Raw genomic sequence first — 56,098 nt, forward strand, 5'->3', positions numbered from 1 at the left:
ACGCGCTGGCTACAGCTCGAGCTGCGATGACGGCACGCGCACGCGGATGCCGTCCAGTTCGGGCGTCATGATGACCTGACAGGACAGGCGGCTGGTCGGGCAGCGCTCGGGCACCACTTCAAGCAACGCTTCCTCGGCCATGCCGGGCGGCTCCAGCCGCGCGTGCCAATCGGCATCCACCTGCACGTGGCAGGTGCCGCAGATGGCGCCGCCGCCGCATTCGGCGACGATGCCTTCCAGGCCGTCGCGCCGCGCGGCTTCCATCAGCGACCAGTCATCGGGCACATCCAGCACCTGTTCGGCGCCATCGGGCAATTCAAATATCGCAACGGGCATGTTGTCTCCAGAAGGTTTGATCACGCCGTGGCCGCAGCCACTTCGGGCGCGCCGATGCGCGGCACACCCTTGATGAACTCCACCGGGCTATCGACCGCCTCGATCGCGGCCAGGCGGCCGTGCTGATAGCGTTCGACCAGCCATCCCTTGGCCGTGGGCAGCAATACATCGCGGCACGGCACGGCCGGATCGACCAGTCCGGCCATCTGCAGACGGCGGCCTTGTTGTTCGGACCAGAACGTGGGCGGGCGCGACGCGGGCGGCGCCTTGCCCGCGATGGCGGCGGCCGCCGTGCGCGCCTGTGCCAGCGCGTTCTGCACGCTCTCGATGCGGGCATAGCGCTGCAGCTCGCCCCGAAAGGCGCTGGCGCAGTCTCCGATGGCGTAGACGTCGGGCGCCGACGTCCGGCAGCATTCGTCCACGACCACGCCGTCCAGGCAGATGAGGCCCGCCGCCTCGGCCAGCGACGTCTCGGCCACCGCGCCTATCGACACGAGCACCAGGTCGGCTTCGACGGCCTCGCCCGTTGCCAGATGCGCGCGCCATCCGGATGCCGTGCGTTCCCAGCGCTGAACCGCAGCGCCGTGGCGGATCTCGATGCCGGCCTCGCGGTGCAGGTCGCCCAGCCGCGTGGCCGTGGGCTCGGACACCTTGCCCGCCATCACGTTGCCGCCCTGCTCCAGCACCAGCACTTGCGCGCCCAGTTTGCGCGCCGAGCAGGCCGCTTCCAGTCCCAGATATCCGGCGCCGACCACCAGCAGCCGGATGCCCGGCCGTAGCGCCTCGCGCAGCCGGTGCGCGTCGTCCAGGCCGCGCACCGAGAACACCTGTTCGCCCGCCACGTCGGGAATCGCGCGCGCGCTGGCGCCGGTGGCAAGCACGCAATGCTCATACGCCACGACGCGGCCCGACGCCGTGCGCAGCGTGTGCGCCGCAGTATCGATGGCGGCCACCGGGTCACTCGCCACTACAATTACGCGCGACTTTTCGTAAGCGCTGCCCGCACGCAACGCGATGCGCTCGGCGCTGGTCGAACCGGTCAGCAGGGCCTTGGACAGCGGCGGCCGTTCGTAGGGTGCATGCGTTTCGGCGCCAAAGAGCGCCACGTCGCCGTCCACCCCCGCCGCGCGCAGGGCCCACGCACACTCCACGCCCGCATGTCCTGCACCGATGATGGCGGTGTGAACCCGCTGCAGGGCCGATGTCGTTTCCATGATGCTCAGGCTCCGAATTTCAGGGAGATGCTGGCCTTGGTGGCGACCTGCTTCCAGCGCGCAAGTTCGGCGCGGTTCAGTTCCGCAAACGCATCCGCTCCCGTGGGCCTGGGCTCAAAGCCCGCGGCGCTCAAGGTTTCCACCGACTGCGGCAGCGCCATGCCTTCCTGCAACGCCGCGCTCAGCTTCTGCACCACCTCGGGCGGCATGCCAGCCGGGCCATACAGCCCCAGCCAGCTCGTCACATCGAAATCCGCCACGCCTTGCTCGGCCATCGTCGGCACATCCGGCAGCTGCTTGCTGCGATAGCTGCTGGTGACGGCGATCGGGCGAATCGACCCTTTGCGGATCAATCCCATCACCGGCGGCAGATTGCTGAAACTGAAGTCCAGGTTGCCGTTGACCACGTCCACCAGCATCTCGCCGCTGCCCTTGTAGGGCACGTGCAGCAGATTGGTGCCGGTGTGCTGCGCGAAGAACGCGGTGGTCAGGTGCACCGACGAACCGATGCCGTTGGAGCCGTAGTTCAGGCCATCCTTGCTACGTTTTCGCGCCGTGGCGATCAGGTCGTCGACGCTGCGTATCGGCGAGTCGGCCCGCACGATCAGCACGTTGATGAATTCGGCCATCTGCGCAATCGGCGTGAAGGCGCGCGACGTATCGAGCGGCAGGCCGGTCACCGTGGCCATCGGCAGCACCATGCCGCCCAGCCCATTGAGCAGCAGCGTGTAGCCGTCCGCCGGCGCGGAAGCCACCTGCTGGCTGCCGATCATGCCGTTCGCGCCCGGCCGGTTCTCCACCACCACGGGCTGGCCAAACTTGCGCGTGAGGATTTCTCCCGCCAAGCGCCCCGCCACGTCCGTGACGCCGCCCGGCGGATACGGCACGATCAGGCGGATGGGCTTGCTCGGATAAGCCGCGTCGGCGCCCCACGACATTCCCGTTGCCGACATCGCGGCCGCGCCGGCAATGGCCTTCAGTACAGTACGTCTTTGCATGCTGCAACTCCAGGTATGGGCGAGCGCGTCCTGTCGGCGGTCAGGCCCCGAGTGGAAGGAAAACCATCGAATGCCGGCAGACGGGCCGGCTCCGGCAACGGCGCTAGAAGAAGATCGTCAGCGCCTTCGATAAGAGGACGTTCTGGTCCAGGTGGATTTCGCGCGACAGAATGGTGAAGCGCCCGTCGCGCCTGCGCAGCACGTCCTCGCGCTTGCCCACGAACAGGTTCACTTCGGACTGCAGGCGGTTCTGGTAGATCAGAAAGCGCGAACGCACCCGCACCAAGTCGCCGCCGCCGTCGTCCGGCGTCACGTCCAGCACGCGGATATTGGTCACCAGATGCGATACGCGCGAGGCCGGTTCCTCGGCCCAATGAATTCCCGTCTTGATCTGCGCCACGCGCTGGCGCAGCGTGTCGATGCCTTCGTCAAACCACGCCGCATCCTGCTTGCCGGAGTATTCCTGCGCCATCGCGTCGCGGCGCACGTTGCGCGTGAGCGGCATGCGATACGTGATGTCCTCGTCCAGCAGGCCCAGCCACTTGTCGAACTCGCGATGGTCCAGCAGGTCGGCCTCGAAGTGCAGGAAGCGATGCGCCTCCCACCAGAGCAGCATGTCGTCCACGCTGTCGTCCTGCGCCGCCGGCGGCGCGTTTTCCACGGTTGCGTTCATGCCGCCTCCTCCAGGCGCACCGCGCCTGCCATCAGTTGGTCCCATGACAGGCCGTTCATGAACTGCGCCCAGCGCCGGTAGTAGATGCGGGCGTTTTCCTCGGTGTATTCACCGTTAACCGCACAGCCCGGAATCTCGGGCACGTCCTGCCGGTGACCCACGCCCATCTGGTAATTGAAGTACAGCTCGCGCGACATCGCGCCCATGCTGGCCTCGGTGGCGCCCGTCCAGTTCTCCATGTCGTCCGATTCCGTCATGCCGCCCGGGCCGGAGTAGCGCAGGAAATAATGGCGCGCCGCTTCCTTGACCGCTTCGGGCGCGTCCTTGTCCACCAGGTACATGCGCCACATCTCCATCTCGGTCGAACTGATCGGATGAAACACTGCCAGCGTGCGCGGCTGACGGCCGTGGAACGACATGTTCGGGAAGATCGTGCCCACGCTGGTCTGCACGCGCATCGCCGCGCCCAACGTGCGCTCGCGGTGTTCGTGGATCTCGCGGTAGTACGCCTCGACTTCCGGATAACGCGCGTATTGCGGCGCGTACGGTCCTTCCTCGTAGAACGGCAGCCGGCCCAGCAACCCGTGGCCCAGCTCGGGAAAGCAGATTGCCGAACGCGTGGCGGATGCATCGCGCCGCCCTTTGCCGCCGCCCGGGCCGATGCCCACGATGTCCACGGATCGGTGGCTGATGTCGTGATACAGGTCACCAATGAAATTCTCGGGCGCGAATTTCCAGTTGCACTTCACGCGCCACTTCTGCACGCCGCCGATCACCTCGGAGCCGCCCGGACTGCCGTTTCGATGGTCCAGCGCCGCGTCCAGATACAGGCGCATGTTGCCGATGTAGTCCAGGAACGGCGGCGCATTGGGATCCCACGTTGCCCAGATGGCGCCCTTGTAGTTCACCACCTGCGCCACCGTCTTCAGGCCCCACTGCTTCTTGTCCAGTTCGCCCTTGTAGTGCGTCGCGTGGCCGGGCACGCCGACCAGCTCGCCGGGCCGTTCCACCAGCTTGCCGTCGGTGGAAAAGCTCCAGCCGTGGTACGGACAGGTAAACGTCCGGTTATTGCCGTGGTCGTAGCGGCACAGCTTCATGCCGCGATGCGCACAGCTGTTCAGCATGACCTGAATCTGCCCCTGCCGGTCGCGCGTCAGGATCACGGATTCCGTGCCCATGCGCGAAACAAAGTAGTCGTCCGGTTTGGGCACCAGGCTTTCGTGCCCCACGAACAGCCACGCGCGCGAGAAGATCTGCTTCAGTTCCTGCTGGAAGATCTCTTCGTCCACGAAGATGGACCGGCTGACCAGTCCCTCGTCGGCGCGCACCAACTCATCGATCGTCTTCTGACCCATCACCACTTCCCCTTGGAGGATGCCCTTAGTGGGCGCCTACGGCTTGTCGGCCGTGGCCGCCGCTGTACGCAGACGTGCTTCCGTGTTGTCGACGTGCGTGCGCGCGTGCTGCCGTGCAAGTTCCACGTCGCCCTTCTCGATGGCGGCAAACAGCGCCTCGTGCTCCTTTTGAGCCTGCGCCCCGCGCCCCGCGATCTTGGCCGACCGCGAACGCGACACGCGCAGGTTCTTTTTAAGCAACACCGCCAGGAAATCGAAGAAATTCAGATAGTGTTCATTGCGCGTCGCACGCGCCACGCAGCGGTGGAACTCCATGTCGGCATCGACGCCCACCGCTACATCTCCGGACGCAATCGCGTCGGCCATCTTGCGCAGCGCCAGCCGCATGGCGGCCAGATCGTCCTCGTCACGCCGGGCCGCCGCCAACGGCGCGGCCTCGATCTCGAAGCCCCGGCGCAATTCCACGATGCGCAGCACCTGATCCGCATCGCCAATGTCCGCGGCCTGCATGCGCAATACCGACGGCCGCGCCGTCTGCATGACGGTCAGCCCGCGGCCCTGCTTGCTTTGCACGATGCCATCGCCCTTCAGGCGGGAAACCGCTTCGCGCAGCACGGTGCGCGAAACGCCAAGCCGGGTGGCGATGGTCTGCTCCGGGGGCAGCACCTCACCGACCTGGTAATCGCCGCTGGTGATCTCGTCCAGCAGCATCTCGGTCACACGATCCGTCAGATTGGGCTCCGACGTAAACGGCACGACCGCGTCTTTTTTCAACAGTACTCGGGAAGCTGAATCAGGCATAGGAAGTCTCGTCCGAAAACGTGCATCTCATTGCCAGCCCGCGTTGCCTCGGCTGTGGACACGCCCGGGGTGGGGTGTGTTGAAAATACGATAATCGTATAAGGATATGAGGGGGTATTAGGGGAAGTGCGGGGGTGTGCCCCCTTCGCGCTTACCGTCTGTGACCCGGGGCCGGATCACTCCCCGTTTATGATGCCAGGGTAGCGAGTTCACGCGAATGCGTTACTCTCCCCTCCCCAAATCAGTCTGCAAGGAGTTCCCCTCATGGCACAAGCCTCCGCCCGTCACATCCTCGTTTCCACCGAAGCGAAGGCCAACGAACTCAAGACCGCCATCGAGAATGGCGCTGACTTCGCCCAGCTCGCCAAGGAAAACTCGAGCTGCCCGTCGAGCCGCGACGGTGGCAACCTGGGTACCTTCGGCCCGGGCCAGATGGTCAAGGAATTCGACACCGTCGTGTTCAGCGCCCCGGTCGGCCAAGTGCAAGGTCCGGTCAAGACGCAGTTCGGCTACCACCTGGTTGAAGTGACCAGCCGCAAGGACTAAGTCCTCGAAGCCGTTCGGCAAAAGCCGCCGCCAGGAGCGATCCTGGCGGCGGCTTTTTTTCGTGCTCCGGCCGCGTGAATGGCACGCTGCAGCGCAGCACCGAATTCCCTATCAATTGATAATTTCTGTTCAGGTGACAGGACCCGAAGCCCTGCGACAGAATGGCCCTCACCCGGAGGAGACAGCCGGGGCCATAAAAATCCGTAGCGACGTATTCACAGCGGCAACCTGCCGCGCGCCAGAGGCCCATGAAACAGTCCAGGAAGGTCATCATCACCTGCGCCATCACCGGTTCGGTCCATACGCCGTCGATGTCGCCTCACCTGCCCGTCACGCCTGAAGAGATCGCCCGGTCGGCGCTTGACGCCGCCCAGGCGGGTGCGGCGATCGTGCACCTGCATGCGCGTCAGCCGGACACGGGGCGCCCCACGCAGGATCCGGCGCTGTACGCGCAGTTCCTGCCGCGTATCAAGGAAGCATCGGACGTGGTGGTCAACATCACGACGGGCGGATCGCCGGTGCTGCCGATTGCCGAGCGCATGGCGCCGGCGTTGCAGTTCAAGCCGGAAGTGGCGTCGCTGAACATGGGGTCGATGAACTTCGGGATGTACGAGCTGCTGGAGCGGTTCAAGACGTTCACGCAGGATTGGGAGCGGCCGTATCTGGAGGGCAGCAACGACCTGATCTTTCGCAACACCTTCAAGGATATCGAGCACATCCTGTCGTCGTGCAGCGATAACGGCACGCGCTTTGAGATCGAGTGCTACGACATCGGCCATCTTTATACCGCCGCGCATTTCGTGGACCGCAAGCTGCTCAAGCCGCCGTTTCTGATCCAGTCGGTGTTCGGCATCCGCGGCGGCATCGGCACGCACCCCGAGGACGTGATGATGATGAAGCGCACGGCGGACCGGCTGTTCGGCGACGACTACATCTGGTCGGTGCTGGCCGCGGGCCGCAAGCAGACGCCGCTTGCGACGATGGCGGCGACGATGGGCGGGAACGTTCGCGTGGGCCTGGAGGATTCATTGTGGGATGGGCCCGGAGAACTAGCGAAGTCCAACGCGGACCAGGTACGCCGCATCCGCCGCATTCTGGAAGACCTGTCCTTGCAGATCGCCACGCCGGACGACGCGCGCGAGACGCTGCAACTGAAGGGCCGCGACCACGTCGCGTTCTGAACACACACATCCACGTAGTGGGGAGACAAGACATGAAAAAGACGTTGCGCGCGACGGCATTGGCCGCGCTGTTGGGAATGGCAGGTGCGGCACAGGCCGATGACGGCGTGATCCGGATTGGGTTCATCACGGACATGTCCGGGCTGTCCGCGGACGCCGACGGACCTGGCGGTGTCGAGGCCATCAAGATGGCGATCGCGGACCTGGGCGGCACGGTGGCCGGAAAGAAGGTGGAGGTATTGGTTGCGGATCACCAGAACCGGGCCGATATCGCGTCGTCCCGCGCGCGGGAATGGCTGGACCAGCGCGGGGTGAACATGCTGATCGCGGGCGCGAATTCGGCGGCGGCGTTGGCGATGGCGAAGGTGGCCGAGGAAAAGAAGACGCCGTTCTTCGTGGTGAGCGCGGGCGCGTCCGAACTGACGAACGCGCAATGCACGCCCTATACCGTGCACTACGTGTACGACACGGTGTCGCTGGCGCGCGGCACGGCGCGCGCCATGATGAAGGAAGGCAACAAGGACTGGTATTTCCTGACGGTGGACCATGCGTTCGGCCATGCGCTGGAACGCGATGCATCCAAGGTGGTGCAGGCCGACGGCGGCAACGTCAAGGGCCGGGTGCGGCATCCGCTGAACACGGCGGACTTCTCTTCGTTCATCCTTCAGGCGCAGGCCTCCGGCGCGCAGGTGCTGGGCCTGGCCAATTCCGCCAGCGACACCAGCAATGCGGTCAAGGCGGCCAACGAATTTGGCCTGACGCCCAAGATGAAGATCGCCGGCCTGCTGGTGCTGATCACCGACGTGCACGCGCTGGGCCTGCCGGCGGCGCAGAACATGTATTTGACGACCGCGTGGTACTGGGACCAGGACGACCCGTCGCGCAAGTGGGCGTCGCGCTTTGAGGCCGTGATGAAGAAGAAGCCCTCCATGCTGCAAGCCGGCGACTATTCCGCCGCGACGACATACCTGAAGGCGGTGGAAGCCACCAAGAGCACCGACGGCGACACCATCATGACGTGGCTGAAGGCCAATCCCGTGAACGACTTCTTCGTCAAAGACGGCAAGATCCGCGCGGACGGGCTGATGGTGCACGATATGTTCCTGATGCAGGTGAAGACGCCAGCGGAATCGAAGGCGCCGTGGGACTACTACAAGCTGGTGGCGCGTGTGCCAGGCACCCAGGTGTATACGTCGCCCGAGGAATCGACCTGCCGCCTGATGAAGCCCTGAAGCCCTGACGCCATGAATCAATCCGGAAATCCCATGACGACACCCGAGGCGATCGCCGCCCTTCCTGTTGACCTGTCTGGAAAGCGCGTCATCGTGACCGCGGGCGCGTCCGGCATAGGCGCCGCGCTGGCCGACGCCTTTGCAGAACGCGGCGCCCGCGTTCACTTGTGCGATGTCGATGAACAGGCGCTGGCCAGTTGCCGTCACCCCTGGGCGCGCGCGGACGTGGGCAGCCGCGACGAGATCGACCGCTACATGCAGACCGCGCTATCGCATCTGGGCGGGCTGGACGTGCTGGTGAACAACGCCGGCATTGCCGGGCCCACGGCAGGCATCGCCGACATCACCGCGCAAGAGCTGGACGCGACGCTGGACATCAATCTGGCTTCGCAGTTCCACACCGTGCGACACGCGTTGCCCGCGCTGCGGGCGTCGGGCGGCGGCAGCATCATCAACATCAGCTCGGTGGCGGGCCGGATGGGTTTGCCCATGCGCACGCCGTATGCCGCCACCAAATGGGGCGTGGTGGGGCTGACGCGTTCGCTCGCGATGGAACTTGGGCCGCTCAACATCCGCGTCAATGCGCTACTGCCGGGGCTGGTAGCCGGCCCGCGCATCGACCGGGTGATTGCCGCTCGCGCCAAGAACATGGGGTTGTCCGTCCAAGAGCAGACACGGCTGGAGCTGTCGGGCGTCAGCCTGCGGCAGTTCGTGCGCGCCGCTGACATCGCAAACATGGCACTGTTCCTGGCAAGCCCTTACGGGGCCATGGTCAGCGGCCAGGCAATCAGCATCGACGGCGATCTGCAATCGCTGCCGTGGCAGCCGCCGGCGCAATAAGCCCGGCGCACTTGCCGCTATTGCAGCAACGCGATTGTCTCTGCATACACGCCCTGCCGCCGCGCCTGCGCCGTGGATCGCAGGGCGTCCAGCAGGCGCGCGGTCAGCTCGTTGTTGCGGGACTCGGTGCGGGTGATCAACAGGAAATCGAACCATTGCCGCGAGGCGAGCGGCACGGCCACCAGATCCGGGAACGACGTCACGATGTCGGACGCGGACAGCGCGTTGACCAGGCTGATGCCCTTGACGGCGCGCACCGTGCCCGGCAGCAGCGACATATGCGCCTGCATGCCGGAGCGCAACAGCAACGAATCGGCGATGTCGCCCTGCGCCACGACATAGTCGGACCACAGCGGCTTGACGTACGTGTCCGGCGGGATGTCGAGCACCGTGATGGCGTCGCGCCCGGCCAGCGGATGTTCGCGATGCGCGATCGCCATGACGTCCGCACGCAGGAATGGCGTGAACGTCAGCCGCGTGCTGTCCCGGCCGACAGCGCCCAGGCCGAAGTCGGCGCGCATGGTTTCCACGGCGCTGATGACCTGCATGGACGACTCGACATCGATGGAGAACGGGCGCGTGCCATTGATGTCCAGATAACGGCGCACTGCGTCGGGCGCGTAGCCCAGCGCCAGCGCGGGTGACGAGGCGATGCGCAGCCCGCGGCCGCCGAACTGTTCGATGCTGTGCAGGGCTTCGTCGATGCGCACCAGTTCGTCCAGCACGAACTTCGCTTCGCTATAGAGATATTGCCCCGCTTCCGTCGGACGCAGCGTCTTGTGCGACCGGTCGAACAATTGAACGCCCGTGGCGCTTTCCAGACGCGATATCGCGTGGCTGATGGCGGGCTGCGTCAGGTGCATGGCCAGCGCGGCCTGACGCGTCGAGCCCGTCATGACGACGGCGTAGAAAATGCGCAGGTCGTGGATGTTGAAGTTTCGCTTCATGCGGCGCGCCTATTGTGGCGTGGGTGGCGATTTGGGCTGAGACTTCATCGGCGGCTTCGGTGGCAACTTCGGCGCCGCCTTGGGCGCGTTCATGCCGCCAAACGCAAACAGCCCCATCTGCGCCCCGGTCGCGCGCGTCAGATAGTCGTTCTTCAGCTTGTCCCGATCGCCGAACAGCGCCCCGGCATCGGCGCCCTGCGCCGCGCGGTTCTTGTCGATGTCGTTCTGGCCATCGTGCATGCCCTCTTGCAGCGCGCGGCGCAACGCGGGGTTGAGCGTGCCGGTGTCGTAGTCCTCGCCGGCGCGCAGGCCCAGCGTGGCCATGCGCTCGCGCAGCGCGGTCTCGGATTTGTGTGCGGGTGCGAACCGCAGCAGGAAGGCCAGTTCGTCATAGAACTCGAGCGACGAATACATCTGCGCGCGCGGAACCGGCGCTTTCCATTCCACCTTGGCTGCGGCGGCCGGCGCGGCCCGGTTGCGAAACGCCGATAGCGGCTGCACCTTGAAGCGCGCCTGGATGCGCTTGGCGTTTTCCTGGTCGGCGGGATTGAACCGCTGCGTGCGCGCCACCAGCGTGGCAAGCTGCGTCTCTGACCGAATCACCTTGGTGATGCCCGGGGGCACCTTGCCTTTCCAGGAGGGCCCCGCCACGAGAAATACGCCACCCCCCATGCCGCGCGAGCCCAGGTCGCCGATGTGGTGCATGTACAGGTCCATGACCTGCAACGAGGCGTCGCGCCGCTTTTCGACGCGGGGCACGATGACGACGACGGGTTCGGCGCGCAGGTCCAGGGCGGCGTAGGAATACAGATAGGCGGGGTCCAGGCCAGCCGCAGCAGCGGACGCGGTGCCGACCGGATTGATGCTATTCACCGGTCCCTTGTATTGCGCCCCCTGTTTGTCCAGGCTGTAGGCATACATGGCCTGGTAGCTGGCGACCACGGGCGCGCCGTAAAGGTAGGATTCGCGCGCGATGCCGCGCGCCTGTTGCGCGGTGAGGCCCTCGATGCCGACGGTCTGCCCGGCGGCGGCGTCGTGCGACGGGACCGCACAGCCGGACAAGACGCCCGCCACGACGATGGAGGCAACCAGCCCCATGAACGGACGGCAGGCGGCGCGGCAAAATCCGGTGCTAATCTGGCGGTGGCGCATTCAGGGCTCCGACATGACGGGATGGCGCAGTCGCCCGAGGGCGGCGGCGGATTGCGCCAGGGCTCGAATTCCGGGGGATTCTGTCATATTTCCCCGGCATGTAGAAGTAACAGTGCACCACCACGGTGCGACAGGAAAGACACAGCAGCATGCCAACGCAAGACCCCAGCATGACCGGTCCGGACGGAGAGGCGTTCAACATTCGCGCGTCGTCGTACTTCGTGTTGCAGGCCGTGCACCGCTGCGCGGCTTGCAACACGCTGTCGCGCGTGACGGCGCTGGCCGTGCCGCCCGGCCACGAAAGCACCGAGGGCGACCTGGAACTGGATGAGGACGACGCGGATAGCACGGGACTGGACCCGCTGGCGTTTCAGGACTGGCTGTTCGGACCCGCGCAATGGCAGTCGATGCCAGGTCCGGCCATGATTTCGTCGACACGGGCTCTTGCGCCCGACGTGGCGCAGACGCTGCGCTCGCTTGCGCCAACCTACCGCCAGAACCCCGCCCGGTCAGGGGAATGGTGCAATTTCTGCGAGCATTGCGACCAACCCATCTGGGATGGCGCGTTGTTCCCGACGCCGGGGCAGGCATTCTGTCCGCCCGATTCCGATGCCGCCGCACACATATCGGCCCAGCGGGTCGACGCGCCGTTCGCGGCGTTTTTCGGCATGTGCTGGACGGACAGCTACCGCAACAAGTGGCCCTTGTTCACGCGCCTGGGCTTCGCGTGCAGCGAGGCGGATTGATTCCCCCGCCCTCGTGGCGCAATGTCAGGCGCTTTGCAGCAGATCCTGAGGCACTTCCAGTTGCCGCGGGGGGATGGCCGCGAAGGCGCTTTCCGTGGTGCTGGCGTCCGTGGTCAGGTGCTGGATCAGGTCGACCGTGGTGGATCGGCGGGTCAGCATCAGGCACGTGACCTCGTCGCCCGCCACGCGGGTGGCGTGCCAGCAGCCCGGCCGCATGCACACGCCCTGCCCCTGCGCCACATGAAAGGCCGCAAGCGTGGCCAGGTCGGGCGAGCCGTCCGCGGCGCTGCGCGCCACGATCTGGATGATGCTGCCCGTCAGCGGGACAATCGCCTGCTGCGTCAGCAGATGCTTTTCCAGGCTGGCGACTTCGACGGACTGGCTTCGGTAATTGACCCAAAGCACCTCGGCGTCGCCGCCCGCGCCCGTGTTGAACAGGTGCTCGTGCCAGAAATCGGTGGCCGGGTTCGTAAACAGCGGAACGCCGTTGCCGTCCGGCATGGGCTTGCCCAGCATCCACCCGTAGGAACTAAAGGCATCAGGCGAAAGATCGTGGACTTCAAGCTGCGAATTGCTAGTCATGCGGGACCCTGTGATGGCTTAGCGCCGCGTTTGGGGAATTCGGCGTCGTAGTCGAAATCGCCCCGCGCGATGGCCTCCAGGATGGCAACGCGCCGGTCGGCGGCGCGCTTGAGGTTGGCGGCGGTGGGCTTGACCCGGATACGCTCGACACAATGCCGGCCGTCATAGAAGAAGCCGATCTCGATGGACGATTCGGATGCGGGGCGCACCCCTTCGAATCCCGTGCTCATCGCGTGCTCTCCCAGTTGCCGATGGCAGACATGATAAACGCAACGATGTGACAGCCGGCGCTGGCATACACTGCCCTGATCCCCCCCACCCGAGGACGCGCAACATGGCCATCGACCTGACGTCGCACTATGTGTATCTGGACGCCGCCGGCGCCGCCGCCACCGTGACGGGCGGCGACGCATTCTGGTCTCAATCTCCGGAAGACCTTGAGCAATACGGGCGCGGCTGGCTTGTGTCCGAGTACGAATTCGCGGCCGACTGGCCGCAATGGGAGATGCATCCCGGCGCCGACGAGGTCGTGCGGCTGATGTCTGGGGCCGCCGAACTGCACCTGGAATGGCCCACCGGCATCCAGATCGTGAAAATGCTGGCCGGCGATGCCTACGTGATTCCGAAGGGCGCGTGGCACACCGTCAAGGTCATTGAGCCCTGCCGCATGCTGCACATCACCATGGGCGCGGGCACGCAGCACCGGTTGGCGTAACGCCGCTTCCTGTGCGCGGGACCGGCCGGCCGCGCCTAACCAGCCGCGCCCACCGGCCGCGCGCGCTGGATCTCCCGGTCGTCGATCGGCCAGTGCAAGGCGGCCGACAGTACGCCCAGCGCCATCGCCCCCAGCCAGATCAGGTCATAAGCGCGGGTGGCTTCGAATACCACGCCGCCCAGCCACACGCCCAGAAACGAGCCGACCTGATGGCCAAAGAACACGAAGCCGAAGAGCGTGGTGATGTAGCGCACGCCAAATACCTGCGAGATCAGGCCGTTGGTGAGCGGCACCGTGCCCAGCCACACAAAGCCCATGACCGCCGCGAACGCGTAGACCGACCACGTGGATAGCGGCACCAGGATGAATAGCGCGATGGCCGCGGTTCGGATCAGGTAGATGCCCGCCAGCAGGTACTTGCGCCGGTGATGCGCGCCCAGGATGCCGCAGACATAGGTGCCCATGACATTGGTGAGCGCAATGATGGCCAGCGCGGCGACCGCGTCCGACGCGCGCAGGCCCTTGTCCATCAGGTAGGCGGGCAGGTGCGTGCCTATGAACGCCAGCTGGAAACCGCAGGCCAGGAATCCCAGGTTCAACAGCCAGAAGCCGGGGCGCGTGAAGGCCTCGCGAAGGGCGTCGCGCAGCGACAGGTTTGCGTCGGGCGCGCCGGCATCGCGCAGGCGGTTCGCCGGCTCGCGCAGCGGAAACGCCAACGGCAACAGGATAGTCAGCGCCACGGCAAACGCCAGCAAGGCCGCGACCCAGCCCCAGCCCCCGATCAGCCATTGCGCCGCGGGCACCATCGTGAACTGTCCAAGGCCGCCGACGGCTCCCGCCACGCCCAGCGCCCAGCTTCTGCGTTCGGGCGGCACCAGGCGGCTGAGCGCGCCATAAATGGCCGCGAACGCCGTGCCGGACAGCGCGATGCCGATGCACACACCGGCCGTCCACATGAAGCCCGCAGGCGTCGTGGCGTGCGCCATGCCGCCCAGGCCCACCGCATAGAAGACCAACCCGCCAGCGATCACCTTGGCCGAACCATAGCGGTCGGCAATCATGCCGGTGAAGGGCTGCACGACGCCCCAGGTCAGGTTCTGCACGGCCAGCGCGATGGCGAAGGTCTCGCGGCTCCAGCCGCGGTCCATGGTGACGGGCAGAAGAAACAAGCCCTGCACGTGGCGCACGCCCAGGGCAAGGCCCATGACGACGCCACCGGCCAGCACCAGCAGCCACAGCTGCGATGCATCCAGGGAAGATTTTTGGGGGGTGGACATGGCGAACCTCTTGCAAGGAAACGTCGCCCCCGTTCAGGCGGGCATCGGCTCTATTACAGGGTCGCCAGACGCGAGGCTCAACCGATAATTTTTTGCCCGCTGCATGCGTGGAGGGAATGTCACGGCAACGCGCCAGACTGCGTTGATGACCGAGACAGGCGCCTGAATCGAGCGGCTATGCCAACCTTCAACGTGTGCGCAAAAAAAGAAATTACGCGATGTTTTTGAAATATGGCGGGAGTTACCGCAAAAATCAGCCGGAGGCTGCGACATGTTAACGCTTCGTTTTTGATGGTTACATCTCCCGATCCGTCCCCGGGCACCGCTGAGTACAGTGGCTGCCTTCCCAATCCTTCGGCAGGCATCGACTCATGTGGCACGCCCGGTCCGGCACGTTCGTTTCCGCGGTTGTTAACCGCGCCCGCAACCCATGACGGCGGCGCCCATCTTCAAGCCGCTGGCGCTTGCAGCGGCGCTGGCGGGGATCGCGCTCCTGGCGCCGGTCACTTCGCACGCGCAGACCAACTGGGCGCAGCAGTGCGCGTACAACAATTTCGGCGAAGGCGCGGGCACATCGTGCCACCAGCCATTCCAGGAAGGCCTGGCGGCCGTGCTGGTGGGCACCGCCGACGGCGATTCCGCTGCCTGGGGTTTTATCGACAAGCAAGGCGTCATGGCCATCGCGCCGGCGTATTCGGAAGCCCGCTCCTTCCAGAACGGGCTGGCCGCCGTCAGCCAGCAGGATCTCTGGGGTTACATCGACACGCGGGGACGCTGGGTCATCCCGCCGCGCTTTAGCGACGCGACCGGATTCAACGCGCAAGGCACGGCGCTGGCCGAAGAGGACGGACGGGATGTGCTGATCGATCGTCAGGGCAAGGTTGTGAAGACCTTTCCGCTGGGCACGCGCACCTCGGGCTTTGCGCCCGGACAGAAGCTGGCGGCGATGGAAATCCCCACGCCGCCGCGCTTGGTGAACACCGTGACCGGCAAGCCTGCCGCGCTGCCTGATGGGGTGATGGCGCTGGCCGCGCCGACCAGCGGCCAACTGCCCGCGCAGACGCGCGATTCGCGCTACGGCGGCTGGTGGGGTCTGCTGGATCAGAACGGCACCTGGGCGATCAGCCCGCAAGTGTTGCGCTCGCTGGCCCCGCCGTTGCGCGATGGCGATGTGGTGGCGGTGAACCGCGAACGGGCATGGGAATTCGTGGATGTGCGCGGCGAGGCGCTGTCGGCCGAGCGTTACGAACGCGTGGAACGGGTCGCGCCGGGCATATGGCTGGTGCGGGTCGCGGATGGCGGCACGTTGCTGCTGGATGGCAAGCTCCAACCTATGCACACCTTCGCAAGCGACTATGTGGGTGTGCGGGAGCAAGACGGCTGGCGCTTTGCCGCCGAGCCCGGCATGACGCTGCTGATCGATCCCGAGGGCAGGCTGCAGCTGATCCCCTTGCGCAGCGGCGAGGTCAAGATTCATGAAGGGCGCGCGTGGGTCTACGGCGCGGCGCGGCGCCCGGCCGGCGCGGCCGACGCGGCCGGCGACGCGATGAGCGCGGAAGATCAAGCCCATGCCGCCGACGCGGCGGCTGCCGTGCAGGCGGCGTCCGAAGCGGAGACTGCGGCGGCTTTCCAGGACCCGCCGGTTGCCGCCGATGCCGCAACCGATATTGCCGAAGCGGCAACGGTGGCAGACGCGGCGCCCACCGAGGCGAATCAAGCTGGGGCTGCGGCAGCATCGGCTGCCGCAGACGACGCCATGGCGGCCGACGCAATGCAAGCCGATACCGCGGCAGATGCCGCCATGGATGCGGCCACCGCCGCGGCAGACGCCGCACAAACGACCTCCAGCGTCAACGCAGACGAATCGCTTTACCAGGTCTACGGCCGGGACGGCCTTGGCATCCTCGACGAGGCCACCCTCGCGCAGCTGCGCGCCTACGACGTCAGCGAATTCCACTACGCGCGCACGACCGCCCGCGAGGCCGATGCCCCGCTGGCGCTTCTGCGTCCGCACGACTATGGCCAGCCGTCCGGTATCCTCACGGCGGCGGGCAAGATCGTCACGAATCCGGATTGGGCAAACATCGATACGTACGACGTCACGCTGCCCCTCGTGGCGCGCACCAGGAACTACCAAGCCGGTGCGATCGGCGCGGACGGCGCGTGGGCCATCGAACCGCGCTACACCGAGATCCGCCCCTTCAAGGGCCCCTACACCTGGGCCCGCACGAAGGACATGCTGCGCGGCGACGCGCTTCTGATCGATGCCCGCGGGCAGGAAGTGTCCGTTCCCGCGTACGTGCTGGAAGAGGCCTCGCGCCTTGACGGTGAACTGCTGCACTACTACGCACGCAACGAAAACCGCCAGCGCCGCTCGGGCCTGTGGAACGTGCGCAAAGGCGCGCCAGCGCTCAAGCCGGTCTACGAGCAGATACAGGAGTTCGAGGACGACTGGGCCAAGGTCCAGGACAAGAACCGCTGGGGCGTGGTCAACCGCGAGGGCCAGTGGGTGGTGCCCGCCCGCTACGACGGCGCCTACGATCTGGAATACCTGGGCAACGGCCTGATGCTGGTCGAAGCGCCGGAGGGCAAGCGCAATCGCGGCGGCTTCACCGAACGCGCCTACCGCGTCATCAACCTGCGCACCGGCAAAACGAGTGAACCCGTGGTCGGCAAGCCGCAGAAGCTTGCCGATGGGCGGTTTCTCGGCGAATTGGCCGACGCAAGCGCTGTCCTGATCGATGCAGAGGGCACCTCCATCCGCTTGTCGAAGGGCCGGCCCAACAACAAGCAGCAATTCGGCGACTGGCTTTACATCGACTTTGACGAACGCGAAGGCGCCATCGACGCGCGCGGCAACATGAAGGTGCCCGCGCAATACGGCGAATTCAATCCGTTCTTCACGCAGCCCGAAGGCCTGGCGCGCGCCAACATCGGCGTGGGCTATCGCGTGATCGACCAGACCGGCAAGACCCTGCTCGAGAAGTGGGGCGACGCCACGCCGCTGGCATCGATGCAACGCGTCGTCGTCAATGACGACGAGAGCGGATCGAGCATTCTGGTGGACCTGCAAGGCCGCGAGGTCACCCGACTGCCTGGCCGCTACGCCATCGACAGCGACAAGGCCAGCGAGGGCGTTGCGCCCTACAGCGACGGCGACAACAAGTACGGCTTCATCGACGCGAACGGCAAGCGCGTCGTGGGCGCGCACTTCAACCAGCTGGGCCGCATGAAGGACGGACTGGCGCGGGCGCGCCGCCTGGAGCGCACGGGCAAGCTGTACGGCTACATCGATCTGACCGGACGCTATGCGATTGCGCCGGCGTTCACGTGGGCCGGCGACTTTTCGGAAGGCCGCGCGCTGGTGCGGCGCAATCGGCTCATCGAGTACATCGATACCCAGGGCAAGACCACCGCGCTGTTCGGCGTGCTGTGCGACACGGTGGTGATCGTGGATGCAGAGGACCGGCAAAGCTGGCCGCCCCGGAAACTCACCTGCCCCGAGGCCGCCGGCATCTCGCCGCCGGCAGTCGACAACGCCAACGCAGAATGATCATGACGTCACGCGTGCTACGAACCACCCGCCTCGCCTGCGCATTGGCCGCGCTGGGCGCATCCCTGTCCGTTCAGGCGCAGACCGGCTACGTGCAGCCGGGCCACATCTATTGCCTGGGCGAATCCGATTACCCGGTCTATCCGGCTGCCGACGACATCTCCGCGCGCAACCCCTTCAGCAACGGCTGCATCCGGGATCTGCAGGACGGCCGCGCCGCGGTGCTGCTGCCGTCAGCCATCGAGAACATCGACCGAGTGCCGCGCGACAACTCGCTGCGCCGCCACGCATGGGGCTTTCTGGACCGGAACGGCCGCGTCGCGATCGAGCCGATCTTTGAGGAAGTGGGCGATTTCCGCCACGGGCTTGCCGCCGTGCGGTGGCAAGGCAAGTGGGGCTACATCGACCGCAATGGCCGCATGGCCGTGCGCCCGCGCTACGACACGGCGCAGGACTTTGTCGAGGTCGGGCTGGCGGCGGTGACGCTGGACGGCAAGCCGATGCTGATCGACCGCCAGGGCAATCCGGCGGGCCAGCCGTTCGACGAGGTGGTGCGCGCCGTGCGCCTGTTCGATGGCGTGCCCGCTCGGGCCACGGTTCAGTACAAAGAGGAATACCGTTCAACCAGCGGCGAACGCCGTTTCGGCGGGAACGGTGTCGTCATCACGCGGCCGCTGGGCGACAAGGGTCTGTACATCGCCACCAACGGCCAGGCCAAGTACGGCGTGGTGGACAAGGACTGGAACTGGGTCGTGGACCCGGTGTTCGACGACATCTCTTTGCAGGACGACGGCAATCTGGCCTCGGGCTACGGTCCGGACGGCTCCGTGCTGGTGACGGCGGACGGCAAGCTGATCGGCGCGGACCAGCAGTACGAAAGCATCCTGCCCGTGGGCAAGGCTTTCTACAGCGCGCAGTTGCCGCAGCGGGGCGGTTTTGCGGTGATGGACCGCACCGGCACGATCGTAGCCACACTGACAACGGAAGAAGGCCAGACGTCGCAGCGCCATGCCGACACCATTGTGTATCGGTCGGGCGACAAGCTGATGGCGCTGGTGCCCGGCCACGCCGCGCCGGTCACGTTGGGCGCGGGGCTGTCGGCCGGCGACGAACTTGAGGGCTATGTCCTTTTCGTTGACGAATCCCGCCGCGCCGCCGGTTTGCTGACGCCGACCGGCGCGTGGCTGCACGGCGCCACGGCGCCCGCATGGCTCGCGGACGCCCGCCGCCTGCAGACGCGCGAAGGCAATCTGTGGCTGTCCGACGAGCAAGGCGCCCTGCTCAATGTGGTGGACAAGGACGGCAAGCCGCTGCTCAAGCCCGAGACGGTAGCGGCGCTTCAGAACCAGCAACTCCAGCCGCTGCCCGCCGGCGTCCCGGGCGGTCCGCTGGGCGTGCTGGGTCAAAGCCACTGCAATTGCGACGACACACAGGTGGGTCTGCTGCTTGCCGATGGCAGCATGGTCACCGATCCGTCCTGGTCTGCCGTGACACCGCTGGACGACACCGATTATGAAGACGCCGCGGCCCTGACAGCAAACCAGTTGCGCTACGCGGCCGAAACCGACGACGGCATGGTGCTGCTGGACGCGCGCGGCAAGCGCATCGACCTGCCCGCGCAGCAGCACATCGGCATGTTCCGTCATGGCTACGCGCAGGTGTATGGCGACGGCGTGGTGCGCATGATCGACCGCGCGGGCAAGACGTTCGAGCTGCCCGAGAACTTCGATACGCAGGTCGTGGCGCCCGGCGTGGCGCGCTTTGTGCAAACGGCGGCCGACGGCGCGCCGTGGGGTTTGTACGATTTTGCCGCCGGCAAGCTGCTGGCCGCCCCCACGTTCCGCAGTATCGGCGAATTCCAGAATGGCCAGGCAATCGCATCGCTGGGCGCGGGCCGGGTCGGCGTCATCGACCTGCAAGGCAAGTGGGTCGTGCCGGCCAGCCACCACGGCGTGGAGCGCGTGAACGACACGCTATGGCGGGTGACGCAGCCCGGCAAGCAAGAGGACGAGTATGACCGTCCCGCCGCAGTGTTCAATACGCGCGGCCAGGCGCTGACCGCCTTCATGCGCGGATTGCAGGTGGGCGATTTTGGGGATGGCTCGGTCAGCGCGGGCAACAGCGAGCGCCGCTGGATCATCTCGCCGGACGGCTCGGACGCGCTGGACATGAAGGATGCCGACTACCTGCGGCTGGGCGACTGGATGGAGATCCGCCGCGCCGACCGCGAAGGCTACCTGAACGGCAAGGGCGCGTGGCAGATCGCGCCGGCAGCCCGCACCGGCACGCTCTTCCAAGGCACGCCGGCGCGCGCGCTGACGTCCAACGCCAAGGGCACGCAGGTCATGGACGCCAACGGCAAGATCCTGGCCACCCTGCCCCGCGGCGAATGGACGTGGCCGCCACGCTCCGACCTGCTGATCCGCTATTACTCGGCCGACCGGGGCACCATGACGGACTACACGGACTTGTCCGGCAAGACCCGGTTGACGGTCGAAGGGTTTGGATCGGGGTTCTCGGAAGGCCGCGCCGTCACGCATCTGTCTGGCGGCGGCATGCGCTGGGTGGATGCCAAGGGTGTGCTGACGGGGCCGGCGTTCGACGCGCTGGGTACGCTGCGCGAAGGCCTGGCGCCAGCCGCCAGCGACCGGCGCTACGGCTATGTCGATAGCACGGGCGCGTTCGCCATTCCTGCGGAATACCGGGCGTTGTCCGGATTTGAGAACCAGCGTGCGGTGGTGTCCACGGAAGACGACTCGCGGATCATCGACAACGCCGGCAGCCTGGTCGCACAGGTCAGGATGCAATGCGGCATCCGCACCCTGTACGGCGCGGCCGGCCAGCGGCTGTGGCCGCTGCGCATGCCGCACGGCTGCAAGCGTACCGAGGCGTCGCGCGCCTACTGAGCATCCAGCGCCAGATAGCGGCCGGTCTGCACGATTGCTTCGCGTTCCTTGAAGCTGGTCAGCCGGTCCGCCATTGCGCTGCTGTCGCCCGTCAGCCGAATCGCGCGAAGCGTCTCCTGCATCGCGTGGATCGCCGCGCGCTGCAGGTCCGACGGAATGATCGCCAGGCGGTAGCCCATCGCCGCCAGGTCTGGCAGCGGCACCAGCGGCGTCTTGCCGCCGTAGAACATGTTGATGAGCTTCAAGCCCGGCAACCGCTCGGTAATGGCGCGGATCTGCGCCAGCGTCTCCGGCGCCTCGACAAAGATCATGTCGGCGCCGGCCTTCAGGTACAGCTCGGCGCGGGCGATGGCCGCGTCAAACCCTTCGACCGCGATGGCGTCGGTGCGCGCGATGACCAGCGTGTCGGCGTCGGCGAGCGTCTGGCGCGCAATGTGGACCTTGCGGGCCATCTCGCCGGCATCGACCAGGCTCTTGTCGTCCAGGTGGCCGCAGCGCTTGGGAAAGGTCTGGTCTTCGATATGAAACGCCGCCACGCCCGCGCGCTCCATCAGGCGCACCGTGCGCTCCACGTTGGCCGATCCGCCAAATCCGGTGTCCGCGTCCGCCACGACGGGCAGGCCGCTGGCGTCGACGATCTTTTCCACGCGGTCCATCACTTCGGTGAAGCTGAGCAGACCGATGTCCGGATAGCCGGCGGCACGCGCGATGGCGCCGCCGCTGGCGTAGACCGCCGAGAATCCGGCCGCGGCAACCAGGCGGGCCGACAGGCCGTCAGACGCGCCGGGCGCCACGACGATGTTTTCAGAGAGCTGCTGGCGCAACCGCGCGCCGGGGGATAAGTGGGCAGTCATGGGGATCCTTCAAAGCAAAGAGTCATACCCGCATGATCTGCGCCGGCCATTAGAATGTCCAATATATGGAATATTTCTAATCAGTACTCTTTAGATATCAATATGGAACTGCGCCATCTTCGCTATTTCGTCGTCACTGCCGAGGCCCAGCATTTCACGCGCGCGGCCGAGCTGCTGGGCATGGCACAGCCGCCGCTCAGCCAGCAAATCCGCCAGCTTGAACAGGAAGTGGGCACGCCCCTTTTTGACCGCACGGGCCGCGGGGTGACGCTGAACGACGCCGGACGCGCGTTCCTGGCGTGCGCGCAGGACATCCTGCAACGCGCCGATGCGGCGGTGCGCACGGCCCAGCGCGCCGCGCGCGGCGAGGTGGGCGAACTGACGTTGGGGTTCACCGAGTCGGCATCTTTCAACGGCGTGGTGACCGAGCTGATCCGCCAGTACCGCGAGCGCTACCCGGAAGTTGAAATGACGCTGTCGCAGGGCGACAGCGAAACGCTGGTGGCGCAACTGCGCGACGGCGCGATCGACGCCGCGTTCGTGCGCCCGCCCTTTGCGCTGGACGGCGGATTGACGTTCACGCAACTGGTGGAGGAACCACTGGTGGTCGCGATGCCGTTGGGCCATGCGCTGGCGCGCCGCAAGCGGCTCACGCCCGCCGACCTGCAGCAGGAGACCTTCATCCTGTACTCGCGCAAATCGGGCTATGGCCTGAGCGCAGACATCATGGCGGCGTGCCGGCAGCACGGGCTGAGCCCGCGCATCGGGCAGCAGGCGCCGCAGTTGTCATCGGCCGTGAACCTGGTGGCGGCGGGGATGGGCGTGGCGATCGTGCCGGCTTCGCTGCGCCCCCTGCGCCCGGATGGCGTGCTCTACCGGCCGTTAGCGCTGGATTGGCCGCGCGCGGTGCTGGGCCTGGCCGTGCGCGATGCGACCGGTGCACGGGCCGCCAATCTGCTGGCGCTGGCGCGGGATCGCCGCAAGCCCTGACGCGTTTTGCTGGCCCGCGCGCTCAATCGTCGTGCGATTCGTGCACGGCAATTGCGCCGCGCTTCCAGTAGCTGGCGGCGCGGATGCGGCTCTTGTCGATGCCGTGCTGGGCCACCATGATCTCGCGCACCGCTTTCGCCGTGGCCGATTCCGCCGCCACCCACACATAGCCTTCGCCCTGCGGCAACGCCAATTCGCGCGTGGCTTGCAGCAAGAGCGTGCTGTAGCCCGGCGCGGTCCCGTTGCGATGCAGCCAGCGCACCGACGCCTTCGCGGCCGTTTGCAGCGGGATTTCATTCTCTGCCACCGGCACTTCGATCAGCACCAGCGCCTGCGCCGAGGCGGGCAGTTCTTCCAGCCGGCGCGCGATGGCGGGCAGCGCGGTCTCGTCGCCGATCAGCACATGCCAGTCGAACGCGGTGGGCACCACAAACGAACCGCGCGGTCCGCCGATGCCCAGTTGCTGGCCCGGCGCGGCCTGTTCGGCCCAGGTCGAGGCGGGGCCGTCGCCGTGCAGCACGAACTCGATCTCCAGTTCCTGGCGCGCCGTGTCGAACCGGCGCGGAGTGTAGTCGCGCGCGGCGGGCCGGGGCACGCCGTCGGGGAACTTGATGCCGTCCGGCCCGGCAGTGGGCAGCACGGGCGGTTGCGAGGGATCAGCGGGGAAAAAGATCTTCACGTGATCGTCGAAGGACGCGGACACGAAGTCCTGCAAGTCTTCGCCGGTGAACGTGACACGGGCCAGCAGCCCGGCGACGCGCTCGACGCGCGCCACGGTCAGCGTGCGCATCTTGAGGGGGTGGCGTACGCGCGCCACGGTGAGGTCGCTTTGATTCATGGGTACTCCAGTCAGTTGGGACGGGATCAGGCGCCGGACTTGCCGTTGATCTCGTCGGTCGCACGCGCCAGGATGCCGGCGATGCGTCGTTGTTCGGCGGGCGAGGCGTCGGTGCGATCCAGCAGCGCGCGCTTGAGCGCCTGGCGCGCCTCGACGAATTCGGGCAGCCAGCCGGTGCGGGTGTCCTCGCCTTCGGGGCCGGTCTCGCGCGGCTGACCGCTCCACGCCTGGCGCATGTAGTCCATCTTGCGCGCCACGTGCTTGAGCTTGTTGAACATCAGCGTCAGGCGCTCGCGGTTGGCGTCCAGGTGCGCCTTGCCGGGGTCCGCCAGGTGATAGCGCTTCTTGGCGCCTTCCTGTTCGATGGTGGCGTAGCCCAGTTCTTCCAGATACGTCAGCGCGGGATACACCATGCCGGGGCTGGGGGTGTAGAAGCCGTTGCTGAGCGCGCCCAGCGCCTTGATGAGTTCGTAGCCGTGGCTGGGATTCTGCTCCAGCAGCCCGAGCAGCATCAGTTGCAAGTCGTCGCTGGACACCTTGCGGCTGCGGGTGAAGCCGCGGCCGTCGCCGCCGAAGCCGTCTGCGTCGCCGCGGCCGTGGGCGCCACCCGAGAACCAGTCGCCGCCCGCGCTGGCGTGGCGCGGATGGTGATCATGATGACGGCCGCCGTGATGGCCGGGATGCGGGGCGTGGGCGTGGCCGTGGCCGTGGCCGTGGCCGTGGCGACCATGATGCTGACAATGGCCGCGATGGCCATGGGCGCGGCGTCCGACGGCAGCGCGCTGGACGGCGGCGATGAACGAAAAGGGGGACATGAATGCCTCTTACGATATGTCTTACGATAGCTCGTACGATATACCTGCCGCTTTGGCGGCGTCAACTCCCCCGTTTTTTTTACGCCGCCGGCAGGTCGTCAGCGCGTCTTATCGCAGCGGCTCGCTCGGCGCGGTGGCCCCCCCCAGCACCCATCGGGCGAAGTCCGCCGCCTTGGGCTCGTCCGGCGCGGGCGCATAGACCACCAGACGCAGGTGACGGCTTTCGTCGACGCTCAAGGTGGCGTGCTCGAATGCGATATCACCCAGTGATTGCACATGCAGCGTGCGCAGGCCCATGCACGAACCATGCACGTCGTGTTCGCGCCACCAGTTTCGGAAATCGGGCGACACCCGTTCCAACTCATCGACCAGTTCGGCGATGTCGGGCACCCCGGCGGCGCTGGCGAAGTCGCGCCGGAACGACGACAGCATGCGAGGCGCCTGCGCCGTCCAGTCCACGAAGCGCTCACGCATCGCGGCGTCCACGAACAGCATCCACAGCAGATTGCGCCGGCCCGGCGCCTGCCCGGAAAAATTGAACACCTTGTCCGCGGCGGCGTTCCACACCACGACGTCCCAGCGCAGATTCAGGATGTAGGCGGGCCGCGCGGGCAGATCGTCCATCAGGCGGCGGACCTGCGCGGGCACGGTGCACCAGGTGCGGCCCGTCTCGGCCGGCGGGCGCTGATGCGCCAGCAGGTAAAGGTGGCGGCGCTCGGCATCGTCCAGCCGCAACACGCGCGCCAGGTTTTCCAGAAACGCCGACGACACGCTGATGTTGCGGCCCTGTTCGAACCACGTGTACCAGGCCAGCCCGACACCCGCGAGCGCCGCGACCTCCTCGCGCCGCAGCCCCGGCGTGCGGCGACGGCGGCCGGGCGGCAGCCCAAGGTCGGCGGGGGTCAGCCGCTCGCGGCGCAGCCGCAGGAATTCGGAAAGATCGGCGCGGGTGCGGTCCAGACGGTGCACCGCAGCCGGTGCGGGCGGGGTTGAAGGCAGGGATGCGGTCATGACGCTGTTGCAGGCAGTAATAGCATAAACAGCTAAATTGTATAAGGCTGAAGGTCCGACCAGAATAGCGCCGATCCTGACTTCCTGGCCTTTTCCATGTCGACCTCCTGCCTTCCCGCCACGCCCTCTCCCGCGCTCCCCCACGCCGATTCGCCGCGCCTGGGCAAGCTTGGCCTGGCCGTGCTGCTCTCCGGCGGATTCATCACGATCTTCGACCTCTTCGTCGTGAACGTGGCCATTCCCAGCATGCAAGCGACACTGTCGGCCAGCTTCGCGCAGATCAACTTCATCATCGCCGCCTACGAACTGGCGTACGGGGTGCTGCTGATCGCGGGCAGCCGGCTGGGCGACCGGCACGGCAGGCGGCGGCTGTTCATGCTGGGCATGGCGGGTTTCGCATCGGCATCCGCGTTGTGCGGCCTGGCGCCCACGCCGGACACGCTGATCGCCGCGCGCATTGTGCAAGGCGCCGCGGCGGCCCTGCTGTTTCCGCAGGTGTATGCGCTGATTCGCGTCAGCTTCGAGGGCCACGCGCGGCGGCGGGCGTTTGCGTGGCTGGGCATGACGCTGGGCCTTGCGGCCATCGCCGGGCAGGTGCTGGGCGGATGGATCGTCCATGCGGATCTGTTCGGCCTGGCCTGGCGCACCATCTTCCTCGTCAACCTGCCGCTGGGCCTCTTGGCTTGCTGGCTGGCGCGTCACATCCCTGAATCCGCCGAACCTTCCGGCGCGGCGATGGATTGGGCTGGGGCCGCCCTCGTGGGACTGGGATTGGCGTTGCTGCTGCTGGCGCTGATCGAGGGTCCGGCACGTCAATGGCCGGCCTGGACGCTCGCCTGCGGCGCGGCATCGGTGGCCGCGTTGACGGCATTCGTGCGGTTGCAACGCAGGATCGCCGCGCTTGGCGGCGCGCCGCTGGTGGACATGGCCTTGCTGACGCAGCCTCGCTTTGCGGCCGGTTGCCTTGTCGTGATGCTGGTGTTCTCCACCGCCAGCGCCATGTTTCTTTGCTATGCGCTGCTGGTGCAGACCGGTTTCGGCCGCGATGCGCTGACGGCCGGCCTGATCTTCGCGCCGACCAGCGTCGGGTTCGTCGCCGGATCGATGGCCGCGCCACGGCTGGTTGCCCGGTATGGGACGCGGGCGATCGCGCTGGCCGCGCTGCTGTACGGCGGCGCGACGGCCGCCCTGATGCTGCACACGGAATTTGCGGGCGCCGATCTGGACCCTTGGACGCTCTTGCCCGCGCTGGTGTGGCTGGGCGCGGCCCAAGGCGCGGTCAACACGCCGCTGGTGAACCTGGCAATGGGACTGGTTCAGGACCGCCAGGCCGGCATGGCCGCCGGCGTGGTGTCGACCCTGCAGCAGGTGGGCGCGGCGCTTGGCGTATCGGCCGCGGGCATGCTGTATGGCGGTGCGCTGCAAACCCATGCGGATGCGGGCCTGGCCGAACGCCATGCGCAGGCATTCGCGTCAGCCATGCAGTTCAACGTCGCGGCCATTCTTCTGGCGGCCGCGCTGTTGTGGCGGCTGGGCCGTCACCGCTGACCGCGTTCGGACTTGCGGCGCGGCCGTGCCGGCGCGCTTACCCCGCGGACAATTCACGGGCGCGCTGCTGCGCCTTGTGCACCGCCTGCGTGATGGCCTCGGCCACGCCGGCCTGCTGCATGTGCGACAGCGCGGCGTAGGTGGTGCCGCCCTTGGAAGTGACGCGTTCCTGCAATTCGGTGAGCGGCACGTCTTCGCTGGCGGCAAGCTCTGCCGCGCCGCGGAAGGTGGCGACCGCCAGCCGGCGGGCGTCGGCAGGCGTGAAGCCCAGCTCGACAGCGCCCTTCTCCAGCGCCGCCATGAAGTGAAACACGTAGCCGGGACCGCTGCCGGTCACCGCGGTGACGGCGTCGATCATGGCTTCGCTGTCGGTCCAGATGCGCTCACCGACGGCCGCGAAAAGCGCGTCGACCTGATCGCGCTCGGCCTGCCCGCAGGCCGGGGTGGCGTACAGGCCAGTCATGCCCAGCCCCACCTTCGCGGGCGTATTGGGCATGGCGCGCACGATGCGCGCGTGGCCGCCCAGCCAGTCCGACAGCGCGGCCAGTTCCACGCCCGCCGCAATGCTGACCACCGTGGCGTCGGCCGGCAGATGCTGACGAACCTGGCCACACGCCTCGCGCAGCACCTGCGGCTTGGTGGCCAGCACGCACAGACCTGCGTCGCCGATGTCGCTGCTGACCTGCTCCAGGCACGGCAAGCCGCGCGCCACCAGCGCCTCGCGCGTGGGCGCGTAGGGCTCGATCACCAGAAAATCGGTCAGCGCCCGGCCCTGGCCGAGCAGCCCGTCGATGATGGCGGAGGCCATATTGCCGCCGCCGATGAAGACGATCTTTTCACGCATTTTGCTTCAGTTCCAAAGAGGGATTGCGGACCGGGCCGGCTTGGCTGCAATGCCGGCGCGCGGGATGGGGATTCGACAGTCTACGGGCATCGCGAGGCATCACGCCTTCGTCAGCGCCACGCCTGCCTGCGACGACGAACGCGTGCCCGGCACCGGATGGCAGGACTCGGGGTGATAGGTGTGGACCACCGACAACTTCACGCGGTCGCTGCTGTTGCCCTGCGCGGCGTGCAAGGTGCGGCAGTGAAAGAACACGACGTCGCCCGCCTGCAGTTCCGGGCAGACGGCGCGCGCAATCCAATCGGCGTTCTGCGGCACGTCCTCGCGGAAGAACTTCTTTTCGTCGAATTGTTCCGGCGTATAGGCCGCCGTGTGCGAACCGGGAATGAACGACAGGCCGCCATTGGCGCGCGTCTCTGGCCCCAGGGCCAGCCAGCAGGACACCAGATCCGTGTCCGAGAACGACCAGTAGCGGATGTCCTGGTGCCAGCCGGTCAGGCTGCCATACGCGGGGTGCTTGGTCATCACGCAGTTGTGGTGCACCGTGGACAGCACGGGCGTCTCGTTGAAGTAGCGCTGCAGCCACTGCGCGATGCGCGGATTGGTGGCCCATTGCGCGAACAACGGGTCGCGCGCGTAGGCATTGAGCAGCCGGCGCACCGTCAGGCCGCCTTCGGCGGTGCGGGATACCGGCGCGCCGGGGTAGCGCAGGTCGGCTTCGTATTCGATGGGTGCGACGTGATCGCGCAAATGGCGTTCGGCCAGCGCGCGCAGCGCGGCGACCTCTTCCGGGCTGGCGAACTGGCGCGCCACCACGAAGCCCTGCTCACGCAGCACGGCTATCTGATCATCAGGCAATAACCCGGACATCTCGATCCTCACAGCCCGCGTCGGAAAGCGGCGCGTCTGCGGGCGGGCAGGCGCGCACCGGCAAGGCGCCGGTCACGCGGGATGGCTAGATTACCAAAACGGCCTCAGCCCGCGGGGGTCTTCTCGGGGTGGACGGCAGGCGCACCGAGCCGGGCGGCGTCGCGCTCCTGGACTTCGTGGTGGACCCATTCACGCCAGACGGCCACCAGCAGCGCCATCAGCACCGGGCCGACGAACAATCCCACGATGCCCATGGTCTTCACGCCGCCCACCAGGCCGAAGAAGGTCGGCAGGAACGGCAGCTTGACCGGGCCGCCCACCAGACGCGGGCGCAGCGTCTTGTCGACGATGAAGAGTTCGACGCTGCCCCAGACCATCAGCGCGATGCCCGCGACCACATGGCCCGAGCCCACGAGATACAGGGACACCAGCGTGAATGACAGCGGCGCGCCGCCGGGGATCAGGGCCATGAAACCGGTGACCACGCCCAGCAATACGGGAGACGGCACGCCCGCGACCCAATAGGCGATGCCCAGCACGACGCCTTCGCCCAGTGCGATCAGGCCCATGCCGGTGACGGTGGAATTGATGGTGGCCGGCACCACGCGCGAAAAGCGCTGCCAGCGCGCCGGCAGGATGCGTTCGCCCAGCACATCCAGCTGCGCGACCATGCGGATGCCGTCCTTGTAGACGAAGAACAGCGTGATCAGCATGAAAAGGACCGTCAGCAGCAACTGGAAGACGTTGCCCGTGGCGGCCAGCGCCATGCGGTAGATGTTGCCCAGGTGCTCGCCGCTGACCGCTTCGACCAGCGCGCCCAGCGCGTGGGGCTGGCCAATATAGGATTCCCAGTATTGCGCCAGGCGGTCGCCCACGACCGGCATCGAGGAAATCCATGCGGGCACGTCCACGCCATGCCGGTTGGCGGCGATGGCCCAGGCGACGAACGCGCTGGCTTCCTTGATGGCATAGGACAAGGCCAGCGACAACGGAACGATCAACACCACGACGACGACCAGCAGCGCCAGCGACGCGGCCACTGCCGTGCGGCCGCCGCACCGGACGACGAGGCGTTGATACAAGGGCCAGCTGGCCAGGCCGATGATCAGCGCCGCCAGGGCCGGCACCAGGAATCCGCTAAGAAAGTAAACCCCCGCCAACAGCACAAGCAGCAACAGCCATCGGGCAATGAGGTAAGCGGGTAGAACAGGCTGCATAGCGCGAATCGACTGTAAGGGCGTTGTAGGCTTTGACTGTCGGACTATACAGACGTTTCATGCGATTCGAGGGACGTAAGGGCTGTATTTACTACGGGGTTTCCCGCGCTTAACGCACATGGCGGACCCGAGGGTCCGCCATGTCGTTGCGCCGGATGCGATGGCTTACAGCAGGTATTCGGCGGCTTCTTCGCGCGCGGTGCGGCGGCGCGGGGCCATGTCGGCCAGCGCCGGGATGGCCGGCACGGGGGGTTGCGCCGGCGCGGTCTGACCCTGGTTGCGCTGGTACACGGCGCAAGAAGCGGCGGCCGGATCGGTCTCGTCGCGGCCGCTGAGCAGCGGACAGCCGGCAAACAGGTCGGCGACCCAATCGGTGAAGGCCCGCACCTTGGGCGACAACTGCCGGCTCTGCGGATACAGCACCGAAATGGCCGTGGAGCTGGGTTTCCACTGCGGCAGGATCTCGATCAGCTCGCCCGATTGCAGGTACGGCAGCGCCATATAGCGCGCGGTCTGGATAAGGCCGAAGCCTTTCAGGCCGCAATCCAGGTAGGCGCCGGCTTCGTTCACGGCCACCGTGCCCTTCATGTCCACTTCCTGGTGCTTGCCGTCCACCTTGAAGTCCCAGGCGCAATTGCGGCCGGTGCGGCTGGAAAAATAATGCACCGCGTGGTGATCGCGCAGCGATTCGATGGTTTGCGGCATGCCGTGGCGCGCCACGTACGTGGGGGACGCGCAGGTCACGGTCTGCAGGGTGCCGATGCGGCGGGCGACCAGGCTGGAGTCTTCGAGGTCGCCGGCGCGGATCACGCAGTCCACGGCTTCCTGGACCATGTCGACCGGACGGTCGCCCAGGCCCAGCACCAGCTCGACGTCGGGGTATTTGTCGTGGAAATCACACAATGAGGGAATCAGGATCAGCCGGCCGATGCAGGTGGGCACGTCGATGCGCAGGCGGCCCTTCAGACGCAGGGCGGCTTCCTGGAAGCACGCCTCGGTTTCTTCGACGTCGGCCAGGATGCGCACGCAATGCTGGTAATAGCCCGCGCCGTCGGGCGTCAGGCCAATGCGGCGGGTGGTGCGGTTCAGCAGGCGCACGCCCAGGAGGCGTTCCAGATTCTGAATGATGGTGGTGACGGTGGTGCGCGGAAGCGATAGGCTGTCGGCCGCCCGGGTGAAGCTATTGGCGTCCACGACGCGCACAAACACCTGCATAGCCTGAAAGCGGTCCATGGCAAGGGTGTCCTTAGGCAAATAAGTCGGGGTGAACGGAGCATAACCCGATTTCGCCGCCGATTAGTCATTCTCCACGAACAGTGTTGCCGAGAAAGACAGGTTTATCCGCCCGGACAAAACACTCAGAATGCAAACCATCTTGAAGTGCCCTTGCCGCCCGGCGCAAGAAAAGGGCATGTCAATCCTCAGATTCCGCACCGCAGCGGCCCGCCCTAACCCGGCGGCCACCGCCTCCAGATCAGCGACCTCGGTCGATGCTGCATTGCAGCATATCCATATGACCCTGGATTCTTAGGACTGGCATCCCCGCACCGCCGCCTCCTGTTTTCCCGCATTCCGGGCAAGCGCGCTTCCGCCTCTAAAGAACCACTCAAGGAAACACCATGGTTTCGCGTAAACGTATTGCTGTGCTCGTCGTATTTGCAGCCGTGCTGGCGGCCGGTGGCGGCTACGCCCTCACCCGCGGTCCCGCGGGCGGCAATGTCGCCATGGCGCAGGGCGCCCCGGCCGCGCCCCCGGTCGAGGTGGCCGAGGTGGTCAACAAGACCATCGTCGACTGGCAGCGCTATTCCGGCCGCCTGGAGGCCATCGACCGCGTGGACATCCGGCCGCTGGTGTCCGGCACGCTGACCGCCGTCCACTTCAAGGACGGCAGCATCGTCAAGAAGGGCGACGTGCTCTTCACCATCGACCCGCGCCCCTACGCCGCCGAGGTGGACCGCGCGGCCGCCGCGCTGACGGCCGCCAAGGCCCGGGCCGCCTACACGGCGTCCGAACTGGCCCGCGGCCAGCGCCTCTTGGCCGACAACGCCATCGCCCGCCGCGACTTCGAGGAAAAGCAGAACGCTGCCCGCGAAGCCGCCGCCAACCTGCAAGGCGCGCAGGCCGCGCTGGACTACGCCAAGCTGAACCTGGGCTACACCCGTATCGAGGCGCCCGTGGACGGCCGCGTGTCGCGCGCCGAGGTCACGGTGGGCAACGTGGTGGCCGCCGGCGCCGCGTCGGTGCCGCTGACCACGCTGGTGTCGGTGTCCAAGATGTACGCATCGTTCGACGTGGACGAACAAACGTTCCTGCGTTACGTGAACCCGGTGCGCAACGGCCGCGCCGGCGCGGTGCCGGTCGAACTGGGCCTGGCCAACGAAGACGGCTACTCGCGCACGGGCACAGTGCAATCGGTGGACAACCGCCTGGATGCCACCTCCGGCACCATCCGCGTGCGCGCCGAATTCGACAACGCCGACGGCACGCTGCTGCCGGGTCTGTACGCCCGCATCCGGCTGGGCGGCAGCGAACCGCGCGCGGCCGTGCTGATCGATGAACGCGCCATCGGCACCGACCAGGACAAGCGCTTTGTGCTCGTGCTGGACGACAAGAACCACGCCGTCTACCGGCAGGTGAAGCTCGGCGCCAACCAGGAAGGCCTGCGCGTGGTGGATTCGGGCCTTGCCGCCGGCGAGCGCATCGTCGTCAACGGCCTGCAGCGCATCCGCCCCGGCGACGCCGTGACCCCCACTGTCGTCCCTATGGTTGCGGCCAAGCGTACCCCCGGCAACCCGGTCAAGACCGCCTCGGCACAGAACTAAGCCGACGCGTCGAACGAGAACGTTTATGAATATCTCGAAATTCTTCATCGACCGGCCGATCTTCGCCGGCGTTCTATCGATCCTGGTGCTGCTGGCGGGCCTGTTGGCCATGTTCCAGCTGCCCATCTCCGAATACCCGGAAGTCGTGCCGCCGTCGGTGGTGGTGCGCGCGCAGTACCCGGGCGCCAACCCCAAGGTCATCGCCGAAACCGTCGCCTCGCCACTGGAAGAATCCATCAACGGCGTGGAGAACATGCTGTACATGCAGTCGCAGGCCAACAGCGACGGCAACCTGACGCTGACGGTGAACTTCAAGCTGGGCGTGGACCCGGACAAGGCGCAGCAGCTGGTGCAGAACCGCGTGTCGCAAGCGCTGCCGCGCCTGCCGCCGGACGTGCAGCGCCTGGGCGTGACCACGGCCAAGAGCTCGCCCACGCTGACGCTGGTGGTCCACCTGATCTCGCCCAACGACCGCTACGACATCACGTACCTGCGCAACTACGCGATCCTGAACGTGAAGGACCGCCTGTCGCGAATCACGGGCGTGGGCGAAGTCACGGTGTGGGGCTCGGGCAACTACTCCATGCGCGTGTGGCTCGATCCGCAGAAGGTCGCCCAGCGCGGCATGACCGCGTCCGAAGTCGTCAACGCGATCCGCGAGCAGAACGTGCAGGTCGCGGCCGGCGTGATCGGTGCCTCGCCCACGCAGGGCGACGTGCCGCTGCAGCTGAACGTGAATGCACGCGGCCGCCTGCAGACCGAGGACGAATTCCGCGACATCATCCTGAAGACCTCGCCGGACGGCGCGGTCACGCACCTGTCCGACGTGGCGCGTGTTGAGCTGGACGCCCAGGAATACGGCCTGCGCTCGCTCTTGAACAACAAGCAGGCGGTGGGCATGGGCATCATGCAGTCGCCGGGCGCCAACGCGCTGGACGTGTCCAGCCAGGTGCGCGCGGCGATGGCCGAGCTGGCCCAGGATTTCCCGCCGGGCGTGGAATACCGCATCGAGTACGACCCCACGCAGTTCGTGCGCTCCAGTATCGAAGCCGTCGTGCACACGCTGCTCGAAGCCATCGCGCTGGTCGTGCTGGTGGTGATCCTGTTCCTGCAGACCTGGCGCGCGTCCATCATTCCGCTGCTGGCGGTGCCCGTGTCCATCGTCGGCACGTTCGCGCTCTTGCTGATGTTCGGCTACTCCATCAACGCGCTGTCGCTGTTCGGCATGGTGCTGGCCATCGGGATCGTGGTGGACGATGCCATCGTGGTGGTCGAAAACGTCGAGCGCAACATCGCGGCGGGCTTGAGTCCACGCGACGCGACCTATCGCGCCATGCGCGAAGTCAGCGGTCCCATCATCGCCATCGCGCTGACGCTGTGCGCCGTGTTCGTGCCCCTGGCCTTCATGACGGGCCTGACCGGCCAGTTCTACAAGCAGTTCGCCATGACCATCGCCATCTCGACGGTGATCTCGGCCTTCAACTCGCTGACCCTGTCGCCCGCCTTGTCGGCCCTGCTGCTCAAGAGCCACCACGACAAGCCCGACTGGCTGACCCGCGGCATGAATCGCGTCTTCGGCCGCTTCTTCAACTGGTTCAACAACATGTTCGGCCGCGCGTCCGAGTCCTACGGCACGGGCGTGGCCAGCGTCATCCGCCGCAAGGCCGGCGCAATGGGCGTCTATGCCGTGCTGGTCGCCGCGACCCTGGGCGTGTCGTACCTGGTGCCCGGCGGCTTCGTGCCCGCGCAGGACAAGCAGTACCTGATCGGCTTCACGCAGCTGCCCAACGGCGCCTCGCTGGATCGCACCGAAGACGTGATCCGCCGCATGAGCGACATCGCCCTGAAGGAACCCGGCGTGCAGTCGGCCATTGCCTTCCCGGGCCTGTCGATCAACGGCTTCACCAACAGCTCCAGCGCCGGCATCGTGTTCGTCACGCTCAAGCCGTTTGACGAACGCCGGGGCGCCGAACTGTCCGGCAACGCCATCGCGGCCTCGCTGAACCAGAAGTTCGCAGCCATCCAGGATTCGTTCATCGCCGTGTTCCCGCCGCCGCCCGTCATGGGCTTGGGCACGCTGGGCGGCTTCAAGCTCCAGCTGGAAGACCGCGCGGCGCTGGGCTACGCCGAACTGGACAAGGCCAAGCAGGCCTTCCTGGAAAAGGCGCGTCAGACGCCCGAACTGGGCCCCACGTTCTCCAGCTACGAGATCAACGTCCCGCAGCTTGACGTGGACCTGGACCGCGTCAAGGCCAAGCAGCTGGGCGTGCCGGTGACCGAAGTCTTCGACACCATGCAGATCTACCTGGGCTCCATGTACGTCAACGACTTCAACCGCTTTGGCCGCGTGTTCCAGGTGCGTGCGCAGGCCGACGCGCCGTTCCGCGCGCACGCCGACGACATCCTGCAATTGAAGACCCGCAACGCCGCCGGCGACATGGTGCCGCTGTCCTCGCTGGTCACGGTCAAGCAGACCTTCGGCCCGGAAATGGTCGTGCGCTACAACGGCTACACCGCCGCCGACATCAACGGCGGACCGGCCCCCGGCTTCTCGTCCGACCAGGCGCAGGCCGCGGCCGAACGCGTCGCCGCCGAAACCCTGCCGCGTGGCGTCAAGTTCGAATGGACCGACCTCACGTACCAGCAGATCCTGGCGGGCAACGCCGGCCTCTGGGTGTTCCCGATCAGCGTGCTGCTCGTGTTCCTGGTGCTGGCCGCGCTGTACGAAAGCCTGACCCTGCCGCTGGCCGTGATCCTGATCGTGCCGATGAGCATCCTGGCGGCGCTGACCGGCGTCTACCTGACCGGCAACGACAACAACATCTTCACGCAGATCGGCCTGATGGTGCTGGTGGGGCTGTCGGCCAAGAACGCGATCCTGATCGTGGAGTTCGCCCGAGAGCTCGAGATGAACGGCCGCACGCCGCTCGAAGCCGCCATCGAGGCCAGCCGCCTGCGTCTGCGCCCCATCCTGATGACGTCGATCGCGTTCATCATGGGCGTGGTGCCGCTGGTGCTGTCGTCGGGCGCCGGCTCCGAAATGCGCCACGCCATGGGTGTCGCCGTGTTCTTCGGCATGCTGGGCGTGACCCTGTTCGGCCTGTTCCTCACGCCGGTGTTCTATGTCCTGCTGCGTTCGCTCGGCGGCAGGAAGCTGCACTCGGCCGCGCCGCTCGAAGCGCCCGTCTGCGTGCCGCACATCGACCCGAACGCGCCGCCCGCCCCGCAACACCACGCGTAGGCCGGCAAACCAGAGTAGCCAGCGCGTCCTGTCCAGTGGGATGGGACGCGCGCCAAAGAGAAACGTCATGATGATGAAAAGACTGACCCGAGGATCCGCCCTGCTCGCCCTGCTGCTGGTGCTGGCCGGCTGCGCGGTGGGTCCCACCTACGAGCGGCCCTCGGCCGACACGCCGGCGGCCTTCAAGGAAGCCGCCCTGCCCGCATCCGAAGCCGGCACGTGGAAGCCCGCCGAGCCGTCCGAAGACGCGCTGCGCGGCGCCTGGTGGAAAGTGTTCGGCGACGAAGGCCTGAACCAGCTCGAAGAGGAAGCCCAGCGCGCCAACCAGGACCTGCAGGCCGCCGCGGCCCGGCTGACGCAAGCGCGCGCCCTGCAGCGTGAAGCGCGTTCCGGCTTCTTCCCCAGCCTGGACGCCGGCTTCGGCCCCAACCGCCAACGTCCGTCGGCCGTGTCGCAGGGCCTGCCCGACGGCACGTCCACGTCGCCCGTCACCACGTGGCGCGCCCAAGGCACCGTATCCTACGAGGCCGACCTCTTCGGCCGCGTCGCATCGACCGTGGACGCCGCCACCGCCGACGCGCAGCAAAGCGAAGCGCTGTACCGCTCGGTGCTGCTGGCCCTGCAGGCCGACGTCGCCACCACCTACTTCCTGGTGCGCGAACAGGACGCCGAATCGCGCCTTTACCACCAGACCGTCAAGCTGCGCACGGACACGCTGCAACTGATCCAGCGCCGGTATGACGCCGGCGACATCAGCGAACTGGATCTCGCGCGCGCCAAGGCCGAACTCGCCTCCGCACAATCCGAGGCCCTGGGCATCGACCGCCGCCGCGCCACCGCCGAACACGCGCTGGCCGTGCTGCTGGGCCGCGCCCCTTCGGAATTCACGATGCCGCCGCAGCCCATCGAACAGATCGCGCTGACCATCCCCGCCGGCCTGCCGTCCACGCTGCTCGAACGCCGCCCCGACATCGCCGCCGCCGAACGCGCCATGGCCGCCGCCAACGCCCGCGTCGGCGCCGCCAAATCCGCGTTCTTCCCGCGCCTGGACATCACCGGCGCCTTCGGCTACGAGTCCTCGGAACTGGGCAACCTCTTCCAATGGTCCAGCCGCACGTTCCTGCTGGGCCCCCTGGTCGGCGCCGCCCTGTCCATGCCCATCTTCGACGGCGGCCGCCGCCAGGCCGGCCTGGACCGCGCGCGCGCCGTCTACGAGGAAGACGTCGCCGTCTACCGCCAGACCGTCCTGAACGCGTTCCGCGAAGTCGAAGACAACCTGGCCAACCTGCGCATCCTCGCTGACCAGACCAAGGCCCAGAACGCAGCCGTCGAAGCCGCCGCCCGCGCCGCAAAGCTCTCGCATACGCAGTACCGCGAAGGTTCCATCAGCTACCTCGACGTGATCGAAGCCGACCGCAGCGTCCTCCTGCAACAGCGCGTCGCGGTCCAATTGACCGGGGAACAGGCCCGCTCGACAGTGGGATTGATCCGCGCCATTGGCGGCGGCTGGGAGAATCCGGTGCCGCCGGAGAAGGTGGCGGCGAAGTAAAGACGGCGACAGGCTGATGTCTGGCACCCGCACATCAGCGCGCAGCGTCATAAACCCGACGCAAGACACCGCGTAAGGCCCACAAGGCCACCCGCGCGGCCGCAGTGGGGCGGGCTCCGCAAGACGCTTCAAGCCCGACCCCGCGCTGGCAAGAACCCCAAGAACTCAACTCGCCCCAGCGCCCGTGAAGCCCAAACCATCGCAGCCCGGCGTGTCGGCGGCCTGGGCGCGCGGGGCGTGTAGATGCGCCCGAGGGAATCTGAAGGCAGTCGCCGAAGGCGACAACGAAGATGACGAAGGGGCAGTCCGGAGCGAAGGCTCCGGACCGCAATCGTGGCCCCGCGCGCCCAGGCCGCCGACGCGCCGGGCGTCAAAAGAAAAAGCCCCCCCGCAAACATCGCAGTCAACCCCACGCCCCATCACCCCCGGCGCGCCAAACACCGCAACGCCACCCGATACCCCACAAACACATAAAACCCACCCGAATTCATCACCAGCCAAGCCCCCAACCCGCCAAGCACCGCCACCACCGGTCCCACCGCCCTGACGTCGCCCTGCGTCCAGGCGATGCCGCCGAGTGCGCCCACGACGATCAGACCGATCGACAGGCGTTTGAGCAGCACCACGCCCTGTACCCGCCCCGCCATCATCAGCACCATCCCGATCGACAGGCCCAGCGCAGTCCCCGCGCACACCGCCACCAGCGCGAACGCGGCCATCGCTGGGCCGACGAATCGCAGCAGCAGGCTCAGCAATTCAATGCCGACGCCCAGCCCGCCCGCCATCACCAGCACGGACAGCACCAGGGGCGACCACATGCCCGGTGGCGTGCGGCCCTCGTCCATGTGGGCCACGAAGCGGTGCATCGCCGCAGACGAGGAAGCGTCGTTGCCAGCCTCCAAAGCCGCTTCCAGCTTGCGGCACTGATCAATCAGGGCGTTCAGGCCGGAGGCGGGCTCGGGGGTCATAGCCGTGTCACGCCGGGGGCATGTTCGGCCACGGTGCTTCGCAGCGCGGCCATCGCCTCTTCCACGGCCACAGGCCGAAACGCATCTTCTCGCCAATACATCGCGACCGACCCGAACCCCGATAGCCGCACCGGAATGATGCGCATCGCCCGCATCTGCGAAAAGCGCAGCGCGGCCCGGTGCGACGCGACGCCGATCATGTCGCTGTTGTTGATGAGGGTCAGGTTGACGGTGACGGAATTGGATTCGATATGGTCGGGCGGCGGCGCCTGTCCGGCCGCGGCCAGCGCGGCGTCGACCGCGTTTCGGATGGGAGTGCCCTTGGGCCACAGGATCCAGCGGTAGGACAGCAGGTCCTGCCAGCTTGGCTGCTCCACTGCGAAGAGCGGATGGCGGGGCCGCGCCACCAGGTGGATGGGTTCCAGGTACAGCGCCTCGAAGCGGATCGCGGGATCGTGGTGCTCCGGCGCCGACCGTCCGACCACGATATCCAGTTCCCCTTGCGCCAGTTGGGCCAGCAGACGATCGGTCGTTCCCTCGACCAGTTTCACGCGCGCCTGCGGCATGCGTTCCAGCAGCTTCATCACCGCCAGCGGCACGGTGTCGGACGCAGACGCGCCGGATGCGCCGATCACCACGCGCCCGCCGCCGCCCTCACGCAGGGCCGCCATGTCGGCGCTGGCGCGATCCAGTTGCGACTCCACGCGCTGCGCGTGCGCGATCAGCACGTCGCCATGCGGCGTCGGGCGCAGGCCGCGCGCGTGACGCTCGAAGAGCGGCAAGCCAATATCGTCTTCCAGATCCTTCAGCCATTTCGACAGGCCCGGCTGCGTCGTATTGAGCATCGCGGCCGAGTGGCTGATGTTGCGGGTCTGGGCCAGGCTGAGCAGCATCTTCAGATTGCGCAGCCGCAAGCGATGGGTCCAGTCCATGCAGGCCCTTTTGGTGGGAGGTTTGTCTCGTATGTATATGGTTATTGGTATGGATAATAAGATAATTTCATTTCAAACCACATAGCTCCTGCTCGCATAATCGTCTCCATATCAGGACCAGCCGCGAACTTACGCGGCGGCCGCCCGTAGAAGCCGGCACCAGCCGGACATACAGGAGACAACCATGCACGACGGTCATTGCGCCGGCGCGGACAGCGCCGCTTCGGACCGCGCCCGTTACTACGCGCGCATCGCCAAGAAACACATGGCCCCGCTGTGGGAATCGCTGCACAACCTGGTGCCGCGCCAACCCGCGCCGCGCTGCGTGCCGGCCCTCTGGAAATACGACGACGTGCGCGACGACGTGATGGCGTCCGGGTCGCTGATCACCGCGGAAGAAGCCGTGCGCCGCGTGCTGATCCTGGAAAACCCGGGCCTGCCGGGCCAGGCCAGCATCACGCAAAGCCTGTACGCGGGACTGCAGCTCATCCTGCCGGGCGAGATCGCGCCCAGCCACCGCCACACGCAATCGGCCCTGCGCTTCATCGTCGAGGGCCGCGGCGCATATACCGCCGTCAACGGCGAGCGCACCACGATGCACCCGGGCGACTTCATCATCACGCCCTCGTGGACCTGGCACGACCACGGCAACGCCGAAACCGTGGAAGGCGGCGAGCCGGTGGTCTGGCTGGACGGCCTGGACATCCCGCTGCTGCGCTTCCTGGATGCCGGCTTTGCCGAGAACTATCCGTCCGCCACGCAGCCGGTCACGCGGCCCGAAGGCGACAGCATGGCGCGCTTTGGCCACAACATGGCGCCCGTGCGGCATCACGTTTCCAGCGGCACCTCGCCCATCTTCAACTACCCCTACGAACGCAGCCGCGAGGCGCTGGATGCGCTCTACCGGCACGGCGAGCTCGACCCGTGGGACGGCGTCAAGCTGCGCTACCTGAATCCGGCCACGGGCGGCTATCCCATGCCGACGATGGCCACCTTCATGCAGTTCCTGCCGGCAGGCTTTCAGGGCAAGACCACGCGCACGACCGATTCCACGGTGTACAGCGTGGTCGAAGGCCGCGGCACGGCGCGCATCGGCGACCAGGAGTTTCATTTTGGGCCGCGCGATGTGTTCGTCGCGCCCTCCTGGATGCCGGTGCAGCTTGCCGCGCTGGAAGACGCGACGCTCTTCAGCTATTCCGATCGGCCGGTGCAGGACGCGCTGGGCCTGTGGCGCGAAGAACGCGTCGACTGACGCACGTACACGGCCGCACGTGGCAGCACGCGGCCGAAGCTGGCCGCGAATACGGCCGAGATTCGAATTTCCCTCCGCCTTCAAAGGGTGACCCATGTCGTTTGTGTTTGCTCCCGCCGCTCCCGTTGCCGTGCCCATTGCCGGCAGCCAGGACAGTTTTCCCGTGCGCCGCGTGTACTGCGTCGGCCGCAACTACGCCGCCCACGCGCGCGAAATGGGCTTTGACCCCGACCGCGAACCGCCGTTCTTCTTCTGCAAGCCGGCCGACGCCGTCGTGGCGGTCGCAGAAGGCAGCACGCTCTCTCTGCCCTATCCGCCCGAAACGTCCAACCTGCACTACGAGATCGAACTGGTCGCCGCCATCGGCAAAGGCGGCGCCAACATCAGTGTCGACGAGGCCCTGCAGCACGTGTGGGGATACGCCGTCGGCCTGGACATGACGCGCCGCGATCTGCAGATGAAGATGCGCGAAGCCGGCCGCCCGTGGGAACTGGGCAAGGCGTTCGACCAGAGCGCGCCGATCGGCCCGCTGCATCCGGCCCAATCGGTCAGCGGCATCGAGCAGGCCGGCATCTGGCTGCAGGTCAACGGCGCCGACCGCCAGCGCAGCGACATCGGCAAGCTGATCTGGTCCATCGCGGAAACCATCGCGTATCTCTCGAAGTACTTCCGCCTCGAGGCCGGCGACCTGATCTACACCGGCACGCCCGAAGGCGTGGGCCCCGTGGTGCGCGGCGACAAAATGGTCGGCGGCGTGGACGGACTGGGCACGCTCAGCGTGCAGATGGAGTGACGATGCGCACGGACACCGACGTCATCATCATCGGCGCGGGCGTGGGCGGCCTGGTGCTGGCGCTCAGCCTGCATCAGGCGGGAATCCCCTGCCGCGTGTTCGAGGCCGTACGCGACATCCGGCCGCTTGGCGTGGGCATCAACCTGCTGCCGCACGCCACGCGCGAACTGGACGAACTGGGCCTGCTTCCCGCGCTGGATGCAATCGCGGTGCGCACGCGCGAGGCGGTCTTCTACACCCGGCACGGCCAGTTCATCTATGGCGAGCCCGCAGGGATCGACGCCGGCTACGACTGGCCACAGTACTCCATTCATCGGGGCGACCTGCAGATGACACTGCTTGCCGCCGTGCGCGAACGGTTGGGCGAGGACAGCGTCACGGTCAATGCGCGCTGCACGGGCGTGACCCAGGACGCCGACACGGTCACGGCCACCTTTCAGAACAACGACGGCCATGCGCTGCCGCCCGTGCGCGGACGCATCGCGGTCGGCTGCGACGGCATTCATTCGGTGCTGCGCAAGCAGCTCTATCCGGACGAGGGCGCGCCGCGTTATTCGGGCGTGAACATGTGGCGCGGCACCACGCGCTGCAAGCCGTTCCTGTCGGGCGCGAGCATGGTGCGGGCCGGCTGGCTGTCCACCGGCAAGATGGTGATCTACCCCATTCGCGACAACATCGACGCCGACGGAAACCAGCTGGTGAACTGGGTGGCGGAGATCGAGGCCGAGCAGCCCGCCGTACGCGACTGGAACCGCAGCGGAAAGCTGGAGGATTTCTTTCCCGCCTTTGCCGACTGGCACTTCGACTGGCTGGACGTGGCCAAGCTGATTCAGGACGCAGACTCGATTTTGGAATACCCGATGGTCGACCAGGATCCGCTGCCCACGTGGACGCAGGGCCGCATGACGTTGCTGGGCGACGCGGCCCATCCCATGGTCCCGCGCGGCTCCAACGGTGCCGGCCAAGCCGTGGTGGATGCCCGCTACCTGACCGGCCAGCTCAAGCGCTTGGGCCTGACGCCCGACGCGCTGCAACAGTACGACCGCGTCCGCGTTGAAGCCACGACGCGCGTCGTGCTGACCAATCGCAGCAATCCTCCAGACGCGATCCTGCGTGAAGTCCACGTGCGTTCGGCGGACAAGCCCTACGCGCGCATCGAGGACGTCATCAGCCTCGATGAGCTGGAGGGAATTTCCCGGCGCTACAAGCAGGTTGCCGGCTTTGACCCGGCAGCGCTGAAGGAGCGTGCCCCGTACGTATAGCGGGATCATCGGCCCGGCATCCGGGCCGCCCTACCGCGGCGAGCGGGCCCCGATGCCCGCCGCCCCTGAAAAGCCGGCGCATGACCGGCGACGAAAAAGGAGACAAACCATATGAACAAGTTGCTACGTGTTCTGGCTGCCGCGGCCCTGTCCCTTGCGGCATCGGCCAGCCACGCCGCCTGGCCCGACCGCCCCATCACGCTGGTGGTTCCCTTCACACCTGGCACGGGCATCGACCTGATCGCGCGCCAGCTGGCCGCGAGCCTGCCGCAGACGCTGGGCCAGCCGGTCGTGGTCGAAAACCTGGCGGGGGCCAGCGGCAACATCGGCAGCGAGAAGGTCGCGCGTGCCAACCCCGACGGCTATACCTTCCTGGTGACGGTCAACACGCTTGTCATGAACAGCAGCCTGTACAAGGGCAAGCTGCGCTTTGACCCGCAGAAGGACTTTGCGCCGGTCGGCCTGACGTCCTGGGGCTCGCTGCTGCTGGTCACGCATCCGTCCAATCCCGCCAGCACCGTGGCTGACGTGGTGCAGGCTGCCAAGGCCGCGCCCGGCAAGCTGAGCTACGGCACGCCCGGCGTCGGCACGCCCCACCACCTGTCCATGGCGCTGTTCCTGGACCGCACGGGCGCAACGATGCTGCACGTGCCCTACAAAGGCACGGCGGGCGCCGTCACCGACATGCTGGGCGGACGGCTGGACTACATGTTCCTGCCGGTCCACGTGGCGCTGCCGCAGGTCAAGGGCGGCAAGCTCAAGGTGATCGCGACCGGCAGCCCCAAACGCCTGCCGCAATTGCCTGAGGTACCCACGCTGACCGAAGCCGGGCTGCAGGGCGCTGACGTGGACATGTGGTACGGGGTCCTGGCGCCCAAAGGCACGCCGCAGGCCATCGTCGACCGCATGAATCAGGAGATCAACGCCATCCTGAAGACGCCGGCCACCGCCACCGCTTTCGACGCGCAGGGCATGGTGCCCGCCACCTCCTCGCCCGCCGAATTCGGTTCCCTGATTGCCCGCGACGCCAAACGCTGGGACGACGTCGTCGCCCGCACCGGCATCACGGCTGAATGAACGTTTCCGCTTGACCCGCCCACGGCCAACCGACTCCACGCCCCATACCACCCATGCAACTGCACAACTTCTTCAACAGCTCCACGTCCTACCGCGTGCGCATCGCGCTCGCGCTCAAGGGCCTGCCCTATGAATACCTGCCCGTGAACCTGCGCAAGCAGGAGCAGCGGGCGCCGGACTACGTGGCGCGCAACCCGTCGGCCGGCGTGCCGCTGCTGGTCGACGGCGACGTTGCGCTGTCGCAGTCGCTTGCCATCATCGACTACCTGGACGCCACGCATCCCGAGCCGCGCCTGATTCCCGCTGACCCGCTGGCACGCGCCCGCGTGCTGGAGCTGTCGCATGCCATCTCGTGCGATATCCACCCGGTCAACAACATGCGCATCCTGCGCTACCTGCAGGAAGTGCTGGGCGCCAGCGAAGCGCAGAAGAACGCCTGGTACCACCACTGGATCCGCGAAGGCCTGACGGCGGTGGAAGCGCTGCTGGCGCGTCATGGACACGGCGCATATTGCTTTGGCGATGCACCCACGCTGGCGGACTGCTGCCTGGTTCCGCAGGTGGCCAACGCACAGCGCATGGGCTGCGATCTATCGCCCTACGCGCGCATTCTGCGCGTCGTCGCACACTGCAACGCGCAACCGGCCTTCCAGCAGGCCGCGCCCGCGCAACAACCGGACTTCACCAAGTGAGCATGCAAGAACCCGACACGCAAGGCGCCCCGCTGCGCGAGTACACCGACCCGGCCTACCGCCCGCTGTGCGCCACCCTGGCGGACGTGCGCGCCAATATCGACCGGCTGGACGATGAGATCGTGCGGCTGATCGCCGAGCGGGCGATGTACGTGAAGGACGCCGCGCGCTTCAAGCGCGACGCCTTTCAGGTGAGCGCGCCCGCGCGCCAGGCGCAGGTTTTCGAGAAGGCCCGGGCGCTGGCCCAGCGCCACAACCAGGGATTCACGAACCTGGAGCAGGTGGTGGACGCCACCTACCGCGCGATGGTGGCCGCCTTCATCGCCAATGAACAGACCTATTTCGACACCATGAAGAACGTGGGAGACACGCATGCTTGATTCTTCGACCTCGCAACCGGGCCGCTGCCTTTCACGCCGTTTTGCACGCCGTTTTACGACCCGCGCCGTGGCGTTCGGCCTGGCCGTGCTGGCGCCGCTGGCGGCCACCGCCGCCGACGCATGGCCCACGCAGCCGCTCAAGGCCGTGGTGCCGTTCGGCCCGGGCTCCAGCCCCGACCAGGTCGCGCGCATCGTCAGCGAGAAGGCCGGCGCGATCCTGGGCCAGACCATCGTCGTCGAGAACAAGCCCGGCGCCAGCGGCAACATCGGCACGTTCGCCATCGCCAATGCCAAGCCGGACGGCTACACGTTCGGCGTGTCGATCACCGGTCCGCTGGTGAACAACACGCTGCTGTTCGACAAGCTGCCCTACGCGCCCGCCAAGGACCTGTCGCCGCTGACGTTGGCGGTGCACCAGCCCAACGTGCTGGTGGTGCCGTCCGCGGCCGGCATCGACAACATCGGCCAGCTGCTGGAGGCATTAAAGAAGAATCCGGACAAGTACAACTTCCCGTCGCCGGGCGCGGGCACGGTTTCGCATCTGGCCGTGGAGTTGCTGTTGCAGCAGATCGGCGCGCGCGCCACGCATGTGCCCTATCCGTCGTCGCCGGCGGCGCTGACCTCGCTGCTGTCGGGCGACACGCAGTTTGCCGCGCTGCCGCCCATAGCGGTGATGCCGATGGTCAAGGACGGCCGGCTCAAGGCGCTGGCGGTGACCTCGTCCAAGCGCTCCGCCCTGCTGCCCGACATCCCGACGCTGGCCGAAGTGGGCGTGCAAGGGATCGAAGGCTCCGCGTGGATCGGATTCGTGGTGTCGTCCAAGACGCCGGCCGATGTGCAGAAGAAGCTGTCGGACGCGCTGATCCAGGCCATTCACGACCCCGAGGTCGCCAAGCGGCTGCAGGCGCAGTTCATGGACCCGGTCGGCGATACGCCGGCGCAGTTTCGCGGCTACATGGACGACGAGTTGAAGCGCTGGGAACCGTTGATCAAGAAGCTGGGCATCAAGGGCCAGTAAGGACGTCGCGCGGCGCGGCCGCGCGCCGACAGCAACAAGCAAGGAGAGTCAGATGGTCATCACCGAACCCGCCCGCCAGGTGCCGCTTTATGGCGAGTACGAGGTCGTCGTCCTGGGCGGCGGCCCGGCCGGCGTGCTGGCGGCCGCCAGCGCCGCGCGCAATGGCGCCAGCGTGCTGCTGGTGGAGCGCTATGGATTCTTGGGCGGCATGGGCACCGCTGCCGGCGTGTCCAACTTCTGCGGCCTGCACGCCAACATTCATGGCGACATACGGCAGGTGGTGCACGGCATGACCGACGACCTGCTCGACCGCATGCGCGCGATGGACGGGCTGAACGACCCGCATCTGATCCTGGGCAAGATCCACGCGCAGGCCTACGACATCTCGGCGTTCAAATGCGCGGCCGACGGCCTGGTGCAGGCCAGCGGTGCGCAGGTGCTGTTTCACGCGCTGGCCACCGGCGTCGCGCGTGACGGCCAGGGCCGCGTGGACGCCCTGTTCCTGGAAACCAAATCCGGCCGCTGCGCCGTGCGCGCAAACATCTTCATCGACTGCTCGGGCGACGCCGATATCGCGCAATGGGGCGGCCTGCCGTTTGAAAAGGGCGATGCGCACGGCCACATGCTGTATCCCACACTGATGTTCAAGGTGGGCAATGTCGACGGCGCGCGGGCGCAGGAAGCCTGGAAGACCATTCCGGCGCTGATGGACGAGGCCACGGCCAGCGGCGAGTTCACCTTTCCGCGCAAGGGCGCCATCGTGCGCCCGCAAAAGCACGATTACGAATGGCGCGTGAACGTCACGCAGCTGGCCAACGCCGACGGCAGCGCGGCCGACGGCACCGACGCGGATTCGCTGTCGGCAGGCGAGCTTGAAGGCCGCCGGCAGATCATGAACTACCTGGCTTTCCTGCGCGCCAAGGTGCCGGGCTTCGAACAGGCCTATGTGCTGGACATCGCACCGCAGCTTGGCATTCGCGAAACTCGCCGCATCGTCGGCGAGGCGGTACTCAGCAAGGAAGACGTGCTGGGTTGCGCCGACTTTCCCGACAGCATCGGCGTCAATGGCTGGCCGCTGGAGATGCACACCGCCGGCGACGTCAAATGGATGTGGCCGCCGATTCCGGAGTCGCGCGGCTACAACCAGCTGCCGTTTCGCATGATGGTGCCCCGGCGCGGCCCGGGCGTGGCCGACAACGTGCTGGTGGCGGGCCGCTGCGCCTCCATGACGCACGAAGGCCAATCGGCCGCGCGCGTAAGCGGCAGCTGCTTCGTCATGGGCGAGGCCGCGGGCACCGCATCCGCAATGGCGCTACGCGACGGCATTGCGCCCGGCGACGTATCCATCCCTGCGCTGCAGGCGCAATTGAAAAAGCAGGGCGCCTTCCTGGGCGGCCAGGACTGATCCCGGGGGATTCCGACATGACGCAAAACCAGGCTGCAAAGCCCAAAACGCAAACCGTGATCGTCGTGGGCGGCGGCATCGGCGGCCTGGCCGCCGCGCTGGCGCTGACGCGGCAGGGCATCGCGGTTCAACTGCTGGAACAGGCAGCGCATATCGGCGAGATCGGCGCGGGCATCCAGCTCGGGCCCAATGCGTTCGCGGCGCTCGACGCCCTGGGCGTGGGCCGCACGGCGCGCGAGCGGGCCGTCTTTACCGATCACATCATCATGATGGATGCCGTGGACGCCAAGGAGGTCGTGCGCATCGACACCGGCGAGGCGTTCCGCGCGCGGTTTGGCGGCCCTTACGCGGTCATCCATCGTGCCGACATCCACCTGTCGATCCTGGAGGCCGTGCAGCAGGACCCGCTGATCCAGTTCCGCACGTCCACGCAGATCGCCAGCATGTCGCAGGACGAACACGGCGTGGAGGTGGTGGACACGCAGGGCAACCGCTACCGCGCCGACGCCGTGGTGGGCGCGGACGGCGTGAAGTCCGTGATCCGCGAGCGCATGGTGGGCGACCCGGCGCGCGTAACGGGCCACGTCGTCTATCGCGCCGTGGTCGAACAGGACAACATGCCGCGAGAGCTGCGCATCAACGCGCCCGTGCTGTGGGCCGGTCCGCACTGCCATCTGGTGCACTACCCCTTGCGCGGCGGCCAGCAATACAACCTGGTCGTCACCTTCCATAGCCGCGAAAAAGAGGAATGGGGCGTGCGCGAAGGCAGCAAGGACGAGGTGCTGTCCTACTTCCAGGGCATCCACCCGACCCCGCACCAGATGCTGGACCGGCCAACCTCGTGGAAACGCTGGGCCACCGCCGATCGCGAACCCGTGGAAGAGTGGGGCCAGGGGCGCGTCACGATCCTGGGCGACGCCGCCCACCCCATGACGCAATACATGGCCCAGGGCGCCTGCATGGCGCTGGAAGACGCCGTGACGCTGGGCGAGGCGATCCGGCAGTGCGATCACGACCTGCCGGCCGCCTTCCGGCTGTACGAATCGGTGCGCATTCCGCGCAGCGCGCGCGTGGTGTGGTCCACGCGAGAGATGGGCAGGCTCTATCACGCGCGCGGCGTGGAGCGCACCGTGCGCAACATGCTGTGGACGGGGCGCAGCCAGTCCCAGTTCTACGACGCGTTGCAGTGGCTGTACGGGTGGAAAGTGGAGAACTGCCTGGCGGCCAAGCCGCCGCAATAACAACAGATAGCCAAGCAGCAGGACAGGAAACAGCAGGGCAAGCGGTATCAACACAGCGCAGCACAACAAGCACGAGTGCAAGAAAAGCACCAGAGGAGACAACCATGCACAAAAGCACCATCCGCGGCGCCGCCGCCGTCATGCTGTCATTGGCCTCGTACGCGGCCAGCGCGCAGCCCAAACCGGTGGACATCGGTTTCATCGGCACCCTGTCCACGCCCGCCGGATACATCGGCGAGGACGAGCGCGACGCCTTCATGCTGGCCGTCAAGGAAGGCGGCGGCAAGCTGGGCGGCGTGCCGGTCAACGTGCGCGTGGAAGATGATGCGCTCAAGCCCGCCAACGCCAAGCAGATCGCCGACAAGATGGTGCAGGGCGGCGTGCGCCTGTTCACCGGCATCAACTTCTCGAACGTGATGGCCGCCGTCGGCCCCACCGTGCTGAACGCCGGCGGCTTCTATGTCAGCCTGAACGCCGGCCCCTCCAACTACGCCGGCAAGGCCTGCAATCCCAACTACTTCGCCGTGGCGTTCCAGAACGACTCGTACGCCGACACCGCCGGCATGGCCGCCAACGAACTGGGCGCCAAGCGCGTCGTCATCATGGCCCCGAACTACCAGGCCGGGCGCGACGCCATTGCCGGATTCAAGCGCACCTACAAGGGAGAGATCGCCGACGAGATCTACACCAAGCTCGAACAGGCCGACTTCTCGGTGGAACTGGCGCGCATCCGCTCGCTCAACCCCGATGCCATCTTTCAGTTTCATCCGGGCGGCGCGGGCATCAACCTGACCAAGCAATTCGCCAATTCCGGGTTGGCCGACAAGATCAAGATGATCACGCCCATCTACTCGATGGACGACCGCATGCTGGCTGCCACCGGCACCGCCGGCAAGGGCTTTTACCTGAGCTCGCTGTGGAGCGCCGACCTGGACAATCCGCAGAGCAAGCACTTCGTCGACGCCTTCACCAAGGCCTACAACCGCCCGCCCACCGCGTACGCGGCCCAGGCCTACGACACCGCCAACCTGATCGGCTCCGCATTGAAAGCCGTGAATGGCGACATCACCGGCAAGCCCGACGACTTTCGCAACGCCCTGCGGCGCGCCGACTTTCCCAGCGTGCGGGGCAAGTTCAAGTTCGGCTCGAACCAGCACCCCATCCAGGACTGGTATCTGCTGCACATCGAAGCGGGTCCCGACGGCAAGCTGGTCTACAAGAACCTGAAGGTGCTGGCGCGCGACCACACCGACGTGCACGCGGCCGACTGCAAGATGCAATGACGCGGCACGGGCTGCGCGGCACCGGGCTTACCGGCGCCGCGCAGCCTCACTACACGGACGCTCCCAAGAAGGAGTCGCAATGCTGATGTTCCTGGAGCAGGTCCTGAACGGCCTGCAATACAGCGCCTTGCTGTTTCTGTTGTCGGCCGGATTGACGCTGGTGTTCGGCATCATGAACGTCATCAACCTGACGCACGGCTCTTTCTACATGGTGGGCGCGTTCTGCGCCGCCAGCGCGGCGGCGTCCACCGGATCGTTCGCGGCCGCGCTGCTGGCCGCGCTGGCGGGCGCGGCGCTGTACGGCCTGGTGATCGAGCTGCTGGTCATCCGTCATCTGTACCGGCGCGATCACCTGGATCAGGTGTTGGCCACACTGGGGCTGACGCTCTTCACCAATGAACTGGTCACCGTGCTGTTTGGCCGCAGCCCGCCGTTCATGGACATTCCTCCTTTCTTGTCAGGATCCGTCGCGCTCCTGCCCGGCCTGAACTATCCCATCATGCGGCTGGCCTTCATTGGCGCCGGCGCGCTCGTTGCGCTGGGATTGTGGCTGCTGATCTCGCGCACGCGGGTCGGCATGCTGGTGCGCGCGGGCGCCGACGACGGCGAAATGGTCGATGCGCTGGGCGTGAACATCCAGCGTCTGTTTACCCTGATCTTCACACTGGGCGCGTTGCTCTGCGGCTTCGCCGGCGTCATGGCCGCGCCCCTGCTGGCCGTGGAGATCGGCATGGGCGAACGCATCCTCATCACCACCTTCGTCGTCATCGTGGTGGGCGGCGTGGGCTCCGTGCGCGGCGCGCTGGTGGGCTCGCTGATGATCGGCATGACCGACGCGCTGGGGCGCGCCTACATCCCCTTCTGGATGTCGCGCCTGCTGCCGCCGGAATTGTCGGACTCGGCCAGCTCCAGTCTCGTGTCCGCCAGCATCTACATCCTGATGGCCATCGTGCTGCTGTTCAAGCCGCGCGGACTGGTGCCAGCCCAGCGCTAGGAAAGATATTCATGACCAGATCAATTCCACCGTCTGCCGCAATTGCCCCGGTGTCTGACACCCGGGACGCAAACGCCGCATGCCACGACCGTGCATCGGGGGTGTCAGACACCTGCTCCACAGGCAGGCCGCGCATCACCCGCAGCGTCATCGTCAACACCATCGGGCTGCTGCTCTTCGTGCTGGTGCCGGCCATCGCATCGGCCACCGGCGAGAGCTTTCTCGTCAACCTCATGACGCGCTTTCTCATCTACGCCATCGCCGCCGTCAGTCTGGATCTGATCCTGGGCTACGGCGCCATGGTCAGCTTCGGCCATGCCGCGTTCTTTGGCCTGGGCGGCTACGTCATCGGCATCGCCGCCTTCCACGTGAACCAGGGCGAGACGCTGTTCGGCTGGAGCGGCAGCAACGCCGCGCTGGTCATGTGGCCCCTGGCCGTCGCCGTAGCCGCCCTGCTGGGCCTGGTGGTCGGCTTTCTGTCGCTGCGCACCTCGGGCGTGCAGTTCATCATGATCACGCTGGCGTTCGGACAGATGCTGTACTTCATCCTTGTCGGGCTCATGATCTACGGCGGCGACGACGGCCTGTCCATCGACGCGCGCAACACGCTGCCCGGCCTGAACCTGAACGACCCGTCCACCTTCTACTACGTCTGCCTGGCGCTCATGACTGCGTGGATCATCGTGTGCCGGCGCATCGTCAATTCGCCCTTCGGCATGGCCCTGCAGAGCATCAAGCAAAACCCGCGCCGCAGCATCGGGCTGGGACTCGCGCCGCTGCGCTACCGCCTCACTGCATTCGTGCTGTCGGCAGCCGGCACCGGACTGGCGGGCGCGCTGTGGGCCAACTACGCGCTTTTCGTCAGCCCCGACATGTCGGCCTGGCAGAAGTCGGGCGAACTCATGGCCATGGTCATCCTGGGCGGCATGGGCTCCATCTTCGGTCCCGTGCTCGGCGTGGCCGTTTACCTGGGCCTGGAACAGGTCGCCACCGGCTGGACCGAGCACTGGATGCTGATCCTGGGACCCGTGCTGGTCCTGGTCGTGCTCTTTGGCAAGCGCGGCGTATACGGCTGGCTGGCGGGAGGCAAGCAATGACGTCACACCCCAAACTGGAAATCCGCGGCCTGCAGAAATCCTTTGGCGCCGTGCACGCCACGCAGGACGTCAACCTGGCCGTGCGGCCCGGTGAACTGCACGCCCTCATTGGCCCCAACGGCGCGGGCAAGACCACCCTGCTGTCACAGATCAGCGGCGAGATCCTGCCCGACGCCGGCAGTATCTGGCTCGACGGCGGCGACATCACGCGCATGCCCGCCCACAAGCGCCCCGCCGCCGGACTGGCCCGTTCCTTTCAGATCAGCCAGCTCTATCCCGACTTCACCGCCGAAGACAACGTCGCCATGGCCGTGCAGGCGCATAGCCCCGGCGGCTTCAACCTCTGGCGCAACGCCCGGCGCATGGCGCGGCTGCGCGAGCCCGCGCGCGACGCCCTCGAACGCGTCGGCCTCGGCGACCGCGCCGGCGTGCGCGTCTCGGCGCTGGCGCACGGCGAAAAGCGCCAGCTTGAACTGGCCATGGCGCTGTCGCTGAACGCGACCGTGCTGCTGCTGGACGAACCCATGGCCGGCATGGGCGCCGAGGAATCGCAACGCATGACCGCCCTGCTCCAGACCCTGAAGGGCCGCTACGCCATCCTGCTGGTCGAACACGACATGGACGCCGTCTTCGCGCTGGCCGATCGCGTCACCGTGCTGGTCTACGGCAAGACGATCTTCACCGGTACACCCGACGAGGTGCGACGCCATCCCGACGTGCGCGCCGCCTACCTGGGCGAGGAAAACTGATGCTGCAAGTCAAACAACTGCAAGGCGGCTACGGCGCGAGCAAAGTGCTTTTCGGCGTCGACCTGAACATCGCACCGCGCCAGGTCGTCTCCCTGATCGGCCGCAACGGCATGGGCAAAAGCACCACCGTCAAAACCCTCATGGGCATGCTGCCCGCACAGGGCGGCAGCATCCTGCTCGACGGCAAACCCATCAATGGCATGGCGCCGCACCGCATCGCCCAACTCGGCATCGGCCTCGTCCCCGAAGGCCGCCGCGTCTTCGGGTCGCTATCGGTCGAAGAAAACCTCATCGCCACCGCCCGCAACACCCGCGCCGGCTGGCACGTCGGCCGCGTCTTCGACCTCTTCCCGCGCCTGAAAGAGCGCCGCACCCAATCGGCCCGCACCCTCTCGGGCGGCGAACAACAGATGCTGGCCGTCGGCCGCGCCCTGCTCATCAACCCGCGCCTGCTCATCCTGGACGAAGCCACCGAAGGCCTCGCACCGCTCATCCGCCAGGAAATCTGGAACTGCCTGCGCCGCTTGAAGGAAGAAGGCCAGACCATTCTGGTGATAGACAAGAACCTCAAGGAAATGGCCACCCTGGTCGACCGCCACCACGTCCTGGAAAAGGGCCGCGTCGTCTGGCAAGGCAGCCCCGCCGAACTGGCCGCGCAACCCGAACTGGCGCACCGCTACCTGGGTGTGTAATCGCACGCCGCTAATCCTGCGACTCGCAAAAGCTCAACCGGTTGCCAAACGGATCGATCACCGCCATCACGCGCCCCCACGGCATTTCTTCCACGCAAGGCCGCATGTAGGCGTACTGCTTCGCGCTGACCTCAGCGTGAAACGCATCCACGCCCTGCATCCGCACAAACACCGCCGATCCCGGCGTCGCATCGCCGTGATGCTCCGACAAGTGCAGCACCAGATCGTCCCGATGCACCTGCGCATACAGCGGAAAGCCCGCTTCAAAGCGATGCTCCCAATCCCAGGTGAACCCCAGAAAATCCAGATAGAAATCGCGCGCCTTTTCCACTGAGAAAATGCGCAGAATCGGAATCGCGGCTTGCAGGTGCATGGCGGGTCCTTGATAGGATGTGGAATAAACCCAGCATAGACCACAAGCCCCAAGATGCCCATTGCCACGCCCGACTCCTGGAAACACCTGCCCGCCCCCGCACAACGCGAACCCTTGAACTTTCAGGCCCGCTACACCGCCAATGAGTACGAGCGCCTGCGGCAAGGCGTCATTCCGCGGGAGATGGAGGACAAGTGGTTCATCTACCTGCACGAAGGCTGGCTGCGCCTGCATCGGAGCTGGACAGGCAATTGGATCTACGCGCTGCGGCTGGAGCAGGATGGCGAGGATTGGGTGGTGACGGACTCGTGGGTGAATCGCGATCCGGAACAGTATCGGCTTACCGATGGGGACTATGACAGAAAGACGCTGCAGTCGATGATGCAATGGCTGATCAACGGCCCGCAGTGGTGATGCGCGGCGGTTCGTCGAGATTCTGGTGACGCGGATTCTGCTTTACCAGGACCGAGGCGAGGCGCCATATCGCGCCTTGAAGATCTTGCTGAAATGACTGAGGCTTGAGTAACCCAGATCGCCGGCCACCTGCGTCACGCTCATGCCGCTTCGCAGCAGTTCAGAGGCGCGCATCAGCCGCACGTCGCTCAGGTAGGCGTGAACCGAACGGCCGACGTTCTCCCGCATCAGTTCCTGAAGACGTCTTTCGGACAAACCCACCATTCGCGCAACGCGACCCGGCGGCCAATGCTCCGAGCATCGTTCGCGCAACAGCCGGCAGGCTTGCTGCACTTGCCGGCGCTCCTCGGCCGCCGGCCCTTGCAGCACTGGCGGCGCTGAAAGCAGTTGTACGAAGGCTGCCAACATCTCGAGCGATTTGGCGCGATACCAGATCCGGCGAGCTTCCGGAGCGGCCGGCGCGTCACGGGAAACTTCGCTGGCAAGGGTCAGCAGGCTGGCTGGCGCATCCAGTGTTGCCACCAGCGATCCGTGGCTCGGCACACTGACGTCGTGGCGAAACCGTTGTGTCAGCAAGGCGATGGGCGCCGAGTCGCCTGCACGCGCCAGCGCCTCGGGGGTGTAGCGGATATCCAGCATCCGGACTCGCCGTTTCGCATAAACATGCGTTGTCCAACCGACCGGTTTCTCGTGGTTGAACAGCAGCGCCGTTCCCCCGGACACTTTCAAGGGTTTGCCGCCTTCCAACGCCAGCATGGCGTCGCCCTCCAGCCATACCTGCATGCCGAACACCGGTGCGCCGGGCGCCGGAATCATCAGCGCCCTTGATGCGCAGCCGTCCAGCACCACCACGCTGACGCCTTCCTCCACGCGCACCACGCACTGGATGACGTTTTCCCAGTCTTGCGTCGCGGGCACCGTCGGCAATGTTCCACGCCACCATTCGTGAGGCTTGGCTGGGGCGGTATACGGGTCGAGCGAGAGCACAGTGGACATGGGAACAGGCGCGATTGCGCTGAGCGCAGCAAAACCGTCAATGGGCGCCGCAAAATCGTCAGACATCCGGCGGCGCTTCTGGAATCATGCTGTTGCATAGGAATGATTCTTGTTAATTATAAATTGATCAGGTGGTAACCGCTGTGTCCTTCTCCCTCAAGCCGTTGCCGACGGCATTGCTCGCAGCCCTTGCGGCGTCCGCCTCCGTCGCGGCACAACCCGCCCCCCCGCCGGCCGCCGATGTCTCCACGCTGTCGCCGGTCGTGGTGCAAGGCGCCAGCGACGCGTCGCCCACCTCCGGCGCCGAGTTTGTCGCCACGCGCAGCCGGTCCGGCACCAAGTCGGACGCTGCCCTGATCGACACGCCGCAGACCATCAACGTCATCACCCGCAATGAAATGGACCAGCGAGGAGTCACCTCGCTGGCGCAGGCCGTTCGCTACACGCCCGGCGTCTTCGCCCAGTATGGCGACAGCGACGTGCGCTATGACTGGCTCACCATCCGCGGTTTTACCCCGGCGCGCTACCTGGACGGTCTGCTGCTGCCCTTTGGCGCACGTGGATATGCCCAGCCGCGCATCGACACCTATGGCCTGGAACGGATAGAGATCCTGAAAGGACCGTCCTCCGGCCTGTACGGCCAAAGCGCTCCGGGCGGACTGGTCAACATGACCAGCAAGCGCCCCACCCCCGAACCCTTCAATGAAGTGGTCCTGCAGGCGGGCAGCTTCAACCGCTACCAGGGGTCCTTCGACTTTTCCGGCCCGGCGGATGACGAAGGAAAGTTTCTTTATCGCCTGACCGGCACCTTGCGCGACAGCGATACG

General features: G+C 66.7%; 52 protein-coding genes (1 of these 52 running past the window's edge). 29 read left to right on the plus strand and 23 right to left on the minus strand.

Features of this window, described 5'->3' with window-relative positions:
* Positions 1–9 precede the first annotated feature (9 nt).
* The 6 genes from V6V88_RS24825 to V6V88_RS24850 all read right to left on the minus strand — a co-directional run bounded on the left by V6V88_RS24825 (position 10) and on the right by V6V88_RS24850 (position 5,377).
* Positions 10–336, minus strand: a complete 327-nt coding sequence (locus V6V88_RS24825) for a 2Fe-2S iron-sulfur cluster-binding protein (RefSeq protein WP_056324760.1) — start codon at positions 334–336, stop codon at positions 10–12.
* Positions 337–356: 20 nt separating this feature from the next.
* Complete coding sequence (locus V6V88_RS24830; protein WP_338616868.1) at positions 357–1,550, minus strand: FAD-dependent oxidoreductase; 1,194 nt, start codon at positions 1,548–1,550, stop codon at positions 357–359.
* A gap of 5 nt (positions 1,551–1,555) precedes the next feature.
* A complete protein-coding gene (locus V6V88_RS24835; protein ID WP_254607166.1) occupies positions 1,556–2,548 on the minus strand; it encodes a tripartite tricarboxylate transporter substrate binding protein in 993 nt (330 codons plus the stop codon).
* 103 nt (positions 2,549–2,651) lie between these two features.
* Positions 2,652–3,221: a 3-phenylpropionate/cinnamic acid dioxygenase subunit beta gene (locus V6V88_RS24840; protein WP_223573288.1), complete on the minus strand. Its 570-nt coding sequence runs from the start codon at positions 3,219–3,221 to the stop codon at positions 2,652–2,654.
* Positions 3,218–4,576, minus strand: coding sequence for a Rieske 2Fe-2S domain-containing protein (locus tag V6V88_RS24845; protein WP_062841240.1), 1,359 nt, complete (start codon positions 4,574–4,576; stop codon positions 3,218–3,220). The genes V6V88_RS24840 and V6V88_RS24845 overlap by 4 nt, the downstream gene beginning before the upstream one ends.
* 36 nt (positions 4,577–4,612) lie before the next feature.
* Positions 4,613–5,377, minus strand: a complete 765-nt coding sequence (locus V6V88_RS24850) for a FadR/GntR family transcriptional regulator (RefSeq protein ID WP_082586342.1) — start codon at positions 5,375–5,377, stop codon at positions 4,613–4,615.
* Positions 5,378–5,641: 264 nt separating this feature from the next.
* Between V6V88_RS24850 and V6V88_RS24855 the strand changes: the two genes are divergently transcribed.
* The 4 genes from V6V88_RS24855 to V6V88_RS24870 all read left to right on the plus strand — a co-directional run bounded on the left by V6V88_RS24855 (position 5,642) and on the right by V6V88_RS24870 (position 9,176).
* Positions 5,642–5,923 (plus strand): peptidylprolyl isomerase, encoded by a 282-nt coding sequence (locus V6V88_RS24855; RefSeq protein ID WP_056324750.1) that lies wholly within the window; start codon positions 5,642–5,644, stop codon positions 5,921–5,923.
* 248 nt (positions 5,924–6,171) lie between these two features.
* On the plus strand, positions 6,172–7,104 hold the full coding sequence (locus V6V88_RS24860) for a 3-keto-5-aminohexanoate cleavage protein (protein WP_223573292.1): 933 nt from the start codon (positions 6,172–6,174) through the stop codon (positions 7,102–7,104).
* Between the two features lie 32 nt (positions 7,105–7,136).
* On the plus strand, positions 7,137–8,336 hold the full coding sequence (locus tag V6V88_RS24865; protein WP_338616872.1) for an ABC transporter substrate-binding protein: 1,200 nt from the start codon (positions 7,137–7,139) through the stop codon (positions 8,334–8,336).
* Positions 8,337–8,369: 33 nt separating this feature from the next.
* The gene (locus V6V88_RS24870) at positions 8,370–9,176 is read left to right on the plus strand and encodes an SDR family oxidoreductase (protein WP_062841242.1); all 807 of its coding nucleotides are present in this window, start codon (positions 8,370–8,372) and stop codon (positions 9,174–9,176) included.
* A gap of 17 nt (positions 9,177–9,193) precedes the next feature.
* On the opposite strand, the gene V6V88_RS24875 is transcribed toward V6V88_RS24870, so the two are convergent.
* Positions 9,194–10,123 carry a LysR family transcriptional regulator gene (locus V6V88_RS24875; RefSeq protein WP_056324740.1) on the minus strand — a complete coding sequence of 310 codons (930 nt, stop codon included), beginning with the start codon at positions 10,121–10,123 and terminating at the stop codon, positions 9,194–9,196.
* Between the two features lie 9 nt (positions 10,124–10,132).
* On the minus strand, positions 10,133–11,275 hold the full coding sequence (locus V6V88_RS24880; protein ID WP_338616875.1) for a DUF1254 domain-containing protein: 1,143 nt from the start codon (positions 11,273–11,275) through the stop codon (positions 10,133–10,135).
* Between the two features lie 149 nt (positions 11,276–11,424).
* On the opposite strand from V6V88_RS24880, the gene V6V88_RS24885 reads away from it, so the two are divergent.
* Positions 11,425–12,021, plus strand: a complete 597-nt coding sequence (locus V6V88_RS24885; protein WP_223573301.1) for a hypothetical protein — start codon at positions 11,425–11,427, stop codon at positions 12,019–12,021.
* Between the two features lie 24 nt (positions 12,022–12,045).
* On the opposite strand, the gene V6V88_RS24890 is transcribed toward V6V88_RS24885, so the two are convergent.
* Both V6V88_RS24890 and V6V88_RS24895 read right to left on the minus strand, forming a co-directional pair.
* On the minus strand, positions 12,046–12,603 hold the full coding sequence (locus V6V88_RS24890; protein ID WP_223573303.1) for an ureidoglycolate lyase: 558 nt from the start codon (positions 12,601–12,603) through the stop codon (positions 12,046–12,048).
* Positions 12,600–12,833, minus strand: coding sequence for a DUF3596 domain-containing protein (locus tag V6V88_RS24895; protein WP_063956533.1), 234 nt, complete (start codon positions 12,831–12,833; stop codon positions 12,600–12,602). The genes V6V88_RS24890 and V6V88_RS24895 overlap by 4 nt, the downstream gene beginning before the upstream one ends.
* A gap of 104 nt (positions 12,834–12,937) precedes the next feature.
* On the opposite strand from V6V88_RS24895, the gene V6V88_RS24900 reads away from it, so the two are divergent.
* Positions 12,938–13,318: a cupin domain-containing protein gene (locus V6V88_RS24900; RefSeq protein ID WP_223573305.1), complete on the plus strand. Its 381-nt coding sequence runs from the start codon at positions 12,938–12,940 to the stop codon at positions 13,316–13,318.
* Positions 13,319–13,353: 35 nt separating this feature from the next.
* Here V6V88_RS24900 and V6V88_RS24905 read toward each other — a convergent pair whose 3' ends face one another.
* Complete coding sequence (locus V6V88_RS24905; protein ID WP_223573307.1) at positions 13,354–14,595, minus strand: MFS transporter; 1,242 nt, start codon at positions 14,593–14,595, stop codon at positions 13,354–13,356.
* 430 nt (positions 14,596–15,025) lie between these two features.
* On the opposite strand from V6V88_RS24905, the gene V6V88_RS24910 reads away from it, so the two are divergent.
* Both V6V88_RS24910 and V6V88_RS24915 read left to right on the plus strand, forming a co-directional pair.
* A complete protein-coding gene (locus V6V88_RS24910) occupies positions 15,026–18,148 on the plus strand; it encodes a WG repeat-containing protein (protein WP_338616878.1) in 3,123 nt (1,040 codons plus the stop codon).
* 2 nt (positions 18,149–18,150) lie between these two features.
* On the plus strand, positions 18,151–21,054 hold the full coding sequence (locus V6V88_RS24915; protein WP_223573310.1) for a WG repeat-containing protein: 2,904 nt from the start codon (positions 18,151–18,153) through the stop codon (positions 21,052–21,054).
* Here V6V88_RS24915 and V6V88_RS24920 read toward each other — a convergent pair.
* A complete protein-coding gene (locus V6V88_RS24920) occupies positions 21,048–21,908 on the minus strand; it encodes an oxaloacetate decarboxylase (RefSeq protein WP_223573312.1) in 861 nt (286 codons plus the stop codon). The genes V6V88_RS24915 and V6V88_RS24920 overlap by 7 nt on opposite strands.
* 102 nt (positions 21,909–22,010) lie before the next feature.
* Here V6V88_RS24920 and V6V88_RS24925 point away from each other — a divergent pair, with 102 nt between their 5' ends.
* A complete protein-coding gene (locus V6V88_RS24925) occupies positions 22,011–22,898 on the plus strand; it encodes a LysR family transcriptional regulator (protein WP_223573321.1) in 888 nt (295 codons plus the stop codon).
* 22 nt (positions 22,899–22,920) lie between these two features.
* Here V6V88_RS24925 and V6V88_RS24930 read toward each other — a convergent pair whose 3' ends face one another.
* The 3 genes from V6V88_RS24930 to V6V88_RS24940 all read right to left on the minus strand — a co-directional run bounded on the left by V6V88_RS24930 (position 22,921) and on the right by V6V88_RS24940 (position 25,562).
* A complete protein-coding gene (locus V6V88_RS24930; RefSeq protein WP_223573323.1) occupies positions 22,921–23,736 on the minus strand; it encodes a siderophore-interacting protein in 816 nt (271 codons plus the stop codon).
* Positions 23,737–23,762: 26 nt separating this feature from the next.
* Positions 23,763–24,551 carry a PadR family transcriptional regulator gene (locus tag V6V88_RS24935; RefSeq protein ID WP_223573325.1) on the minus strand — a complete coding sequence of 263 codons (789 nt, stop codon included), beginning with the start codon at positions 24,549–24,551 and terminating at the stop codon, positions 23,763–23,765.
* 108 nt (positions 24,552–24,659) lie between these two features.
* A complete protein-coding gene (locus V6V88_RS24940; protein ID WP_338616883.1) occupies positions 24,660–25,562 on the minus strand; it encodes a helix-turn-helix transcriptional regulator in 903 nt (300 codons plus the stop codon).
* 96 nt (positions 25,563–25,658) lie between these two features.
* On the opposite strand from V6V88_RS24940, the gene V6V88_RS24945 reads away from it, so the two are divergent.
* Entirely contained in the window at positions 25,659–27,110 is a 1,452-nt protein-coding gene (locus V6V88_RS24945) for an MFS transporter (protein WP_338616885.1), read from the plus strand.
* A 37-nt stretch (positions 27,111–27,147) separates the two neighbouring features.
* Here V6V88_RS24945 and proC read toward each other — a convergent pair whose 3' ends face one another.
* From proC to V6V88_RS24965, 4 genes are all read right to left on the minus strand, one after another.
* Positions 27,148–27,954 carry a pyrroline-5-carboxylate reductase gene (gene proC / locus V6V88_RS24950; protein WP_338616887.1) on the minus strand — a complete coding sequence of 269 codons (807 nt, stop codon included), beginning with the start codon at positions 27,952–27,954 and terminating at the stop codon, positions 27,148–27,150.
* 99 nt (positions 27,955–28,053) lie between these two features.
* Positions 28,054–28,824, minus strand: a complete 771-nt coding sequence (locus V6V88_RS24955) for a phytanoyl-CoA dioxygenase family protein (RefSeq protein ID WP_223573333.1) — start codon at positions 28,822–28,824, stop codon at positions 28,054–28,056.
* Positions 28,825–28,928: 104 nt separating this feature from the next.
* Entirely contained in the window at positions 28,929–30,041 is a 1,113-nt protein-coding gene (locus V6V88_RS24960; protein WP_062841256.1) for an AI-2E family transporter, read from the minus strand.
* A gap of 165 nt (positions 30,042–30,206) precedes the next feature.
* Positions 30,207–31,274, minus strand: coding sequence for a LysR family transcriptional regulator (locus V6V88_RS24965; protein WP_056324699.1), 1,068 nt, complete (start codon positions 31,272–31,274; stop codon positions 30,207–30,209).
* 386 nt (positions 31,275–31,660) lie between these two features.
* On the opposite strand from V6V88_RS24965, the gene V6V88_RS24970 reads away from it, so the two are divergent.
* From V6V88_RS24970 to V6V88_RS24980, 3 genes are all read left to right on the plus strand, one after another.
* Positions 31,661–32,863, plus strand: a complete 1,203-nt coding sequence (locus V6V88_RS24970) for an efflux RND transporter periplasmic adaptor subunit (RefSeq protein WP_223573335.1) — start codon at positions 31,661–31,663, stop codon at positions 32,861–32,863.
* A gap of 25 nt (positions 32,864–32,888) precedes the next feature.
* A complete protein-coding gene (locus V6V88_RS24975; RefSeq protein WP_338616889.1) occupies positions 32,889–36,104 on the plus strand; it encodes an efflux RND transporter permease subunit in 3,216 nt (1,071 codons plus the stop codon).
* Between the two features lie 70 nt (positions 36,105–36,174).
* Entirely contained in the window at positions 36,175–37,653 is a 1,479-nt protein-coding gene (locus V6V88_RS24980; protein ID WP_062841300.1) for an efflux transporter outer membrane subunit, read from the plus strand.
* A 419-nt stretch (positions 37,654–38,072) separates the two neighbouring features.
* Here the strand turns inward: V6V88_RS24980 and V6V88_RS24985 are convergent, their stop codons facing one another.
* Together V6V88_RS24985 and V6V88_RS24990 are read right to left on the minus strand one after the other, a co-directional pair.
* Positions 38,073–38,621: a hypothetical protein gene (locus V6V88_RS24985; protein WP_062841260.1), complete on the minus strand. Its 549-nt coding sequence runs from the start codon at positions 38,619–38,621 to the stop codon at positions 38,073–38,075.
* On the minus strand, positions 38,618–39,553 hold the full coding sequence (locus V6V88_RS24990) for a LysR substrate-binding domain-containing protein (RefSeq protein WP_056320529.1): 936 nt from the start codon (positions 39,551–39,553) through the stop codon (positions 38,618–38,620). The genes V6V88_RS24985 and V6V88_RS24990 overlap by 4 nt, the downstream gene beginning before the upstream one ends.
* Positions 39,554–39,737: 184 nt before the next feature.
* Here V6V88_RS24990 and gtdA point away from each other — a divergent pair, with 184 nt between their 5' ends.
* From gtdA to V6V88_RS25060, 14 genes are all read left to right on the plus strand, one after another.
* Positions 39,738–40,805 carry a gentisate 1,2-dioxygenase gene (gene gtdA / locus V6V88_RS24995; protein WP_180097463.1) on the plus strand — a complete coding sequence of 356 codons (1,068 nt, stop codon included), beginning with the start codon at positions 39,738–39,740 and terminating at the stop codon, positions 40,803–40,805.
* A 94-nt stretch (positions 40,806–40,899) separates the two neighbouring features.
* Positions 40,900–41,598 (plus strand): fumarylacetoacetate hydrolase family protein, encoded by a 699-nt coding sequence (locus tag V6V88_RS25000; RefSeq protein ID WP_338616893.1) that lies wholly within the window; start codon positions 40,900–40,902, stop codon positions 41,596–41,598.
* A 2-nt stretch (positions 41,599–41,600) separates the two neighbouring features.
* Positions 41,601–42,860 (plus strand): flavin-dependent oxidoreductase, encoded by a 1,260-nt coding sequence (locus V6V88_RS25005; RefSeq protein ID WP_223573337.1) that lies wholly within the window; start codon positions 41,601–41,603, stop codon positions 42,858–42,860.
* A gap of 111 nt (positions 42,861–42,971) precedes the next feature.
* Positions 42,972–43,937 carry a tripartite tricarboxylate transporter substrate binding protein gene (locus tag V6V88_RS25010; RefSeq protein WP_223573339.1) on the plus strand — a complete coding sequence of 322 codons (966 nt, stop codon included), beginning with the start codon at positions 42,972–42,974 and terminating at the stop codon, positions 43,935–43,937.
* 53 nt (positions 43,938–43,990) lie between these two features.
* Positions 43,991–44,629 carry a maleylacetoacetate isomerase gene (gene maiA / locus V6V88_RS25015; RefSeq protein ID WP_223573341.1) on the plus strand — a complete coding sequence of 213 codons (639 nt, stop codon included), beginning with the start codon at positions 43,991–43,993 and terminating at the stop codon, positions 44,627–44,629.
* Positions 44,630–44,631: 2 nt separating this feature from the next.
* Complete coding sequence (locus V6V88_RS25020) at positions 44,632–45,009, plus strand: chorismate mutase (RefSeq protein ID WP_062841265.1); 378 nt, start codon at positions 44,632–44,634, stop codon at positions 45,007–45,009.
* Positions 45,002–46,027: a tripartite tricarboxylate transporter substrate binding protein gene (locus tag V6V88_RS25025; protein WP_223573343.1), complete on the plus strand. Its 1,026-nt coding sequence runs from the start codon at positions 45,002–45,004 to the stop codon at positions 46,025–46,027. The genes V6V88_RS25020 and V6V88_RS25025 overlap by 8 nt, the downstream gene beginning before the upstream one ends.
* 52 nt (positions 46,028–46,079) lie before the next feature.
* The gene (locus V6V88_RS25030; RefSeq protein ID WP_223573345.1) at positions 46,080–47,432 is read left to right on the plus strand and encodes an FAD-dependent oxidoreductase; all 1,353 of its coding nucleotides are present in this window, start codon (positions 46,080–46,082) and stop codon (positions 47,430–47,432) included.
* A gap of 17 nt (positions 47,433–47,449) precedes the next feature.
* On the plus strand, positions 47,450–48,673 hold the full coding sequence (locus V6V88_RS25035) for a 3-hydroxybenzoate 6-monooxygenase (protein WP_062841267.1): 1,224 nt from the start codon (positions 47,450–47,452) through the stop codon (positions 48,671–48,673).
* Between the two features lie 104 nt (positions 48,674–48,777).
* Entirely contained in the window at positions 48,778–49,956 is a 1,179-nt protein-coding gene (locus tag V6V88_RS25040; RefSeq protein ID WP_062841268.1) for an ABC transporter substrate-binding protein, read from the plus strand.
* A gap of 79 nt (positions 49,957–50,035) precedes the next feature.
* The gene (locus V6V88_RS25045) at positions 50,036–50,950 is read left to right on the plus strand and encodes a branched-chain amino acid ABC transporter permease (protein ID WP_081101063.1); all 915 of its coding nucleotides are present in this window, start codon (positions 50,036–50,038) and stop codon (positions 50,948–50,950) included.
* Between the two features lie 134 nt (positions 50,951–51,084).
* Complete coding sequence (locus tag V6V88_RS25050; protein WP_280001240.1) at positions 51,085–52,047, plus strand: branched-chain amino acid ABC transporter permease; 963 nt, start codon at positions 51,085–51,087, stop codon at positions 52,045–52,047.
* On the plus strand, positions 52,044–52,796 hold the full coding sequence (locus tag V6V88_RS25055) for an ABC transporter ATP-binding protein (protein ID WP_062841269.1): 753 nt from the start codon (positions 52,044–52,046) through the stop codon (positions 52,794–52,796). The genes V6V88_RS25050 and V6V88_RS25055 overlap by 4 nt, the downstream gene beginning before the upstream one ends.
* Positions 52,796–53,488, plus strand: coding sequence for an ABC transporter ATP-binding protein (locus V6V88_RS25060; protein WP_280001213.1), 693 nt, complete (start codon positions 52,796–52,798; stop codon positions 53,486–53,488). The genes V6V88_RS25055 and V6V88_RS25060 overlap by 1 nt, the downstream gene beginning before the upstream one ends.
* Positions 53,489–53,498: 10 nt before the next feature.
* Here V6V88_RS25060 and V6V88_RS25065 read toward each other — a convergent pair whose 3' ends face one another.
* A complete protein-coding gene (locus V6V88_RS25065; protein ID WP_056320535.1) occupies positions 53,499–53,861 on the minus strand; it encodes a glyoxalase superfamily protein in 363 nt (120 codons plus the stop codon).
* Positions 53,862–53,915: 54 nt separating this feature from the next.
* Between V6V88_RS25065 and V6V88_RS25070 the strand changes: the two genes are divergently transcribed.
* The gene (locus V6V88_RS25070) at positions 53,916–54,275 is read left to right on the plus strand and encodes a hypothetical protein (RefSeq protein ID WP_338616898.1); all 360 of its coding nucleotides are present in this window, start codon (positions 53,916–53,918) and stop codon (positions 54,273–54,275) included.
* A gap of 42 nt (positions 54,276–54,317) precedes the next feature.
* Here V6V88_RS25070 and V6V88_RS25075 read toward each other — a convergent pair whose 3' ends face one another.
* Complete coding sequence (locus V6V88_RS25075; RefSeq protein ID WP_338616900.1) at positions 54,318–55,337, minus strand: AraC family transcriptional regulator; 1,020 nt, start codon at positions 55,335–55,337, stop codon at positions 54,318–54,320.
* A 77-nt stretch (positions 55,338–55,414) separates the two neighbouring features.
* On the opposite strand from V6V88_RS25075, the gene V6V88_RS25080 reads away from it, so the two are divergent.
* A protein-coding gene (locus V6V88_RS25080) for a TonB-dependent siderophore receptor (protein WP_338616902.1) crosses the window boundary here: on the plus strand, positions 55,415–56,098 show its start. 1,518 nt of this gene lie beyond the right edge of the window; 684 of the gene's 2,202 nt are visible here — the first part of the coding sequence; the start codon lies at positions 55,415–55,417; its stop codon lies beyond the right edge, outside the window.

It is taken from the genome of Achromobacter sp. E1, assembly GCF_037039475.1.
Lineage (GTDB): Bacteria > Pseudomonadota > Gammaproteobacteria > Burkholderiales > Burkholderiaceae_B > Achromobacter > Achromobacter mucicolens.

What these genes read in the sequence shown, in the direction of transcription:
- V6V88_RS24825 (WP_056324760.1), bottom strand. Translation starts at nt 336, where the DNA reads ATGCCCGTTGCGATATTTGAATTGCCCGATGGCGCCGAACAGGTGCTG.
- V6V88_RS24830 (WP_338616868.1), bottom strand. Translation starts at nt 1,550, where the DNA reads ATGGAAACGACATCGGCCCTGCAGCGGGTTCACACCGCCATCATCGGT.
- V6V88_RS24835 (WP_254607166.1), bottom strand. Translation starts at nt 2,548, where the DNA reads ATGCAAAGACGTACTGTACTGAAGGCCATTGCCGGCGCGGCCGCGATG.
- V6V88_RS24840 (WP_223573288.1), bottom strand. Translation starts at nt 3,221, where the DNA reads ATGAACGCAACCGTGGAAAACGCGCCGCCGGCGGCGCAGGACGACAGC.
- V6V88_RS24845 (WP_062841240.1), bottom strand. Translation starts at nt 4,576, where the DNA reads ATGGGTCAGAAGACGATCGATGAGTTGGTGCGCGCCGACGAGGGACTG.
- V6V88_RS24850 (WP_082586342.1), bottom strand. Translation starts at nt 5,377, where the DNA reads ATGCCTGATTCAGCTTCCCGAGTACTGTTGAAAAAAGACGCGGTCGTG.
- V6V88_RS24855 (WP_056324750.1), top strand. Translation starts at nt 5,642, where the DNA reads ATGGCACAAGCCTCCGCCCGTCACATCCTCGTTTCCACCGAAGCGAAG.
- V6V88_RS24860 (WP_223573292.1), top strand. Translation starts at nt 6,172, where the DNA reads ATGAAACAGTCCAGGAAGGTCATCATCACCTGCGCCATCACCGGTTCG.
- V6V88_RS24865 (WP_338616872.1), top strand. Translation starts at nt 7,137, where the DNA reads ATGAAAAAGACGTTGCGCGCGACGGCATTGGCCGCGCTGTTGGGAATG.
- V6V88_RS24870 (WP_062841242.1), top strand. Translation starts at nt 8,370, where the DNA reads ATGACGACACCCGAGGCGATCGCCGCCCTTCCTGTTGACCTGTCTGGA.
- V6V88_RS24875 (WP_056324740.1), bottom strand. Translation starts at nt 10,123, where the DNA reads ATGAAGCGAAACTTCAACATCCACGACCTGCGCATTTTCTACGCCGTC.
- V6V88_RS24880 (WP_338616875.1), bottom strand. Translation starts at nt 11,275, where the DNA reads ATGCGCCACCGCCAGATTAGCACCGGATTTTGCCGCGCCGCCTGCCGT.
- V6V88_RS24885 (WP_223573301.1), top strand. Translation starts at nt 11,425, where the DNA reads ATGCCAACGCAAGACCCCAGCATGACCGGTCCGGACGGAGAGGCGTTC.
- V6V88_RS24890 (WP_223573303.1), bottom strand. Translation starts at nt 12,603, where the DNA reads ATGACTAGCAATTCGCAGCTTGAAGTCCACGATCTTTCGCCTGATGCC.
- V6V88_RS24895 (WP_063956533.1), bottom strand. Translation starts at nt 12,833, where the DNA reads ATGAGCACGGGATTCGAAGGGGTGCGCCCCGCATCCGAATCGTCCATC.
- V6V88_RS24900 (WP_223573305.1), top strand. Translation starts at nt 12,938, where the DNA reads ATGGCCATCGACCTGACGTCGCACTATGTGTATCTGGACGCCGCCGGC.
- V6V88_RS24905 (WP_223573307.1), bottom strand. Translation starts at nt 14,595, where the DNA reads ATGTCCACCCCCCAAAAATCTTCCCTGGATGCATCGCAGCTGTGGCTG.
- V6V88_RS24910 (WP_338616878.1), top strand. Translation starts at nt 15,026, where the DNA reads ATGACGGCGGCGCCCATCTTCAAGCCGCTGGCGCTTGCAGCGGCGCTG.
- V6V88_RS24915 (WP_223573310.1), top strand. Translation starts at nt 18,151, where the DNA reads ATGACGTCACGCGTGCTACGAACCACCCGCCTCGCCTGCGCATTGGCC.
- V6V88_RS24920 (WP_223573312.1), bottom strand. Translation starts at nt 21,908, where the DNA reads ATGACTGCCCACTTATCCCCCGGCGCGCGGTTGCGCCAGCAGCTCTCT.
- V6V88_RS24925 (WP_223573321.1), top strand. Translation starts at nt 22,011, where the DNA reads ATGGAACTGCGCCATCTTCGCTATTTCGTCGTCACTGCCGAGGCCCAG.
- V6V88_RS24930 (WP_223573323.1), bottom strand. Translation starts at nt 23,736, where the DNA reads ATGAATCAAAGCGACCTCACCGTGGCGCGCGTACGCCACCCCCTCAAG.
- V6V88_RS24935 (WP_223573325.1), bottom strand. Translation starts at nt 24,551, where the DNA reads ATGTCCCCCTTTTCGTTCATCGCCGCCGTCCAGCGCGCTGCCGTCGGA.
- V6V88_RS24940 (WP_338616883.1), bottom strand. Translation starts at nt 25,562, where the DNA reads ATGACCGCATCCCTGCCTTCAACCCCGCCCGCACCGGCTGCGGTGCAC.
- V6V88_RS24945 (WP_338616885.1), top strand. Translation starts at nt 25,659, where the DNA reads ATGTCGACCTCCTGCCTTCCCGCCACGCCCTCTCCCGCGCTCCCCCAC.
- proC (WP_338616887.1), bottom strand. Translation starts at nt 27,954, where the DNA reads ATGCGTGAAAAGATCGTCTTCATCGGCGGCGGCAATATGGCCTCCGCC.
- V6V88_RS24955 (WP_223573333.1), bottom strand. Translation starts at nt 28,824, where the DNA reads ATGTCCGGGTTATTGCCTGATGATCAGATAGCCGTGCTGCGTGAGCAG.
- V6V88_RS24960 (WP_062841256.1), bottom strand. Translation starts at nt 30,041, where the DNA reads ATGCAGCCTGTTCTACCCGCTTACCTCATTGCCCGATGGCTGTTGCTG.
- V6V88_RS24965 (WP_056324699.1), bottom strand. Translation starts at nt 31,274, where the DNA reads ATGGACCGCTTTCAGGCTATGCAGGTGTTTGTGCGCGTCGTGGACGCC.
- V6V88_RS24970 (WP_223573335.1), top strand. Translation starts at nt 31,661, where the DNA reads ATGGTTTCGCGTAAACGTATTGCTGTGCTCGTCGTATTTGCAGCCGTG.
- V6V88_RS24975 (WP_338616889.1), top strand. Translation starts at nt 32,889, where the DNA reads ATGAATATCTCGAAATTCTTCATCGACCGGCCGATCTTCGCCGGCGTT.
- V6V88_RS24980 (WP_062841300.1), top strand. Translation starts at nt 36,175, where the DNA reads ATGATGAAAAGACTGACCCGAGGATCCGCCCTGCTCGCCCTGCTGCTG.
- V6V88_RS24985 (WP_062841260.1), bottom strand. Translation starts at nt 38,621, where the DNA reads ATGACCCCCGAGCCCGCCTCCGGCCTGAACGCCCTGATTGATCAGTGC.
- V6V88_RS24990 (WP_056320529.1), bottom strand. Translation starts at nt 39,553, where the DNA reads ATGGACTGGACCCATCGCTTGCGGCTGCGCAATCTGAAGATGCTGCTC.
- gtdA (WP_180097463.1), top strand. Translation starts at nt 39,738, where the DNA reads ATGCACGACGGTCATTGCGCCGGCGCGGACAGCGCCGCTTCGGACCGC.
- V6V88_RS25000 (WP_338616893.1), top strand. Translation starts at nt 40,900, where the DNA reads ATGTCGTTTGTGTTTGCTCCCGCCGCTCCCGTTGCCGTGCCCATTGCC.
- V6V88_RS25005 (WP_223573337.1), top strand. Translation starts at nt 41,601, where the DNA reads ATGCGCACGGACACCGACGTCATCATCATCGGCGCGGGCGTGGGCGGC.
- V6V88_RS25010 (WP_223573339.1), top strand. Translation starts at nt 42,972, where the DNA reads ATGAACAAGTTGCTACGTGTTCTGGCTGCCGCGGCCCTGTCCCTTGCG.
- maiA (WP_223573341.1), top strand. Translation starts at nt 43,991, where the DNA reads ATGCAACTGCACAACTTCTTCAACAGCTCCACGTCCTACCGCGTGCGC.
- V6V88_RS25020 (WP_062841265.1), top strand. Translation starts at nt 44,632, where the DNA reads ATGCAAGAACCCGACACGCAAGGCGCCCCGCTGCGCGAGTACACCGAC.
- V6V88_RS25025 (WP_223573343.1), top strand. Translation starts at nt 45,002, where the DNA reads ATGCTTGATTCTTCGACCTCGCAACCGGGCCGCTGCCTTTCACGCCGT.
- V6V88_RS25030 (WP_223573345.1), top strand. Translation starts at nt 46,080, where the DNA reads ATGGTCATCACCGAACCCGCCCGCCAGGTGCCGCTTTATGGCGAGTAC.
- V6V88_RS25035 (WP_062841267.1), top strand. Translation starts at nt 47,450, where the DNA reads ATGACGCAAAACCAGGCTGCAAAGCCCAAAACGCAAACCGTGATCGTC.
- V6V88_RS25040 (WP_062841268.1), top strand. Translation starts at nt 48,778, where the DNA reads ATGCACAAAAGCACCATCCGCGGCGCCGCCGCCGTCATGCTGTCATTG.
- V6V88_RS25045 (WP_081101063.1), top strand. Translation starts at nt 50,036, where the DNA reads ATGCTGATGTTCCTGGAGCAGGTCCTGAACGGCCTGCAATACAGCGCC.
- V6V88_RS25055 (WP_062841269.1), top strand. Translation starts at nt 52,044, where the DNA reads ATGACGTCACACCCCAAACTGGAAATCCGCGGCCTGCAGAAATCCTTT.
- V6V88_RS25060 (WP_280001213.1), top strand. Translation starts at nt 52,796, where the DNA reads ATGCTGCAAGTCAAACAACTGCAAGGCGGCTACGGCGCGAGCAAAGTG.
- V6V88_RS25065 (WP_056320535.1), bottom strand. Translation starts at nt 53,861, where the DNA reads ATGCACCTGCAAGCCGCGATTCCGATTCTGCGCATTTTCTCAGTGGAA.
- V6V88_RS25070 (WP_338616898.1), top strand. Translation starts at nt 53,916, where the DNA reads ATGCCCATTGCCACGCCCGACTCCTGGAAACACCTGCCCGCCCCCGCA.
- V6V88_RS25075 (WP_338616900.1), bottom strand. Translation starts at nt 55,337, where the DNA reads ATGTCTGACGATTTTGCGGCGCCCATTGACGGTTTTGCTGCGCTCAGC.